A 56,027-nucleotide genomic window follows, 5' to 3' on the forward strand; every position below is an offset into this window, starting at 1 on the left:
TCAAACACCCACCCCCGAAAAGGAGACGGGCAAACTTTGAACCCATGAAGGGCTCGAAAACCTGACTGAAGTCGAACAACCAGCTCAAAAAGAGTTGATCATTCAGTTTCAACCAAAGGATAATTCGCCCAAAACAAACCCAGACCCACCCTCATGGATGACTCCGAGCCAGCCTCGGGACGAGGTAATTGGCATCGATTTTTGACACGCTGTTGAGTTCTCAAGAATCGGACACACACCTTCACCCGGCTCAGTGAGCCAGCCTCAGGGGCAACCTTTCAAAACTATCCCGCCTCAAGCTTGGGAGTCAAAAGCCGCGAAACGATCTTCAGACCGCCCGGCTTCGACCCGCTTGGTGTCAGCGGTTCTTGCCCTCCAAGGCTACCCGATCAGATCGAGTGCCTCAGACCATCTCGTCATCCCCGGGACCGGCCAACTTCGCTCGCGATCACTCGCTCCGCGGTGGCGTCCGTTCCTCCCTGTCGGGCTGACGAAGAGAACGTTACATGGGGCTCCCCGGATCGCATAATCGGCTCCGGCACCGCCCCCGGAGCCCCCTTCAGAGCGACCTCGGGCCACCCCGCTGGCCACCCTGCCGGCCACCCTGCGGGCAGCCCTCAGACCTCGGCGGACCTCAGCGGATGCGGGCCAGGTCGAGCGTCCAGACCGGGTTGCCCGGCACCGCCGTCACCCGGTCACCGCTCGCGAAGCGCGTCGCGGGCTGGAGCAGCGGGACGAACGGGCTCCGCTCGTTCATCGCGAGCTGCCACGCGGCATACGCCCCCGCCCGGTTGTCGCCGACGGAGGAGCGCGCGGCATCGGTGAGGTCGTCCATGACCTGGTCGGTGCCGCGGGCCCAGCCGGCCCGGGAGCCGACGAGCTCACCCGGCGCGAAAGCGAGGTAGTTCTCGGGGTCCGGGTAGTCCGGGCTCCAGCTCCACAGGCTGAACGCGCTGCGCCCGGAGCGGTAGGCCGCGAGCGCCTCGGCCGCCGGCGCCGGGTTGAGCTGCACCTTGATGCCCACCTCGGCGAGCTGGGAGCGCACGGCGCTGGCGAGGGCGGTCGTCGGGATGCCCTGGATCGGGAGGTCGGCGGCATACGACAGGGGGATCGGCTGCCCCCGGTAGCCGGAGCGGCGCAGCGCCGCCTTCGCGGCCGTCAGGTCTCGCGCCGGCACGATCGGCAGCGTGACGACGGGCGTGGGTATGCCGTTCGCCCCTGTGGTCATGGCAGCGCTCGGTGTCGCAGGGGTGCCCGTCGACGACGGCGCCGTGGACGAGGGTGCCGGAGGCGAGGTGGTCGGGTTCGGGGTGCCGGTCCCCCCGGTGCCGTCGGTGGCCGGCGGCGTCGGGGCAGGCGCGAGGTCCTCGAGCGCACCGACGATCCCGGCCGGGATGAGACCCGCCGCGGGCATGGACCCCTCGGCGGTGCGGGCCAGCGCCTCCCGGTCCAGTCCACGGCGCACCGCCTCGTCGAAGTCGGCGTTGGCCGTCCACGCGTTGAGCGCCTTGTCGCGGGCCAGCGCGAGGTAGACGAGCGAGCTCGAGCGCATCGTCGTGATCGTGACCGACGAGGTCTGCGGACCGGCGTCGACCCCCTCGGCCTGGTTCGGTGAGAGGTCGAGGGCGACGTCGAGGGCGCCCGTGCGCAGCGCGGTCAGCTGCCGCTTCGCATCGAGGTTGCGCACGATCACCTCGGGGAAGGCCGGCTTGGGGCCCGTCCACAGCGGGTTGGCCTTGAGCCGCACCTCCGAGGACCCCCGCACGCTCTCGATGACGTAGGGACCCGACCCCGCGGAGTGTTGCGACAGGTAGCCCCCGGCGGTGTCACCCGGGCCGATGGTCCCGCCGTTCGCCTTGACCGCGGTCGAGTTGAGGATGCCGAACGCGGGGTTGGCGAGGATCGCCGGCAGCGCGAAGTTCGACCCGGTCGAGCTGAGCGTGAAGGTGCGGTCGTCGACCTTGGTCGTCGAGACGGTGCCGATGATCGACGCGGCCGGACCCGAGAGGCCCTTGGCCCGCTCCAGGGTGAAGATGACGTCGTCGGTCGTCACGGGAGTGCCGTCGGAGAAGACGAGGCCCTTGCGCAGCCTCAGGGTGAGCCAGCGACCCTCGGGGGACAGGGTGTACTCGGCCATCCCGGGCACGACCTTCGTCGGGTCGTCGGGATCGAGGGTCGTCAGCGTCTCGTAGAGCGAGTGCGTCAGGAGCGCACCGCTGCGGTCGAACTGCCGCGTGGGGTCCAGCGTCGAGTGGTCGAAGACGGCCCCCACGACGAGCGGCGCCTTGGCCGTCGTCGAGGTCGGCGTCGGCGTGGCCGCCCCCGCCGTGGTCCCGTCGGTGGCGACGGGCGTCGACACGTCGGTCGCGGCGCTCGTGCAGGCGGCGGTCGCCAGCGCGAGCACGCCGGCCGTCGCCACCATCGTGGTGCGGACGAGACGTCGACGCATGGACTTCCTTCGGAGTCGCCCGGCCGGGTCGGGACCAGGCCGGGCTCGGGGCAGCGCGCGGGCACGAGGACAACGACGGGCAGGTGGCACCGACGGCAGCCCGGAGCACCCCTGTCCGTGGTCCGGAGTCTAGCCGCCACCGCCAGCGGCGGCGCTCGCCTGCGTCGCGCTGGGCGCGAGCACGAGGTAGGCCTGCGCGACGAGCACGACGCCGATGGCCACCCACTTGCCCGTCGGCAGCTCCACGCCGTAGCGCCAGCGGTCGACGAGGACGAGGCCCACCTGCAGCATGACGACCCAGCCCATCGTGACCAGGGCGAGCTCGGCGTACCTCAGCGACGACGCATACACCCATAAGAGGACGAGGAAGGCGCCCGCACCGAGCACGAGGGCCCGCACGCTGCCGTTCGTCGCCCACTCCTTGGCGAGGACCGCGCCCGCGAGGTCGAGGCCCGCGAGGCAGACCATCGCGATCGTCGCGACGACGGGGACCGGCCAGTCCTCGGGCGCCTTGATGAGGGGGAACACGTCGGTCACGCTCATGAGGGCAGTCCTTCCGGGGGAGGGCCCGACCCCACGGGCCCTTGCCGTCAGAGGGCGCCGCCCCCGCGGGTGATACCCCTGCCGCGATCCCCGTGCCTCGATACCAGCGCCGCGAGGGCCCGGCCGCGCCTCAGGCGCCGACGTAGGCGGCGAGGTGCTCGCCCGTCAGGGTCGACCGGCCCGCGACGAGGTCGGCCGGCGACCCCTCGAAGACGACCGTGCCGCCGTCGTGGCCGGCCCCCGGACCGAGGTCGATGATCCAGTCGCCGTGCGCCATGACGGCCTGGTGGTGCTCGATGACGACCACCGACTTGCCCGACTCGACGAGCCGGTCGAGCAGGCCGAGCAGGTTGTCGACGTCGGCGAGGTGCAGGCCGGTCGTCGGCTCGTCGAGCACGTAGACCTCGCCCTTCTCGGCCATCTGCGCGGCGAGCTTGAGGCGCTGGCGCTCCCCGCCGGAGAGCGTCGTGAGCGGCTGGCCGAGCGTCAGGTAGCCGAGCCCGACGTCGGCGAGGCGCGTCAGGATCGTGTGGGCGGCCGGGGTGCGCGCCTCGCCCTCGGCGAAGAAGTCGAGCGCCTCGGTCACCGGCATCGCGAGCACCTCGGCGATGTTGCGGCCACCGAGCTCGTAGCCCAGGACCGCGGCCTGGAAGCGCCGGCCCTCGCACTCCTCGCACGTCGACTCGACCGTCGCCATGACGCCGAGCTCGGTGTAGATGACGCCGGCACCGTTGCAGGCCGGGCAGGCGCCCTCGGAGTTGGAGCTGAAGAGCGCGGGCTTGACGCCGTTGGCCTTGGCGAACGCCTTGCGGATCGGCTCGAGCAGGCCGGTGTAGGTGGCCGGGTTGCTGCGGCGCGAGCCCCGGATCGCGCCCTGGTCGACGACGACGACGCCGTCACGCTTGGCGAGCGACCCGTGCACGAGCGAGCTCTTGCCGGAGCCCGCGACGCCGGTGACGACGCACAGCACCCCGAGCGGGATGTCGACGTCGACGTCGCGCAGGTTGTGTGTCGACGCCCCGCGGATCTCGATGGCCCCGGCGGCCTCGCGCAGCGAGCTCTTGAGGCTGACGCGGTCGTCGAGGTGGTGGCCGGTCACCGTGTCGCTGCGACGCAGCTGCTCGACGGTGCCCTCGAAGACGACCTCGCCGCCGCCCGTGCCGGCCCCGGGGCCGAGGTCGACGACGTGGTCGGCGATGGCGATGGTCTCGGGCTTGTGCTCGACGACGAGGACGGTGTTGCCCTTGTCGCGCAGCTGGAGCAGCAGCTGGTTCATCCGGGCGATGTCGTGCGGGTGCAGGCCGATCGTCGGCTCGTCGAAGACGTAGGTCACGTCGGTGAGGGAGGAGCCGAGGTGACGGATCATCTTCGTGCGCTGGGCCTCGCCACCGGACAGCGTGCCGGCGGGGCGGTCGAGCGAGAGGTAGCCGAGGCCGATCTCGGCGAAGGAGTCGAGCAGGTGCTGCAGGCCCTTCAGCAGCGGCGCCACCGACGGCTCGGACAGGTCGCGCAGCCAGACCGCGAGGTCGCTGATCTGCATCGAGCAGAGCTCGGCGATGTTCTTGCCCCTGATCTTCGAGGACAGGGCCTCCTGGGACAGTCGCGTGCCGTTGCAGTCGGGGCACGTCGTGAACGTGACGGCCCGCTCGACGAAACGGCGCACGTGCGGCTGCATCGCGTCGAGGTCCTTGGACAGCATGGACTTCTGGACCTTGGTGAGGACGCCCTCGTAGGTGAGGTTGACGCCCTCGACCTTGATCTTCTCCGGCTCGCCGTAGAGCAGCTTCTGGCGCTGTCTGTCGGTGAACTTCGCGATCGGCTTGTCCATGGGCAGGCCGGCGCCGCCGAAGATCCGGCCGTACCACCCGTCCATGCTGTAGCCGGGCACGAGCAGGGCGCCCTCGGCGAGCGACTTCGACTCGTCGTAGATCGCGGTCAGGTCGAAGTCGTTGATCGACCCCATGCCCTCGCACCGGGGGCACATGCCGCCCTGGTAGACGGCTTCGCGCACGATCGAGGTCTCCGTGCGGTTGCCGCGGTCGGTCTTCATGACCCCGCTCGCGACGCGCGTCGGCACGTTGAAGGCGAAGGCGGTCGGCGGCCCGATGTGCGGCGTCCCGATCCGGCTGAAGAGGATCCGGAGCATCGCGTTGGCGTCGGTCGCGGTGCCGACGGTCGAGCGCGGGTTGGCGCCCATCCGCTCCTGGTCGACGATGATCGCGGTCGTCAGCCCCTCGAGGAGGTCGACCTCCGGCCGGGCCAGCGAGGGCATGAAGCCCTGGACGAAGGCGCTGTAGGTCTCGTTGATCATCCGCTGCGACTCGGCGGCGATGGTGGCGAAGACGAGCGAGCTCTTGCCCGAGCCGGAGACGCCGGTGAAGGCCGTCAGCCGCCGCTTGGGCAGCTCGAGGCTGACGTCCTTGAGGTTGTTCTCCCGCGCGCCCTGCACGCGGATGGTGTCGTGGACGTCGGCCGGGTGGGGCCCGTGCGACGGAGCCGTGACGCTCCCCGCTGCGGCGCGCTTCGTTGCCATGCGACGTACGCTACGACGCCGCGCGCCCGCGCGGCTCCCGGATTCCTCGGCCGGTTGCTCGCTCGGGCCTGCTGGTCCGGCGCGGCCCGGCGCGGCCCGGCGCTCAGCCGAACTCGGTGACAAAACGCCGCAGCACGTCGTGCGCGGCCGACACGTCCGCGGCGTGCACGGCCTCGATGATCGCGTCCTGCTCCTCCGGCCGGAAGTAGCCGAGGTGGGCGTAGGCCCGGATGCGCTCGACGAAGGTCTCGACCTCGAGCTCGGGGTGGAACTGGGTGACCCACGCGCACGGCCCGACCCGGTAGGCCTGCACCGGGCAGGCGTCGCTCGTCGCGACGACCACGGCGCCGGGCGGCGGCTCGGTCGCCGCCTCCTTGTGCCCGACGAACGCAGCGAACGTGTGGGGCAGGTCGCCGAAGAGGAGGTCGCTGCGGCCCGCCTCGGTCACGCGCACCGTCGTGGTGCCGACCGGCTCGCCGTAGGTGCGGTCGACGACCCCGCCGAGGGCGAGGCTCGTCGCGCCGACGCCGTAGCAGAGGCCGAGGTAGGGGACCTGGCGCTCGACGAGCTCACGCACGAGCTCGGTCAGCTCGCCCTCGACGCGCCGCTCGGTGGGTGACTTCGCCGAGTCGGGCTCGCTGACGGTGAACGGGCTGCCGCCCAGCACGACGCCGGAGTATGCCGTGAGCTCGAGGGGCACGACGGGTCCCTGCTCGAGGCGTAGGTGCACGACCCGCTCGGCCGGCAGGGCGGTCAGGCGCAGGAAGGCGGCGCGCTCCTGCGCGGCGAGCGCGTCGTCGACCCGAGAGGTGAGCAGCAGGAAGGGACGTCCCGTCACGGGAGCAGGTCGTCGAGGTAGAGCGGCAGCATCGCCCACCAGGTCGGCCAGTCGTGGTCGTAGGAGGGACCCCAGTCGTCGACCCGGTTGGGGATGCCCTTGCTGCCGAGCACGTGGGCCACGGCGCGCGACTCACCGACGTCCTCCCAGCGGCCGCTGCCGCTCGCCAGCACGACCATCCGGGTGCGCAGCACGTCGAGGGCGGGCCCCTCGAGCCCCGGGACGAAACGCAGCGGGGAGCTGAAGTAGAGGTCGTCGTTGACGTGGCCGTCGAGGAACTGCTCGATGGCGTACGTCCCACTCATGCAGACGGCGGAGTGCACGAGCTCGGGGTAGCGGCACGTGATCGCGAGGGCGTTGAAGGCGCCGATCGACGAGCCCGCCACGGTGACCGGGACACGCTGGCCGCCGAGGTCGGAGTGGATCGCGGGGATGACCTCGCGGGCGATCGTCTCGTGGAAGGCGTTGAAGAGCGCGAGCCGGTGCTCGACCGTGCCGCGGTGCTGGGCGAGGGCACGTCCGGCGACGCTGTCGACGGAGTAGACCTTGGCCCGGCCCGCCGAGATGAGGGGCTCGAGGTGGGCGATCATGTGGTGGCGCTCGACCTCCTCCGCGTCACCTCCAGCTGTGGGAAAGAGGAGCACGGGCGCGCCGTAGGTGCCCCACCTCGCGACACTGATGTCCTGGCCCAGACGGTCGGAGTACCACCGGTCGGTCACCTTCATGAGCTGCCTGCCCTCTCAGTCGGATTCACTCGTAGACGAACTTCTGGGGTCCGGGGAAGAGCCACGACAGGCCGTCGCCCAGCCGGTCGCGCCAGTTCTCCCAGTTGTGGCCGTCGCGCGACTCGGTGTAGCGCACGGTCATGCCGGTGTGACGGAAGACCGGCACCATCGACCTGTTCGGGGTGATGAGCGGCTCGTAGACGCCGCAGGACATGAAGATCCGGCCGGTCACCGCGGTGGGCTTCTCGCGGAAGCGGTTGACGAACTTCACGACCGGGTCGAAGGCCGGGCCGCCACCGTGGTCGAAGCCGATGTCGGTGAAGACGAGCGAGGCCGACTGCAGCATCAGGGACCCGAAGAACCCGGGGTAGCGCACCGCCGTCGAGAGCGAGGCGATGCCGCCGAACGAGCTGCCCATGAGGCAGCGGGCCTCGGGAGTGTCGATGAGCGGCAGCCGGTCGGTGAGGAGCGGGACGAGCTCGCGCGCGACGAACCGGGCGTGCGGTGCGTGGTTGGGGTACTCCTTGAGCCGGTCGCGCGGCGGCACGAAGACGGCGACGAGCGGGTCGATGTCGAGGCGGTGGATGAGGTTGTCGAGGACCGTCTTCATCGCCGCGAACTCGAGGTAGTCGGTGCCGTCGTGGACGACGAGCAGCGGGTAGCGCTGCGCCCGGTTGAAGCGGGCGGGCAGGTAGATCTGCACCGGCTGGTCGCGGCGCAGGGCCTTGCTGCGCACCTGCTCCTCGACGAGAGTGCCGGGCCGGGCCTCCGGGTCGAAGGCCACCCACTCGGGCACGCGGTAGCCGATCGCCGCGCACACCGACGACGACCCCATCGGGCTGTGCGCGAGCCGAGGGTTGAGCAGGTCGTTGAAGCGCTCGTAGTGCTCGCCCTTGCGGATCTCGACCTGGTACTCGACCCGGGACCCCTCGGGCAGCACGGTCGTCACGGACCACAGGTCCGAGTCGCCGATCCGCTTGAGCGGCAACGGGTCCGGCAGCCCGACGACCCGGTGCCGGATCCACACCTCGTCGACGTCACCGCGGTAGAGGAAGGTCACGCGCTCACCCTCGATGATCGGGCAGCCATAGCGCTCGACGAAGCGGTCGATCGTCGGACCGTCGAGCGGCAGCCGCTCGCGCAGCCGGTTGACGGCCAGGCGCTCCATCGCGCTCATGCGGCCCCCACCACGGAGACGTGGCCGGTGCGGTCGAGGACGCGAGCGCCGGCCGGCAGGTCGGTGGCGCCGTCGGGGAAGCGGACCACGGCCCCGTCGTCGAGCAGCAGCAGGCGGTGCTCGGCGAAACGCCTGGCCAGCACCGACATCCGCTCGTGGTCGTCGAGCTGGAGGCGCCGCTTGGCGTGCGGCAGGGCGACGATCCCGGGCAGCCGCCCGAGCCCCCGGTCGTGGAGCTCGGCCGCCGTGACGCCCTGGGGCGCGAAGTCGTGGAAGAGGACCACCTCGTCGGTGAGCGCCATCGCGCCCGCCGACCACGCCACGACGGACTGCTCGGGACGCAGCTCCACGTCGAAGACGCGCAGGGTCCACAGGAGCGTGCGCACGTTGCCGCCGGCGATGACGACCGCTTCGCACTCGTCGAGGACCGCGCCGATCTCGCCCCGGTGCCAGCCGATGGTGCCGCTCTCGTCGGGGGGCGCGGTGGCGCGGACCGAGCGGTACAGCTCGTCGAGCTCGGCGACATACCAGCGGTCGACCTCGCGGACCGCCTCCATGGCGGACTCTTCGGCGATCGGGCCGACGGCGTGGATCGACGTGCGGTGCGCGACGGCCTGCACCGCGTCGATCGCCGCCTGCAGCCGGATGCCGTAGAAGATGCGCAGCTCGTCCATGCGGTCGCGGAACGCCCGGGCCGCTGCGCCGAAGTGCTCGTCCTTGGACAGCACGTCCATCATCCGGTGGTGCAGCCGGAGGTTGACGCCGCGGCCGTCGAGGTGACCGGCGAGCTCGGCGTCGTCGGACTCGCGCTCCTCCCAGCCGGAGTTGACCATGGCGATGCGCCCGGTCACGCCGAGGGCGCGCACGGTGGAGCCCACCGTCGTGGTGAAGCGCTGAGGTCCGAGCAGGATCGTCGTCGACATCGGTGCGAGGCAGCCGCGCTCAGCCCGCGTGCATGCGGATCGTGCGACCGACGTCGTCGAGCATCGCGCGCACCGTGTCGAAGTCGGGGTGGCGCAGCCGCACCCACGCGTTGGCCATGTAGCCCGCCTCGACCGCCTGCGTGCCGTGCCCGACCGGCGGGAAGTGTCCGTCGATGACCCACTCGCCGTAGCGGGACTGGATCTCGTCGATGCCGGAGTAGCCCGTCACCGACCCGTCACGGTCGGGGCGCACCGCGACGATGCCCGCGGCATACGACCGCTTCATCTGCTGCTCGGGGGCGCGGTGGGTAATGACGTGCGCCCACTCGCGGTAGACGTCGACGTCGTTGGCCGCGGAGTAGACGTCCCACGCGCCGACACCCGGGGGGCGCGCGCCGATCTCGCTGAACTTCAAGCCCTTCGGGCCGTAGAACCACTCCATGTGCGTCGCCGACGTCTCGATGCCGAGGGCCTCGATGACGCGCCGGCCGAGGTCGCGCACCTCCGCGTAGAAGGCGTTGCCCGGCTCGTCGATGCGGTTGGTCGTGACGAACTGCGGCGAGATCCAGCGGTGGCGCATCGCCTCGAGGACGTTGGGGTAGTAGTGCGTCGCCCAGTCGTGCACGACCTCCCCGTCGAGGCTGATCGTGTCGTAGAACCCCTCGTGGCCCTCGACGAACTCCTCGATGGCGATGGAGCTCTGGCCCTCACGGCCGTAGGCCGCGAGGGCCTGCTCGAGGTCGTGGTCGCTGTCGACGCGCACCGTGCCCTGGGCGCCGGCACCGGCGCGCGGCTTGAGGATCAGCGGGTAGCCCTCGCGCTCGGCGAAGGCGCGCGCCTCGGCGGCCGAGTCGACGGCCGCGCTTGCAGCAGTGGGGACCCCGGCCTGCCGGAGCGCCTCCTTCATCGACGGCTTGTCGCGGCACAGCCATGTCGTGCGCACGCTCGTGCCGGGGATGCCGCACGCCTCGCGGACCCGCGCGGCGGTCATCGTGTGCGACTCGACGGTCGCCTCCAGGGCGTCGATCCACACCTTGTCCTGGAAGTAGCGGACCGCCTCGACCATCTGGTCGACGTCGGTGACGTTGCCGACGCGGTAGTAGCCGCGCAGCGCCCCGAGCACCTCGTCGTCGAGGTGGCCCTCCTCGGTCTCGCCGATGCCGTAGACGTTGGCGCCCACCGACGCGAGCGCGTGCACGAAGCGGCGCTGGTTCGCCGGGAACGACGGCTCCACGAAGATGATGTTCACCTCGCCGACGCTATCGGTCCTCCGCGAGGGTTGCCACGGACCGACGCCCGCCGCCGTGTGCCGTCGGGCGGGTCGCACCGAAATGCGGGCGCCGTCGGGAGTGGAGGACGAGACTGGAGATGTCGCATCTCGGGCAGCACCTCACCCCTTACGGAGATTGCCATGTCGAGCACCGTCCCGAACCCTGCCTCACCCGATCCGGTCGACCACCCCAACCGCCCGCCGACGACCCGCCGCGAGGCCGCGAGCGCCTGGTCCGCCGCCACGACCTCGACCGGCTGGTCCGGGGCCCTCATCGCCATGGGCGTCGTGTCCGTCGTCCTCGGCGTCATCGTCCTCGTCTGGCCCAAGGCGACGCTGCTCGTCGTGGCCATCACCTTCGGGCTCCAGCTCATCGTGGCCGGCGCCGTGCGCCTGTCGGTGAGCCGTGACCTGCCGGCCGACCCCGGCTGGCTCAAGCCCGTGTCGATGGTGCTCGGCGTGCTGTCGATCATCGCCGGCATCATCTGCCTCTTCCGCCCGGGCACCTCGCTCGTCGTCATCGCGATCTTCATCGCGGCCGGCTGGATCGCCGAAGGCGTCGCGGCCCTGGCCCAGGGCTTCGGCTCGGACCGCTCCACCGGCGCGCGCGTCTTCCTCATCGTCAGCGGTGTCGTCTCGGTCCTCGCCGGCCTCGTCGTCGCGATCTTCCCGGGATCCTCGCTCGTGCTCCTCGCGCGGATCGCCGGCATCATGCTCATCCTCATCGGCCTCGCCGAGCTCGTGACCGCGTTCATGGCCCGCCGGGCCGCCGGCACGGGTGCGGGCACGGGCAGCACGGCGACGCCCACCCCGGCCTGACGGCATACGACCTCGCCCGAGGGCACACGCCGCCCGACGGCACACGAAGGCGTGGAGGTCCGCACCCCTCAGCGGGTTGCGGACCTCCACGTTCGCGTCCGCCGGTCCTGCTGGACCTGGCGCTGGCTAGGTTGTCGCGCATGAGCGACGTCGCGGCCCGGCTGGTGGACTACTACGAGCGGGAGATGGCCGACCGCGCCACCCGGCCGCTCGCCGACGAGCGCGAGCAGCGGCTGACGGCGTTCGTCGAGCACCTCCTGACCGAGGGGCTCGGGTCGGTGGTCGAGGTCGGCCGCGGCGCCGGTCGCGACGGCGTCCGGATCGCGGCGTCCGGCGTGGCCTACAGCGGGGTCGACCTGACCCCGGCCGCCGTCGACCTGTGCCGCCGGCTCGGGCTCGACGCGTACGTCGGGTCGGCGACCGACCTTCCGTTCGCGGACGACTCGTTCGACGCCGGCTGGACGATGAGCACCCTGACGCACCTGCCGGGCGACGAGATGGTGACGGCGCTCGCCGAGCTGCGCCGGGTCGTGCGTGCCGGCGGTGTGCTCGAGGTCGGGGTGTGGGGCGCCGAGACGAGCGGTGAGTGGACCGACGACGGCGGGCGCTACTTCCGCAGCCGCACCGACGAGGAGCTGCGCGAGCTGCTCGGCGCGGTCGGTGAGGTCGGTGAGGTCGTCGCCTTCGACACGTGGACGCACTTCACCGACGGTGGGCACTACCAGTGGGCGCGCGTCGTCGTCTCCTGACGGGCGGCGGCCGGGCCGGTGCTGCGCGTTCGGTCCGGTGACAGGTCGCCGGACCGAACCCGGGGCTTGCGACCGGAGCCGCATCACCGGTCAGAGCCAGCCGCGGTCCTGGGCGACACGCGCGGCCTCGGCTCGGGTCGACGTGCCCGTCTTGCCGATGGCGGAGCTGAGGTGGTTGCGCACCGTGCCCTGCGAGAGGTGCACCATCCCGGCGATGGCGGCCACCGTGCCGCCGCGCAGCGCGACCGCCAGCACCTCGCGCTCGCGCTCCGTGAGCGGGTTGGCGCCGTCGACGAGCGACTCGGTGGCGAGGGAGGGGTCGACGACGCGCAGGCCCGCGTGGACGCGGCGGACCGCCTCGGCGAGCTGGCGCGCCGGCGTGTCCTTGACGACGAAGCCCGACGCGCCGGCCTCGAGCGCGCGGCGCAGGTAGCCGGGCCGGCCGAACGTCGTCACGACGAGCGTGCGCACCCCGGGCAGGGCATCGCGCACCGCGGCGGCAGCGGCGATGCCGTCGGTGCCCGGCATCTCGATGTCGAGCAGGCACACGTCGGCTCCGGACGTCCGCGCGGCCTCGACCACCTCATCGCCCCGGCCGACCTCGGCCACCACCTCGAGGTCGGGCTCGAGGGCGAGCAGCGCCGCGAGCGCCCCTCGCACCAGGGCCTGGTCGTCGGCGAGCAGCACCTTGATCGGGTCGCTCACACCGTCACCTCCAGCACGGTCCCATGGCCCTCCGGGCCCGTCTCGAGCGAGAGACGACCTCCCGCGGCACCGACCCTCTCACGCAGCCCGCGTATGCCGTTGCCCTCGGGCCGCCCGTCGATGCCGCGTCCGTCGTCGCGCACGACCAGGCGGTTCGTCGCGAGCTCGACCCAGCACGCGTCGGCGTCGCTGTGGCGCACGACGTTGGTCGTCGCCTCGCGCAGCACCCAGGCCAGCACCGTGCGGTGGCGAGGGTCGACGGCGCTCGGGTCGTCCGGGACGTGGGCCTCGATGCCGGCCCCCGCGAGAGCGGTCCTGGCCGAGGCCAGCTCGTCGCCGAGGCGCGCCACGCGAAGGCCGCCCACGGTCGCCCGGATCTCGGCGAGCGCCTGCCGGCTGAGCGCCTGGATCTCGGCCAGCTCGGCCTTGGCGCGCTCGGGGTCGAGGTCGACGAGCCGCTCGGCGAGCTCCGCCTTGACGGTGACGACGGTGAGCGAGTGGCCCAGGACGTCGTGCACGTCGCGGGCCACGCGCTCACGCTCCTCGACGATGGCGAGGTCTCGTGACATCCGCTCGTACTGCTCCCCGCGGTCGGCGACGAGCCGGACGCCGCCGGTCATGACCCCGACGGCGAAGACGATGATCGCGACGCTCCACGTGCCCTCGCCGGGATCGGTGACGACGGCAGCGGCACCCGCCACGACGGTCGCCGCAACTCCGATGCCGATGGCGGGGAGGATCGGCAGCGCGAACATCGCGAAGGCCACCACGAAGGGCAGGAAGCCCAGGCTGCTGGCGCCGATGAGCAGCGCGGAGCCGACGGTGCACGCCAGCAGGACGGCCAGGTAGGCGACGGCACCACGCAGGCTCGGCGACCCCCGGCGGCCCATCCGCTCCAGGTGCGAGGAGCCCCTGACGTAGGCCGCGGCGAAGACGACGACGAGCAGGAGCCCGACGACGACCTGCCAGACAGGGCGCGGCCTCGTGACGAGCGCCAGCACGGGGAAGACGAGGAAGACGAGCCAGACGCCCCGCACGACCCACCCGTAGCGCTCCCACGGGTTGCGGTCCGGCGCCTGGGTCACTGGCGCTCCCGTCCGCGACGCACCAGCACCACCGTCAGCGCACCGAAGATCGCCAGCCAGGCCACGACGTTGGCGATGGGCAGCCACAGCGGGTCGTGGCTGCCGTCGGGCAGGTAGCCCTCGGTGAGCGGGTAGCGGGCCAGGGCGGCATACCCGTAGAGCGGGGTCAGCTTCGCGAAGGAGAGGAGGGCGCCGGACAGCGGGATGAAGAGGTTGCCGAGGAAGGCGAAGATGACGAGCGTGCCCGCCGCGGCGCCGACCGCGGCCTCGGACCGGAAGGCCGTGCCGATGAGCAGGCCGTAGAGGGCGAAGACCGACGAGCCGGCCAGCACGAGAAGGGCGCTGAGGGCCCAGGCCCCCGCTGAGCCCCGCGCGCCGGTGGCAGCCCCGAGCGTGAAGGTCAGCAGGACCGGGACGGCCGCGACGGTCATCGCGATCAGGGCCTTCATCGCGATGTAGGAGGAGTCGGCCAGCGGCGTCAGGCCGAGCTGGCGACCCCAGCCCTGCTGGCGCTCGACCGCCGCGTTGCCGCCGATGCTCGTCGTCGCCGTGACCGCGCCGTAGGCGGCCATGCTGATCATGACGTACATCGCGACGTTGCCGTTGCCGATGCTCGCGTCCTTGGCGTCGACGGTCGCACCGAAGATGAGGTAGAAGAAGGCCGGCAGGACCGCGGTGAAGAACATGCCGCCCCAGTCGCGGGTGATGCGCCGCATCTCGAGCAGGGTGAAGGTGGCGTTCATCGGGCGAGCTCCTTGTCGGTCTCGGGGGCGACGGCGTCGCGGGCGTCGCCGGTCAGGGTCATGAAGGCCTGCTCGAGGCCGGCGGTGACGATCTCGAGGTCGGTGCCGCCCAGGTCGAGCAGCAGCAGCCGGGCCACGGCGTCGGAGTCGGCAGCCGTCACGACGACTCGGGTGCCGCGCTCCTCGACCTCCCGGACGCCGTCGACGCGGCGCAACCGCTCGACCGACGCCTCGACCGCCCCATGCGGCAGGGTCGCCGACACGGTGCGCCCGCTCGCCCGGGCCCGGATCTGCGCGGTCGTGCCGTCCGCGACGATGCGGCCTCCGGCGATGAGCACGATGCGGTCGGCGAAGGCGTCGGCCTCCTCGAGGTAGTGGGTCGCGAAGACGACGGTGCGGCCCGCGCTCGCGTCGGCGTGCATCGTGTCCCAGAAGTCTCGGCGCGCCGTGACGTCCATGCCGGCCGTCGGCTCGTCGAGGACGAGCAGCCTCGGGTCGGGCAGCAGGGCCAGGGCGAAGCGCAGCCGCTGCTGCTCACCGCCGGAGCACTTGGACACGCGACGGTCGGCCAACGGCCTCAGCCCGGCACGGTCGATCACGTCGTCGACGGGGGCGCTGACGGCATACGTCGACGCGATCATGCGCACGGTCTCGCGCACCGTGAGGTCGCGCAGCAGGCCTCCCGTCTGCAGGACGGCGGACACGGAGCCGGCGACGACGGCCTCGCGGGGGCGGCGGCCGAAGACCTCGGCCGAGCCGCTCGTGGGGTCGGTGAGCCCGAGCACCATGTCGAGAGTCGTCGTCTTGCCGGCGCCGTTGGGGCCGAGGAAGGCGACGACCTCACCGGGCTCGATGCGCAGGTCCACGCCGTCGACGGCACGGACCTCGGAGTCGTGCGACCCCCGGCGTGGAGGGAAGGTCTTGACGAGCGAGCGCAGCTCGACCGCCGGCGCCCCCGAGGCGCTGGCGAGCGAGGAGTGTGTGGTGGTCATGGCCCAACTCTCCCGCGGCGTCGCCCGGCAGGGCAGCCGCAGGCGTCACGTCGTGCCCATGACAGGTGTCACGGCGGGCCGGACCGGACAGACTGTGCCCATGGCCGACTTCGAGGTGCACCTCGACCCACCCCTGTCCGCACCCGAGGCGTGGAAGCGCATCCTCGACCTGACCGCCCACACCGCCGTCATCCCGCTCACCACGGTGACCGGCGACGCGATGGCCGCGCGGGACCTCGTCGACGGGTCGCGGTTCGTCGCCCGCACGGGTCTCGGCCCGATCGGCTTCGACGACGTCATGGTCGTCGACTCGGTCGTCGCCCCGACCACGACGACCGCGGGCAGGGCGCGGATCCACAAGGAGGGCAAGGTCGTCCGCGGCGCGATCGACCTCGTCGTGACCCCGACCGACGCGGGCTCGAGCGTGCGGTGGACGCAACAGATCGGGGTGCGGGGCGTGCCCGCCGTCCTCGACCCTGTCGTGTCACGGATCGCGCGCGCCGCCTACGGCTCGACCCTGCGCCGGCTGCTCGCCCGCGGGTGATCCCGGCAGGCGCGCAGCCGGCAGGCGCGCAGCCGACGCGTGCGTCGGGAAGCCCTCAGCGCCAGCCGAGCTCGGGCGCCACGTGCGTCAGGAGGCTCTCGATGACGTGGGCGTTGTAGTCCACGCCGAGCTGGTTGGGCACCGTGATGAGCAGGGTGTCGGCGGCGGCGACCGCCTCGTCCTCGGCGAGGTCTCGGACGAGCTGGTCGGGCTCACCGGCATACGTCTTGCCAAAGCGGGCCGTGCCACCGTCGATGATGCCGACCTGGTCCTGGCTCGCCGACTCGCGGCCGAAGTAGGCCCGGTCGGCGTCGCTGACGATCGGGAAGACGCTGCGGCTGACAGAGACCCGCGGCTCACGCTCGTGGCCGGCCGCCGTCCACGCGTCGCGGTAGCGCTGGATCTGCTCGGCCTGCAGACGGTGGAAGGGCACGCCGGTGTCCTCCGTCAACAGGGTCGAGCTCATGAGGTTCATGCCCTGCTGTGCCGTCCACTCGGCGGTGGCCCTGCTGCCGGCACCCCACCAGATGCGGTCGCGCAGGCCCGGCGCGTGCGGCTCGACGCGGAGCAGCCCGGGCGGGTTGGGGAACATCGGCCGCGGGTTCGGCTCGGCGAACCCCTTGCCGGTCAGGACCTCGAGGAGGACCTCGGTGTGCTGGCGCGCCATGCCGGCGTGGTCGCCGTCGGTCGGCTCGTAGCCGAAGTACCGGAACCCGTCGACGACCTGCTCGGGTGACCCACGGCTGATGCCGAGCTGGAGCCTGCCGCCGGAGATGAGGTCCGCCGCGCCGGCGTCCTCGGCCATGTAGAGCGGGTTCTCGTAGCGCATGTCGATGACGCCGGTGCCGATCTCGATGCGGCTCGTGCGAGCGCCGACGGCAGCCAGCAGCGGGAACGGCGAGGCGAGCTGGCGGGCGAAGTGGTGCACCCGGAAGTAGGCACCGTCGGCGCCCAGCTCCTCGGCGGCGACTGCGAGGTCGATGGACTGGAGCAGGGCGTCGGCCGCCGACCGCGTCCCCGAGTGCGGGGAGGGGTTCCAGTGACCGAAGGAGAGGAATCCGATCTTCTTCACGTGCGGTCAACAACCGGGGTCACGACGCTCTTCCCGAGCCCTCGGTGGCGCCTTCGGACAATCCGGTCCCCCGTCCGGTGCCGAACCACGGCACATGATGCGCCTACGACTTGCCCTCAGCGGGATCCTCGCCGCGGTGGCCGGGATCGCCGCCGGCCACCTCGTCGCGGGCTTCCTCGCTCCAGCGTCGTCGCCGGTGCTCGCCATCGGGTCGACCGTCATCGACCTGACGCCCACGCCCGTCAAGGAGTGGGCGATCGCGACCTTCGGGACCAACGACAAGCTGATCCTGCAGGGCTCGGTCCTCGTGGTGACGCTGGTCCTCGCCGCCGTGGCCGGCCTGCTGGCCCGCCGCCGTATGCCGCTGGCCGTCGGTTTCATCGTGCTGCTGACCGGCCTGGCCGGTGCTGCTGCGCTGCTGCGCCCGGCCGCCCGCCCGCTCGACGTCCTGCCCGCGCTGGCCGCCATGGCCGCCGGGGTGACGACGCTCGTCTGGCTCGTCCGCCTCGCCCGCCGGGCCTCCGACGAGGCCGTGGCGAAGGGGGACGAGGCGACGGTCGACGGTCCTCGTGGCTCGAAGATGACCCCGGCCGCCGACTCCGCGGCCCAGCGGGGCACCGGCCGACGCGGCTTCATCGGCGGCGCGCTCGGCGTCACCGCGTTGTCGGTCCTCGCCGCCGTCGGGGGTCAGCTGCGCGCCGGGGCCCAGACGATCAAGAAGGTCGTCCTGCCCGCCGCCGCCGACAAGGCCAAGCCGCTGCCGACCGGGCTGGAGACGCAGGTGTCCGGCATCTCGCCCCTGCGCACGCCGACCGAGAAGTTCTACCGCGTCGACACCAACCTCACCGTGCCGAAGGTCGACGTCGACAGCTGGACCCTCGAGGTCGGCGGCATGGTCGACAAGCCCTTCACCCTGACCTTCGCCGAGCTGGCGGCCATGCCGCTCATCGAGCGCGACATCACGATGACGTGCGTGTCCAACGAGGTCGGCGGCGGCTACATCGGCGCGGCCCGCTGGCTGGGCGTCCGCCTGACCGACGTGCTCGACCGGGCCGGCATCAAGGGCAGCCCCGACCAGGTGCTGAGCACGGCCGTCGACGGCTTCACCATCAGCACTCCTCTCGGGGTCGTCCGCGACGGGCGTGACGCGATGATCGCCATCGGCATGAACGGTGCGCAGCTCACCGACACCCACGGCTTCCCGGCTCGCCTCATCACCCCCGGCCTCTACGGCTTCGTCGGCGCGACGAAGTGGCTGACCAAGCTGACCCTGACGACGTATGCCGCGGACCAGGCCTACTGGACCAAGCGCCAGTGGGCGACGGACGCCCCCATCAAGACGAGCGCCCGTATCGACACCCCCGCACCGCTGTCGACGATCCAGGCCGGCATGACCGCGATCGGCGGCGTCGCCTGGGCCCAGCACCGTGGTGTCGGCAAGGTCGAGGTCAAGATCGACGACGGCCCTTGGCAGGCAACGAAGCTCGGCCCCGACGTCGGCGTCGACTACTGGCGCCAGTGGTACCTCCCGTGGGACGCCAAGACCGGTCTGCACCGGATCTCCGTGCGCGCGACCGACCTCAAGGGCCAGGCGCAGATCACTGCGCGCGCCACGCCGTTCCCCAGCGGGTCGAGCGGCATCCAGGAGGTGGTGGTGACCGTCGCGTGAACGCCGACCACCGAGAAACCCGCGAAAAAACTTGCCCGACAAGCAATCCGGAGCCACAGCGGCCCCGAACCCCCTATGACCGTGCACCACACAGCCACAAGGAGTGACTGACATGAAGAGCATGAAGACCCGTACCGGCCTCGTCGCCCTCGCCATCGCCCTGCCCCTGAGCCTCGCGGCCTGTGGCAGCTCGAGCGACAACACCGCCTCCGCCGGCGCCGGCAGCACGCCCGCCGCGACGTCCTCGGACTCGATGACGAGCACGCCGTCCGACACGATGTCCTCGTCCACGTCGATGGACGCCGCCTCGGCCGTCTTCGGTGAGGGCTGCGCCGCCGTGCCGAAGGACGGCAAGGGCTCCTTCAACGGCATGGCCACCGACCCGGTCGCGACCGCCGCGAGCAACAACCCGCTGCTCTCGACCCTCGTCACCGCCGTCAAGCAGGCCGGCCTCGTCGACACCCTGAACTCGGCTCCCGAGATCACCGTCTTCGCGCCCGTCAACGACGCGTTCGCCAAGATCCCGGCTGCCGACCTCAAGAAGGTCCTCGCCGACAAGCCGACCCTCACCAAGATCCTGACGAACCACGTCGTGGCCGGCAAGATCTCCCCCGACAAGCTCGCGGGCGACCACAAGACGCTGGCCGGCACGACCATCACGGTCAAGGGCTCGGGCCAGAACTTCACGGTCGGCAAGGCCGACGCGAAGGTCATCTGCGGCAACGTCCCGACCGCCAACGCCACGGTGTACATCATCGACGGCGTGCTGATGCCCTGATCGTCTGCCGACCAGGCTGACGCAGAGCACGACGACGGGCGACACAATGGACCCCATGTCACGGTTCTCGGTGGTCCCCTCCGGCGATGAGTCGCCGGAGGGGCCCGCCCGCCCAGTCCAGCTGGAGCAGCTGCTCCATAGAGCGGCGACCGGCGATGAGACGGCGTTCGCAGAGCTCTACGACGCGGTCTCCTCCCGGCTCTTCGGTCTCGTCCGACGGGTCGTGCGCGACCCCGCCCAGTCCGAGGAGGTCACCCAGGAGGTCTTCCTCGAGATCTGGCGGCACAGCGCCCGCTTCGACCCGAGCAAGGGTGCGGCGATTTCGTGGATGCTCACGATCGCCCATCGCAAGGCCGTCGACCGGGTCCGGTCGGCGGAGGCGGCCCGCAACCGCGACGAGGGCTACGGCGCCCGCAACCAGGACGTCACGCACGACTCCACTGCGGAGGCCGTCGTCGATCGGCTCGATGCGGAGCGGGTTCATCGGGCGTTGGAGACGCTGACCCCGGTCCAACGGCAGGCACTGGAGATGGCCTACCTCTCGGGATACACGCACACGGAGGTGGCAACCATGCTCGACCTGCCGCTCGGGACCGCCAAGACACGCATCCGTGATGGACTCATCAGACTACGAGACACGTTGGGGGTGACCCTGTGAGCGAGGACATCCACGCGCTCTCCGGCGCGTATGCCGTCGACGCCCTCGACGACATCGAGCGGGCGCGGTTCGAGCGCCACCTCGCCGGCTGCTCGGCCTGCCAGGCCGAGGTCGACAGCCTCGTGGCTGCGGCGCACCAGCTGTCGGCGCTGACCGATGTCGCGCCGCCGCCGTCGCTGCGGGCCAAGGTGCTCGCCGAGATCGCGACCGTGCGCCCCCTGCCCCCGCTGGTCGTCCCGCAGTCGCAGCCGGTCGACGAGGACGAGAGCCCCGTCGCGCCGACGCCGGTAGCTGCGCCGACCGTGGACACCACGTCGTCGACGTCCCCGGCCGGGTCCGGCGCCGACGAGCTCGAGGACCGTCGCCGGTCCCGCTCTGCTCGTGGGTTCTCCCGCGGCTGGCGCCTCGTCGTGGCAGCCGCCACGGTGGCGGTGCTCGCCATCGGCGGGTTCACCGTGTGGCGCCAGGTGAGCCAGGACCCCCAGCGGGTCATGGCCGACCAGGTGCTCGCAGCCGCCGACGCGACCCGCTACGGCGAGCGCCTCGCGGGCGGGGCCACGGCCACCGTCGTCCGGTCCAGCTCGCTCCACCGGGCCGTGCTCATCACGTCGGGTATGGCGCAGCCGCCGGCCGGCAAGGTCTTCCAGCTGTGGCTCCAGGACGCGACGGGTCACATGACCTCCGCGGGTCTGATGCCCGGAGGCGGTGACCAGGTCGTCGTGCTGAGCGGTGACGCCACGCACTCGAAGGGTGCCGGCATCACCGTGGAGCCCGCCGGTGGCTCGGACCAGCCGACGTCCAACCCGATCGCCTTCGTGGCCTTCGCCTGAGAGACCGGTCGCCCGAACGTCGGGCGGTCACGAGCCCGCTCCCGGCTTCCCCGCCAGGGGCTCGTGACCGCCCGACTCTGCGCCTGCCGGACCTGCCTGACGTTGTACGTTGCGCGTCATGGAGGTCACCGGCGTGGCAGGCACGCGGCACGGTCACGGGCTCGTGATCGGCAAGTTCTACCCGTTCCACGCCGGCCACCAGGCGCTCGTGAGGGCGGCGACGAGCTCGTGCGACCGGGTCACCGTCGAGGTCATCGCGCACAGCGTCGAGTCGATCCCCGTCGACGTGCGGGTCGGGTGGGTCCAGAGCGAGCATCCGACGGCTCGCGTCGTCGCGGCGCCCGACGACCACCCTGTCGACTTCGACTAGCCGCAGATCTGGGACCTGCACATGGCGGTCATCACCTCGCACCTCGACGGCCCGGTCGACGCCGTCTTCACCAGCGACGCCTACGGCGAGGAGATGGCGCGGCGGCTGGGGGCGACCTGGGTGCAGGTCGACCCGGGCCGCGCCTCCACCCCGATCTCCGGCACCGCCGTGCGCGCCGACGTCGCCGGCTCGTGGTGGGCGCTCCCGTCGCAGGTGAGGGCCTGGTTCGCCAAGCGCGTCGTCGTCGTCGGCGCCGAGTCGACGGGCACGACGACCCTGGCCGAGGCTCTCGGCGCCCACTACGGCACGAGCGTCGCTCCCGACTTCCTGACCGAGTGGGCCCTCCGGCGACCCGCAGGCCCGGCCGCGCCGTGGCACACGGCCGAGCTCGACCTCGTCGCGCGCGAGCAGGCTTCGCTCGAGGATGCCGCAGCAGCCGCGGCGCCGAGGCCGCTGGTCGTCTGCGCCACCGACGTCTTCGCGGCGACGTTGTGGCACGAGCGTCTCGTCGGGTCGCCGTCCCCCTCGGTGCGACGACTGGCCGACGAGCGGCGGGCGCCCGCGCTCTACGTCCTCACCGACGACGAGATCGCTGTCGCGCCGGACGCCGCGCGCGACGGGGACCACGGGCGCGCGTGGATGCGGGACCGCTTCCGCGAGGAGCTCGCGGAAGGTGGGGTCCCGTGGCTCGAGGTGCGCGGTAGCCGCGTCGAGAGGCTCGCGGCGGCCACCGCCGCGATCGACGCGATCATCGCGGAGGGCTGGCGACTCACCGCCCCGGTCGGCTGACCCGGCCCTCCGCGCACGCCGCAGCACGGGAGCCGCACTCCCGGCTCACCGCGCCGGTCCACGATCCTTCACGAGCTCGGTCTGAGGCCCTTGGCCCGGGCTGCCGGCAGGCGGTGCTCGTGGTCGGTCTCGGTGCCGAGGTCACGGTCGGTGTGGTCGGCGTGGAAGAGCGCCTCCGCGAGCAGCGCGTGCACGTGGGTGTCGGCCGCCGTGTAGTAGATGAAGGTTCCCTCACGCCGCCCCCGCACGAGCCCGGCGAGCCGCAGCTTGGCCAGGTGCTGGCTCACCGACGTGGGGCTGACACCGGCGAGCTCGGCCAGGCACGTCACCGAGGACTCGCCCTGGAGCAGGGCCCACAGCAGCTTGATGCGGGTCGGGTCGGCGAGCATGCGGAAGGTCTCGGCCGCCAGGTGGGCCTGCTCGTCCTCGGGCATGGACAGGTCCGGGAGTCCGTCGTGCATGCCGGCAAGCCTACGTGACTTCATACCTTCGCAAGTGTGCAGATATGCTCGCTCCCATGTCCTCGCCCCACGGCCACGCGGCACCGGCCGACCCGCACACCACGTCGTCGTCCGACCACGACCACCTGCACGACCACCCGCACGACCACCCGCACGACCACCCGCACGACCACCCGCACGACTCGGGCCTGTGGGCGCGACTGCGCCACGCGGTCACGCCGCACTCGCACGACAGCGCCGACTCCTTCGACGAGGCGCTCGAGTCGAGCGCCCGCGGCATCCGGGCCGTCAAGCTCAGCCTCATCGGCCTCGGCGCCACCGCGGTGCTCCAGCTGCTCGTCGTGATCGCGTCGGGATCCGTCGCCCTCCTGGCCGACACCATCCACAACTTCTCCGACGCCCTGACCGCCATCCCGCTGTGGATCGCCTTCGTCATCGGACGTCGCGCCGCGACCCGTCGCTACACGCACGGCTACGGGCGGGCCGAGGACCTCGCCGGCCTGTTCGTGCTCGCCATGATCGCGCTGTCGGCGGTCATCGCCGCCTGGCAGGCCGTCGACCGGCTCATCACGCCGGCGCCCGTGCACAACCTCGACTGGGTCGCCGTCGCGGGCTTCGTCGGTTTCCTCGGCAACGAGGCGGTCGCGGTCTTCCGCATCCGCGAGGGCCGCGCGATCGGCTCGGCCGCGCTCGTCGCCGACGGCCACCACGCCCGCACCGACGGCCTCACCTCCCTGGCCGTCCTCGTCGGGGCGGGCGGGGTCTCGCTCGGCTGGGGCTGGGCCGACCCGGTCGTCGGCCTGCTCATCACCGTGGCGATCCTGCTCGTGCTCCGCACGGCGGCGCGCGACGTCTTCCGCCGGCTCATGGACGGCGTCGAGCCCGACCTCGTCGAGGCCGCGCACAGCGCCCTGGCGCAGGTCCCGGGCGTGGTCGGGGTCGACGACGTGCGGCTGCGGTGGGTCGGCCACGAGGTCCACGGGGAGGCCGTCGTCGAGGTGGGGTCTGACCTCAGCCTGACGGAGGCGCACGCCATCGTCGCCGCGGCCGAGCAGCGGCTGCCCGCCGTCGTGCCCCGCCTGACTCGCGCCGTGGTGCGTGCCCGGCCCCGGCTCGCCACGCCGGTGGCGTAGCCGGGACCGCTCGGTCACCCGCGCCCGCGCCTGCTCACGCTCGGGCGACGGTGAGGGTGCGTATGCCGTGCAGGTGCAGGTCGTCGCGCCGCAGCAGTGCGTGCGGCCCGTCGTCGTCGAGCAGCGCGGCGAGGGTCTGCTCGTCGTCGGCGTCAAGACGGCCCTCGAGCCCGTGGGCCAGTCGGTCGAACCAGGCTCGGGCATAGCGCCCGGCAAGCGGGTGCCCCGGGGACCGCTCGTCGATGACGACCTCGTGCTGGTCGACGACGGTCCACCCGGCCTCGGTCAGGAGGGTCGCCCAGGGCGCCCCGATGTGGGGCACGGCCTCCGCGTGCACCGACCCGAGCGCCGCGACGGCGCGGTCCTCGAACCCGGGTCGGCCGATGCCGAGGTCGTCGGGCAGGAAGCGCACCGGCTCGTCGAACTCCGAGACGGCGACGAGCCCTCGGGGCGAGGTGATCGCGCGCAGCTCGGCGAGCGAGCGCACCGGGTCGGCCAGGTGGTGCAGCGACATCGAGGCCCACGTGAGGTCGACCGGCGCCAGGTCGGGCCAGCCGTCGTCGAGGTCGGCCACCAGCGTGCGCACCCGGTCAGCGACGCCGGCTGCCTGCGCCTTGGCGGCCACCCGCGCCAGCGACTGCTCGGCGACGTCGACCGCGACGACCTCGGCGTCCGGCAGCCGGACGGCGAGCCCGATGGCGCCCGTGCCGGTGCCGGCCCCGAGGTCGACGACCCGTGCGTGTGAGGTCGCACGGCTCCCGACGGGCTCGGCGGCGAGCGCCGCGACCCGGTCGAGCGCCTCGGCCCAACGCGCGGCGAGCACCTCGCCGTCGAGGTCGAGCAGGTCGTCGCCCCCCGGCAGACCGGGCTCGTCGTGCACGTGGTGATGACGGCGCTCAGGGGCGCCGCCCGGTCCGTGCGTCCTGTGGTCCGCTCCGTCGTGATGGGTGTGCGTCATGGGCTCAACGGTAGGACGATGTTGCGCACACGGCATACGATCTTGCCGATGACGCAAGAACTCGACCTCGATGCCGTGATCCGGGCCCGCATCCGGGGGCTGCGCCTCGCTCGCGGGTGGTCCCTCGACGCCCTCGCCACGCGCTGCGGGCTGAGCGCGTCGACGCTGAGCCGCATCGAGACGGGCCACCGCCGCATCGCGATCGACCAGCTGAGCCCCATCGCCCGCGCCCTCGGCACGAGCATCGACCAGCTCGTCGAGCTGACGAGCGACGACGACGTCGTCATCCACCCGCGCCGCAACGCCGCCCACGGCCACACGACGTGGCTGCTCACCCGCGAGGACGAGCTGGGCGGCCTCGTCGTGGCGAAGATGCGGATCACGGCCCGGCGCCGCACGGGAGCGCTCGGCGTGCACCCGGGCCACGAGTGGTTCACCGTCCTGTCGGGCACCGCGCGGCTGCAGCTCGGCGAGCGCGTCCTGCTCGTCGAGGAGGGCCAGTCGGCCCAGTTCTCGACGATGGTGCCGCACGCGATCACGGCCGCGGAGGGTCCTCTCGAGATCATCGTCGTGCTCGACCGCGAGGGACGGCGCGCCCACCTCGACCCGGGCTCCGGCGATGTCGAGGACCGCGCCCCGGCTCCGTCCCACTGACAGCGGCGGCCACCCCGGCCGCACCGACAAGGAGAAGCACCGTGAGCGTCCAGAGCATGCACCACGTCAGCGTCGTCGTCGACGACCTCGAGTCGGCCAAGGCCTTCTTCACCGCCCTCGGCCTCGAGGTGGAGGGTGAGACGCCGGTGGAGGGCGAGTGGGCCGACCGGATCAACGCGCTCGACGGCATACGCGTCGACATCGCGATGATGCGCACCCCCGACGGCCACGGACGGCTCGAGCTGACGAAGTTCCACTCGCCGGCCGCCGTCAGCGAGGGCCCGCAGCCGGCGCCGAGCAACACGCTGGGGCTGCGCAGCGTCATGTTCGAGGTCGACGACGTCGACGCCACGGTCGAGACGGCGCTGGCCCACGGCGGCGAGCTCGTCGGGGAGGTCGTGCGCTACGAGGACGTCTACCGGCTCTGCTACGTGCGCGGGCCGCAGGGCATCATCGTGGCCCTGTCGGAGGACCTGCGCTGACGAGCTGGTCGCGTCGCCGGGTCAGGTGGGCGCGCTCCGCCGGGTTGCCGGTCAGCTCGATAGCGCGGTCGTAGGCCGTCCGCGCCTCGGCGCTGCGACCGGCCCTGCGCAGCAGGTCGGCCCGGGCGACGTGGAACGCGTGGTAGCCCTCGAGGGCGTCGCCCAGCCGGTCGACCTCGGCCAGGCCGACGAGCGGGCCGTCGAGCTCGGCGAGCGCCACGGCGCGGTTGAGCCGCACGATCGGCGACGGGTCGAGGCACGCGAGGGCGTCGTACAGGGCGACGACCCGAGACCAGTCGGTGTCGCGGGCCGACGGGGCGTCGGTGTGCACCAGGTTGATAGCGGCCAGCAGCTGGTAGCGCCCGGGCCGTTCGCCCCCGGCGGCGACGGCCATCAGCCGCTCCTCCAGGAGCGCCCGACCCTCGGCGAGCAGCTCGCGGTCCCAGGCCCCACGGTCCTGCTCGTCGAGCGTCACGAGCTCGCCGGTGCGCGAGACACGGGCTGGGCGCCGCGCGTCGGTCAGCAGCATGAGGGCGAGCAGCCCCGTGACCTCACCGTCGTCGGGCAGCAGGCCCCGCAGCAGCCGGCCGAGGCGGATCGCCTCGTCGGTGAGGTCGACCCGCACCGCGTCGTCACCCGCACCGGTGAGGTAGCCCTCGTTGAAGACGAGGTAGACGACGGCGAGCACGCCCGTCACCCGCTCGCGCAGGTCACAGGCGGACGGCACGCGGTAGGGGATGTGCGCCGCGACGATCTTGGCCTTGGCCCGGGTGATGCGCTGGGCCATCGTCGTCTCCTGGACGAGGAAGGCCCGCGCGATCTCGCCGACCGTCAGGCCACCGAGCAAGCGCAGCGTCAGGGCGACGCGGGCCTCCATGGCGAGCGCCGGGTGGCAGCAGGTGAAGACGAGCCGCAGCCGGTCGTCCTCGACCGGGCCCGTCGGCTCGGCGGGGGTGTCGTCGTGGACCATGAGGGCCGCCTGGTGCTTGGCGTCGCGCTGGGACTCGCGACGGAGCCGGTCGATCGCCTTGCGCGCAGCGGTGGTCGTGACCCAGCCGCCGGGGTTGGGTGGGACGCCGTCGCGCGGCCACCGCTCGGCGGCAGCGGCGAACGCCTCGGCAGCGGCCTCCTCCGCGACGTCGAGGTCGCCGAAGCGCCGGGCGAGGCCGGCGACCACCCGCGCCCACTCCTCGTGGTGGACCCGGGTGATCGCGTCGGCCGCGTCGGCCGCGCCGGCGGAGTCGGCGGAGTCGACGGCATCGGCTGCGTCGGGTGGGTCGGCTGGCTGCACGGCGGTGCTCAGCCCTCCGTCAGGGTGCGGATCGACTCCTCGGTGTGGAAGGGCCGCACCTCGACCGTGCCGCGGCACGCCTTGGACCCCTGCGCGGCGAGCGCCAGGGCCTCGTCGAGGTCGGCCGCCTCGATGACCCAGAAGCCGCCGAGGTGCTCCTTGGTCTCCAGGTAGGGACCGTCGGTGAAGGTCGGGCGCTCGCCCTGGCCGTCGACGGTCGTGGCGGTCGTCGCCGGCTCGAGGCCGTCGGCGAAGACGAGCCGCCCCTCGGCCCGGAGCCGGTCGTTGAAGGCGCCGGTGTCGGCGAACGCGTCGAGCATCTCCTCGCGCGAGGGATAGGAGCCGAACTCCGAGGGCTCGGCGGCCCCGAACACGGACAGCAGGTAGCGCGGCATCGTCACGCCTTCCCGGAGTCGTCGACGCGGGCCATCCCCTTGCCACGGAACCGGTGGACCTCCTGCGGCCACTCGAGCGCCACGGCGAGACGTCCGGCCCAGTAGCGCGCCGTCTCGTCGTCGGGCACGTCGATGGCGCAGAAGCCGCCGAGGTGCTCCTTGGTCTCGATGAAGGGTCCGTCGGTGAAGACGGGCTTGCCGTCCTCGGCGACGACGCTGAAGATCGCGGTGTCGGCGTCGAGCCCGCCGTTGGTGAAGAGCAGGACGCCCTGCTCCTGCATCTCGCGCACCAGCGCCCGGCTGGCCACCCCCTTGGCCTTGATCTCGTCCTCGGTGTGCTCCTGCACCCACTCGTCGTTGAAGCTGATCAGGTACTCGGTCATGCTCGTCTCCTCCTGGTCCTGTCCGGTGGCCACGTCCGGCCTCACACTGCTTCCACGAACGAGCCCGTCCTCATACGACACCTTCCCCGAAAATCCTCTGCAGGGCAGCATCAGCGTCGCGCCGGCTGCGGAGAGGTACGTTGTCGCCATGAGCGACACCCCTGCGTCGGGCGGGACCAGCGGGTCGGGGACACCCGAGCAGCAGTTCGCCGTGCCGGTGCCGAGCGCGGGAGCCCCGCCGGCTGCCCCGCCGGCCTCCGCTCCGACCCAGGCGATCCCCGTCTTCGAGCCGACCCGCGAGCTGCCCGTGCCGCCGAGCCCGTACGCCGGGCAGGAGACGCGTGAGCTGCCCGTGCCGCCGAGCCCGTATGCCGCGTCGCCCAGCTCGTACACCGCCTCACCGAGCCCGTATGCCGGGTCGCCGAGCCCGTACGCCGGGCAGCCCTCCGGGCAGCTCGCGTGGCCGGCCGCGCCGGGTGCGCCCGGCCCGGCGAGTCGTCATGTCGACGAGAACGTCGACCCGCTGCTCGGCCAGATCGGCATCGCCCTCTTCTGGGTCACCATCGGCTGGTGGGTGTTCTTCCTCATCCGGGTGCTCGGCTACCTGACCCGCAACGGCCTGACCGACACGATCCTCATCCGCACCATCGACCTGGGCGCCGAGGAGACCGTCGTCGCCGCCGTGCTCTCGGTCCTCGCCGCCCTGCTGCTGCTCCTCGGCCGCGGCCGGGCCGGGCGCTCGCCGCTCGGCTGGTCCTCCCTCGCTCTCGCCGTCGTCACGGTGGGCGTCGCCGTCTGGCGCCTGCTGCCGTGAGCCGGCCCGTCTGACACCGAACGGCGCCGCGTGCTGAACCCCTCGATGGCACAGGAGGTCGCCGACGCCTACGGCCTGACCGGCACGCCGGTGCTGTCCGGCCCGGTCGCACGCGGCCAGCTCGGCCAGGTCTGGCGCCTCGACACAGGGCAGGGCAGCCACGCGGTCAAGGAGTGGTTCGCGACGCCGGACCTCGAGGAGGTGTCCGGGGACGCCGACCTCGTCGAGGCCGCCCTGGCCGAGGGCGTCCTCACCCCGAGCATCGTGCGGACCGCCGACACGGGAGTCGTGGCCACGACCGTCGGGGGCACCGCCGTGCGGGTCTTCGAGTGGGTCGACCTGCGCGGCCGCACCCGGCGGCTCGACCCCGCGGCCGTCGGGGCCACCCTCGCCGCCCTGCACCGGGCCGCACCCGCGACCGGGGAGTCCGTCGACAACTGGTTCGCCACGGGCTTCGGTGAGCAGCGCTGGCGGGACCTGCACCGCCGGGTCCAGGGCGAGCGGGCGCCGTTCGCCGACCAGCTCGGCGCGCTCGTCGACGAGCTCGTCGCCGTCGAGTCGGTCATCGAGCCGCACGAGTCGCCGATCGTCTGCCACCGGGACCTGTGGGCCGACAACGTCCTCGCCACGGACGACGGCCGGATCTGCGTCGTCGACTTCGAGAACCACGGGCCCGCCGACCCAAGCCAGGAGCTGGCGATGGTGCTCTTCGAGTTCGGCGACGACGACCCCGCTCGGGCACGCGCGCTCCACACGGCATACCGCGACGCCGGAGGCCCGGGACGCGTGACGCGCCGCGGCCACTTCACGATGCTCGTCGCCGAGCAGGCCCACATCGGCCAGCTCGCGTGCTCCCGGTGGGTGGGGGCGAGCAGCGAGTCGGAGCGCGAGCGGCTGGCCCGCTGGTTCCTCGAGATCCCCGACGACCCGGTGACGCTGCCGCGCATCGACCGGGTGCTCGCCGCCGTCACCTGAGGGCGGTCGCCCCTGTCACCAGCCGCCCCGCGCGGCGCCGATGAAGCTCGACGCCTCGCGCATCAGCGGCAGCACCGCGGCCTGGTAGGCGTGGTAGACGTCGGGACGGCCCGACCAGACGCGGCTCGACGGCTCGTTGTGCTCGTCGAGCTCGTGGACCCACGAACCGTCACGGTCGTCGACGAGGTGGCGGACGGCATACGCCCACCAGCGCTCGTAGTCCTCGGCGTAGGGGGCCTCGCCGGTCGCCCGGTGCAGCGTCCACGCGGCGGCGATGGCCTCGGCGACGACCCAGTGCATGCGCTCGCGCACGACGGGCCGGTCCTGGAAGTCGGTGGTGTAGACGAAGCCGGGGGCGCCGTCGACGTCCCAGCCGCGCCGGACGCCGGCGGCGTAGAGGTCGCGGGCGGCGCCGGGGATCCAGGCCGGCGCCTCGTCACCGAGCGCCGTCGCGACGTGCAGCGCCAGCCTCGACCACTCGATGAGGTGCCCGATCGTCACGCCGTAGGGCTGGAACGGGTGCCCCGGGTCGTCGACGTTGTGGTCGAGCATCGGGCGCCACTGCTCGTCGAAGTGCTCGGGCAGGCGCCAGTCGTGCGACCGCGCGAAGCCGTCGACGACCCGGGTGAGCACCCGCGCCGCGCGGTCGAGCCAGACCCGGTCGCCCGTCACGTCGGCCGCCGCGAGGAACGACTCGACCGTGTGCATGTTGGCGTTGACGCCGCGGTAGGGGTCGAGGCGGGTCCACGACGCGTCCCACTGGTCGACGACGAGCCCCTCGCCCTCGTCCCAGAAGCGATCCGTCATGACGCCGAGCGCCTCGTCGAGCAGCGTGCGCCCGTCGGGGTGTCCCATGCCCGTGGCGGACGAGGCGGCCAGGACCACGAAGGCGTGCGCATACGCCTCCTTCCCGCCGTCCTCACGGCCCGCGACGGACAGCCAGCCACCGTGCCGGTCGTCGTGCAGCGTCGTGCGCAGCGCCTGCACCCCGTGGTCGACGAGGTCAGCCGCACGCGCGTCACCGTGCAGGTGGGCCAGCGCGAAGGTGTGCGTCATGCGGCAGGTCACCCACGTCTCGGCGGGGCGGCCGGGCGTCAGCCGGCCGGAGTCGTCGAGCCAGCCGAAGCCGCCGGCCGGGTCGAGCGAGTGGGTGGCGACGTCGACGAGCCGGGTTGCGGCGTGCTCGAGGCGGCGGGCCTCGGTCTCCGGGAGTCGGGGTGCACTCTCGGGGTGGGGCGTCTCGGGCATCGTCGTCCTCGTCAGGTCGGTGCGGGGGCCGCGCGTGCGGGACTGCGGCCGCAGCCATCCTCCCGCAACGCCGTGCCGCGCGTCCGGACGTTGGCCGTGGTGCGCGGCATATCGTGACCGCGTGACGAACATCGGACGGCTCATGCTGGCGCAGGTCAGGTCGATCGGGTCGCGCAACGTGTGCCTGCCGGCGGCCGGCGTGCCCGGCGGACCGTGGGTGGCGCGCGGCGGCCGGACCTACCGCACCGGGGCGAGCGGCAGCACGAGCGAGGCCATCACGCGGGCACGCGCGATCCGCTCGGTCACCAGCGTGCGCGGCTACCAGGAGGTCGGCCGGGCCGACCTCTTCATCCAGGTGATCCCGTTCGCCTCACCCGAGGACGCGCGGGCCGCGCTGACCGAGCTGCGGGCGCTGCCGCGGACCATGCCGCAGAGCAAGGGCCTGTCGGACGTCGGGGAGATGCGCCCGGTGACACCCCCGGCGATCCCTGGCGTCAGCCACGTCGAGGCCGCGGAGCAGCCCTTCGTCCTCGACGGCGAGCACTCGCGCACCCTCACCGTCTGGTGCGTTGCGGCGCAGACGGTCGTCGTCGCCGCGCTGGGCGGCCGCGCCGAGGTCGTGCGGTGGCCGCAGCTGGCGGAGATCGTCGAGGCGCAGGTCGCTGCGCTCGCCTGACGCGCAGGTCGGGCGTGGTGTCAGCCGCGCCCGAGGAAGCGGCCGAGGAAGCCGGAGCCGGAGGCCTTCTCGGCCGGGGCGTGACCGGGGCAGCGCTGGCCCGAGGGCACGTCGCGCATGACCTGGTCGACGTGCTGTCCGTAGCCGGCCCAGGTCGTCTTGCCGCAGGTCTTGCAGGTGGCAGCTCGGCACATGTCGTCTCTCCTGAGAGTCGAGGGATACCCATAGGGGTATTTATCTGTACTCACGATAGCCGCCCCGTGGCGTCCCGCCAACCCGGGAACACCCTCGCCCTCTCTGTCGTTGCATACCCCAGTGGGTATATCATCCAAGGACAGAGAAGGAGTCCCCCATGGCAACGCAGAACCTCACGGCCGCCGACTTCGGCGCCACGATCTCCGAGAACCCGATCGTCCTCGTCGACTTCTGGGCGTCGTGGTGCGGTCCGTGCCGCATGTTCGCCCCGGTCTACGAGGCGGCCTCCACCCAGCACCCCGACATCGTCTTCGGCAAGATCGACACCGAGGCCGAGCAGCAGCTTGCCGCGGCCGCCCGCATCACCTCGATCCCGACCCTCATGGCCTTCCGCGACGGCATCTTGGTCTTCAGCCAGCCCGGCGCACTCCCGGCCGCGGGACTCGAGCAGGTCATCAGCGCCGTCCGCGACCTCGACATGGACGACATCCGCCGCAAGGTCGCAGCCCAGCAGCCTGACGACGTCACCGCCTGACCCTCCGACGACACCCAGGAGCACGCATGACGCACAGCCTCAGCACGACTCTCGAGCTCGACTTCGACCGGGCCCTGACGGCCACTCGAGCCCAGCTCGTCGAGGTCGGGTTCGGGATCCTCACCGAGATCGACCTCGCCGGCACGCTCAAGGCCAAGCTCGGCGCCGACGTCGCGCCGCAGGTCATCCTCGGCGCCTGCCGGCCGCCGCTGGCGCTCGCCGCGATCGAGGCCGAGCCGTCCATCGGCGTCTTCCTGCCGTGCAACGTCGTCGTGCGCTCGGTCGACGAGACGCACACCGTCGTCGAGGCCATCGACCCCGACGCCATGGTGCGCCTCACCGACAACGAGACGCTCGCCACCGTCGCGGCCGACGCCCGCGAGCGGCTGTCGAAGGCCCTGGAGGCCTTGGAGGCCCTCGAGTCCGGCCAGTAGTCGGGCAGGTCAGCGGGGTCGGTCAGCGGGGTCGGTCAGCGGGTGCGCCAGTCGGGTCCGAGGCGCACGACGTCGCCGACGACCACGACGGCCGGGGCCTGCACGCCCCGCTCACGGGCGAGCTCGGCGATGGTGGCGACCGTGCCGACCGTCGTGCGCTGGTCGGGGGCGAAGCCGCGCTCGACCACGGCGACGGGGCAGTCGTCCGACCGGCCGTGCCGCACGAGCAGCTCGGTGGTGCGAGCGAGCTGGGTGACCCCCATGAGCAGCACCAGCGTGTGGTCGCCGCCAGTTGGTAGCACGGAGATGTCCTCGTGGCCGGTGACGACCGTGAAGCCGCGCGCGACCCCGCGGTGGGTCACCGGGATCCCCGCTGCCGCAGGCACGCTCACCGCGCTCGTCACGCCGGGCACGACCTCGACGCGTATGCCGTGTGCCTCGCACGCGTCGCGCTCCTCGCCCCCGCGGCCGAGCACGTAAGGGTCTCCGCCCTTGAGCCGCACGACGCCGAGCCCCCGCTGCGCCTCCTCGACCAGGATGTCGTTGATCCGCGACTGCGGCACCGGGTGGTGGCCGGGCGTCTTGCCGACGTCGATGACCCGCACCGAGGCCGGCAGCCGGTCGACGACGGCGCGCGGGGCGAGCCGGTCGACGACGACGACGTCCGCCGAGGCGAGCAGCTCGTGTCCGCGGGCGGTCAGCAGGCCGTCGGTCCCGGGACCCCCGCCGACGAGCGCGACCCAGCCGCGCCGCCCGTGCGTGCGGGTGCGGCGCAGGTCCAGGGTGCCTGAGACGAGGGCCTGCTCGACGCCGTCGCGGACCGTCACGGCCAGTCCGGGGTCGCCCGCGGCATACGTGGCTACGGTGACGCGGCCGTCGGGAGTGGTCACGTCGGCACGCGCGGCCACGCTGGCGGACGTCCCGGCGGCATCGGTCGCGTCGACGCACCACACGCGCAGGGCCTCGGCGTCGGCGGCGACCTCGCGGTCGACCGACGGCTCGCCCGTCGCGGTGTGCGCGAACCACGCGCCGTCGAGGTCGGCGGGACCGACGTAGTCGCGCTCGACCCAGTCGAGGCGTCCGGCAGCCGCCAGGTCGCGCAGGTCCTCGCAGACCCAGGGGGCGACGAGGCGCACGACGGCGCCCTCGTCGAGGAAGGCCCGGACCCGGCGGGCCGACACCGGTCCGCCCCCGACCGCCACGACGAGGCGCCCGGTCAGGTCGAGCACGACAGGAAGAGCCGACTTGGACCCTTCCACGCGGGTCTTCGGAGGAGATTCGGACCCAGCCACGCGGGTCTTCGGGGGGGACTTGGGGGGCGGAGCCCCCCAAGGGTTCAGATCTCCCATTCCTCGTCACCCTCGGGCTCGGTGGGGGCCGCCGCCGCGGTGGGCAGCGTGGCGCCGACCATGCCGGCCGCGACGGTGCGCCCGTCGTGGGCGTCGATGAGCAGGAACGAGCCGCCACGTCGCGAGGTCGAGTAGTTCTCGACCGGGACGGGCGCGGCGAGGCGCAGCGTCACGAGGCCGATGTCGTTGAGCGACAAGGCTTCCGACGGGACGGCGTGGAGGTCGTCGAGGTCCAGGACACCGTCGAGGGTGCGGACCGCCGTCTGGACCGTGCGCGAGCCGTGCTTGAGCAGCAGCCGCTGGGCCGGGCGCAGCGGAGCGTCGCCGAGCCAGCAGACGACGGCCTTGATGTCCTGGGTCGGCACGGGAGCATCGGCCGCGGCGGCGATGACGTCACCTCGCGAGATGTCGATCTCGTCGGCGAGGCGCAGCGTCACCGACTGCGGGGCGAACGCCTCGTCGAGCGTCCGCTCCCCGAGGTCGATCCCCACGACGGTGGTGCGGCGGCCCGAGGGAAGGGCCACCACGTCGTCGCCGACACGCACGACACCCGAGGCGACCTGGCCGGCATACCCCCTGTAGTCGCGGTGCGCCTCGTCGCGGGCGGCACCCTGCGGACGGATCACGAGCTGGACCGGCAGGCGGAAGGACTCGCCCCCGGGGTCGTCCGACGGGGGCAGCGACTCGAGCAGCTCGAGCAGCGTCGGACCGGAGTACCACGGGGTCCGCGTCGACCGCTCGGCGATGTTGTCGCCGTCGAGGGCGCTGACCGGGAGGGCGATCGCGTCGACGACCCCGAGCTCACGCGCCACGGCCTGCACCTCGGCCTCGACCCGGTCGTAGACCTCCTGCGAGAAGTCGACGAGGTCGATCTTGTTGACCGCCACGACGACGTGCGGCACCCGGAGCAGGGCGGTCACGGCGAGGTGGCGGCGGGTCTGCTCGAGCACCCCCTTGCGGGCGTCGACGAGCAGCACGACGACGTCGGCCGTCGAGCTGCCGGTCACGGTGTTGCGCGTGTACTGCACGTGCCCGGGGCAGTCGGCGAGCACGAACGAGCGCGTGGCCGTCGCGAAGTAGCGGTAGGCGACGTCGATGGTGATGCCCTGCTCGCGCTCGGCGCGCAGGCCGTCGGTGAGCAGCGCCAGGTCGGCGGCGGTGAGCCCGCGGTCGCGTGACACGCGCTCGACGGCGGCCAGCTGGTCGGACAGCACCGACTTCGTGTCGTGGAGCAGGCGGCCGACGAGGGTCGACTTGCCGTCATCGACGGAGCCTGCCGTCGCGAGGCGCAGGAGCGTCGCACTCATAGCGTTTCCTTGTCTTGGGGCCCCTGCGAAGTATCGGAGCGAGGAACGAGCGGAGAACTTCGTGGGGTGTTCAGAAGTACCCCTCTTTCTTGCGGTCCTCCATGGCGGCCTCGGAGATCCGGTCGTCGGCGCGCGTCGCGCCACGCTCGGTCAGGGTCGAGGCGGCCACCTCGAGGACGATCTCGGCGTTGGTGGTGGCCGGGGACTCGACGGCGCCCGTGCACGACATGTCGCCGACGGTGCGGTAGCGCACGAGGCGCGTCTCCACCGGCTCGTCGTCGCGCGGTTGGCTCACCGGTCCGACTGCGAGCCACATGCCGTCTCGGCGAAACACCTCGCGCTCGTGGGCGTAGTAGAGCGGCGCGAGCGGGATGTCCTCGCGGTCGATGTAGCGCCAGATGTCGACCTCGGTCCAGTTGCTGATCGGGAACACGCGCACGTGCTCTCCGGGGCGGTGCCTGGGGTTGAAGAGGTTCCACAGCTCGGGGCGCTGGTTCTTGGGGTCCCACTGCCCGAACTCGTCGCGCAGGCTGACGATGCGCTCCTTGGCCCGGGCCTTCTCCTCGTCGCGCCGTCCGCCGCCGAAGACGCCGTCGAAACGGTTGTCGTTGATGGCGTCGAGCAGCGGCACGGTCTGCAGCGGGTTGCGCGTGCCGTCGGCGCGCTCGCGCAGGCGGCCGTCGTCGATGTAGTCCTGCACGCTCGCGACGACGAGCCGCAGCCCGAGTCGCTCGACGGTCTCGTCACGGTAGGCGAGCACCTCGGGGAAGTTGTGCCCGGTGTCGACGTGCAGCACCGGGAAGGGGATCGGCGCGGGCCAGAAGGCCTTGGTCGCCAGGTGCAGCATGACGACGGAGTCCTTGCCGCCGCTGAAGAGCAGCGCCGGGCGCTCGAGCTCGCCGGCCATCTCGCGGATGACAAGGATGGCCTCCGCCTCGAGCGCGTCGAGCTGGCTCAGCCGCCGGTCGGCGGACGTGCTCGCGAATGCCGTCTGCTGCGTCGCGTCGTGGGCCGACGCCGTCGGGTCGGCTTGGGTGTCAGGCGTGTTCACGGTCGTCGTCATGTGTGGAGTCCGCACTCGGTCTTGGCGAAGCCGGCCCAGCGGCCGGCGCGGGGGTCCTCGCCGGGCTCGACCCGGCGGGTGCACGGCTCGCAGCCGATCGACGGGTAGCCGTCGGAGAGAAGGGAGTTGACCTCGACCTGGTGCTCACCGGCATACGCGAGCAGCTCGTCGAAGGTCCACGCGGCGAGCGGGTTGATCTTGACGAGGCCGTTCTTGGCGTCCCACGTCACGAGCGGGGTGTCGGCCCGGGTGGGGCCCTCCTCGCGGCGCACGCCGGTGACCCATGCCTCGTAGAGCGGCAGGGTCCGGGCCAGCGGCTCGACCTTGCGCATCTGGCAGCACAGGGCCGGGTCGCGCTCGTAGAGGCGCGCGCCGTACTTCTCGTCCTGCTCGGCGACGGTCAGCTCGGGGAGCACGTCGACGAGGGTGATCGGCAGGTCCTCGGCGACGATGTCGCGCGTCACGATCGTGTCGGAGAAGTGGTAGCCGGTGTCGAGGAAGAGCACGTCGACCCCGGGCGCGAAGCGCGAGACGACGTGCGGCAGGACGGCATCCGCCATCGAGCAGGCCACGGCGAGCGAGCCGTCGAAGTGGAAGGCCGCCCACGCGGCGACCTCGTCGGCGGTCGGCTCGCGCTCCGGGTCGGCGGCCAGGGTCGCGTTGAAGTCGTCGACGAGCGCCTTGAGCTCGTCCTCGGAGCGCCGCTTGCGCGGCACGGTGGGGGTGGCGAGGGGGACTGAGGTCACTGGAGGGCTCCTTCGTCTGCTCGGTGGCTCCACTGGGCGAAGGTCTCGCCGTCGACGCGGCCGGAGACGTAGGAGCGCACGACGCGCTCCACGTAGTCGGGCAGGTCGTCGGCCGTCACCTTGAGGCCGCGGACGGTGCGCCCGAGGCCGGCCTCGTCACGGTCGTGGGAGGCGAGGCCGCCGCCGAGGTGCACCTGGAAGCCCGGCACCTGCTCGCCGTCGATGGTGACGAGCTGGCCCTTGAGGCCGATGTCGGCCGTCTGGATGCGGGCGCACGAGTTGGGGCAGCCGTTGACGTTGAGCAGGATCGGCGCGTCGAGCGACCCGTCGTCGACGAGGTCGGCGAGCCGCGTCTCGAGCTGCGCGATGGCGTCGGTGGCGGTCTGCTTGGTCTCGACGATGGCGAGCTTGCAGTACTCGATGCCGGTGCAGGCCATCGTCGTGCGCCGGAACGGGCTGGGCCTGGCCGTCAGCCCGAGCCCCTCGAGGTCGGCGACGAAGTCCTCGACCCGGTCGGCGGGGACGTCGAGCACGACGAGCTTCTGGTGGGCGGTGAGCCGCACGGCGCTGGCGCCGTAGGACTCGACGAGGTCACCGAGGCGGGTCAGCAGGGTGCCGCTGATCCGCCCGACCGTCGGCGTCGCGCCGACGTAGTAGTTGCCGTCCTTCTGCAGGTGCACGCCCACGTGGTCGCCGGGGCCGGTCGCCGGTGCGGGCGGCGGGCCGTCGGGCAGCGGGTGGCCGAGGTACTCCGTCTCGAGCACCTCGCGGAACTTCGCCGGACCCCACTCGGCGAGCAGGAACTTCAGGCGCGCCTTGTTGCGCAGCCGGCGGTAGCCGTAGTCGCGGAAGATCGAGATGACGCCGTGCCAGACGTCGACGGCCTCCTCCTCGGAGACGAAGACGCCGATGCGCTCGGCCAGGCGGGGCGAGGTCGACAGGCCGCCGCCGACCCAGAGGTCGTAGCCGGGGCCGAGCTCGGGGTGGACGACGCCGACGAGGGAGATGTCGTTGATCTCGTGCACGACGTCGAGGCTGGGGTGGCCGGTGATGGCCGTCTTGAACTTGCGAGGCAGGTTCGACAGGTCGAGGTCGCCGAGGTACTTCTCGGTGATCCGCGCGATGAGCGGCGTCGGGTCGATGATCTCGTCGGCCGCGACGCCGGCGACCGGGCTGCCGAGGAAGCCGCGCGGGGTGTCGCCGCAGGCCTCGGTCGTCTGCAGGCCGACCGCCTCGAGGCGGCGCCAGATCTCGGGCACGTCCTCGATGCCGACCCAGTGGTACTGCAGGTTCTGCCGGTCGGTGATGTCGGCGGTGTCGCGCGCGAAGTCGGTGGAGATGCCGCCGAGGACACGGAGGCGCTCGGGGGTCAGGGCCTGCCCGTCGCTGCGGACGCGGAGCATGAAGTAGCGGTCGCTCAGCTCGTCGTCGCTCAGCTGCGCGGTGCGCCCGCCGTCGATGCCGGGGCGGCGCTGCGTGTAGAGCCCCCACCAGCGGAAACGTCCCGACAGGTCCTGGGTCGGGATGGAGTCGAAGCCCTCGTGGGAGTAGACCTGCTCGATGCGCTCACGGACGTTGAGGCCGTCGTCCTCCTGCTTCCACGTCTCGTTGCCGTTGAGCGGTGCGGGGCCGTCGACCTTCCACTGTCCGTTGGAGCGGTCGGCCCGCGGCGGACGGGTGCCCGGTCGGGCTGCGCCGGTCGTGGAGTCGGTGACGGTCATGTAATCGAATGTATAACCCACCATTATCTGGGCCCACAGGGGTCCAGAGTGCGGCCCTTTCCCACCAGCTCGGTGGGAGAAGCGACGGGGCGGGCCCACCGGGACCGATGACGGAGGTTCGCGGCGCCGGCACGCTCAGCCGCCAGCGTTCGGGCGCCGAAGGTGCGTCATCCGTCCCGGGACGAGCGGCTGGCTGGACGCAGCTCCCGCTGCACAGCGGGCGTCACGCCGCGGCCGGCTGCCAGCCCGTCGTCCCCTCGTTCCGACCCAGGGGGCAAATGCCGCGTGGCCGCGCGCCGTCCGAACCGGGGGCGTATGCCGTGTGCCCGGGTCAGGGACCGGCGAGCTGTCCCGAGTCGACCGCCTGCACGATGCCGAGCACCGTCGCGAGGTAGCGCTGCGAGTGGTTGTAGGACAGGACGGCGGCCTGGAGGTCGGCCGGTCGGGAGAGGTCGCGGCCTCCGGCGCACAGGTAGTCGGCGGCCGCGAGCGCCGCGTCCTCGATGTTCTGCGGGTCGGCCACGCCGTCACCGTTGCCGTCCGCGCCCCAGAGGCGCCAGGTGGCGGGGATGAACTGCATCGGCCCCACGGCGTGGTCCCAGACGGGGTCGCCGTCCCAGCGTCCGCCGTCGGTGTCGCGGATCGCGGAGAAGGCGCCGCCCGACAGCGCGGGCCCGATCACGGGAGGCGAGGCGTCGTGCGACGCGTCGAGGGTGCGGCCCCGCAGCGACGACGACTCCACCTCGCCGATGGCGGCCAGGAGCATGACCGGGATGTGGCAGCTGCTCTGGCGCCGGGCCGCGGACGCGTAGGCGGCCCAGATGATCTCGTCCTTGGACGTCGGGCCCTTGCTGCTACCGGACGCCCGTGGTGCAGCGGCGACAGGGATCTTGATGACCGCGCGCGGCTTCCATGGGGTGGGGTTGCTGCTCGTGCCGCCGCCCGGCTCGAGCGCCGCCGCGGGCGCCGGCGCTGCGTTCTCGACCGACAGCGTGGCGGCGACCCGGATCTCGTCGAAGACGGGGAGCACGAGATCGCCTGCCACGGAACCGAACCCGGGCCCGATGGGCTGCGAGCCCGCCGGCGGTGTGGCAGTGGTCGTGCTGGGCGATGCACTCGCGCCGGGAACCAGGGGCGACAGCAGCGGGGCGGGCGTCGGGGTCGGTGCCGGCTGACCGGCAGCCACGGCGCCGGTCGCCGGGGCGAGCAGCAGACCGCCGACGGCGAGCGAGGCCGCCGCCGCGCGTGCCGCGGTCAGCCTCCGTCCGGTCCGGCGTCGCATGTCACATCCCTTCGCTGGGCGGCCCGCAGCCCCCCTTGCTCTCCAGTACAGCGCGAATCCCCGCCGCGTGACGACGAACGCCAACTCCCACAGGAAGCCTCCCGGACGGCGACCGCGCTCGCGGGCCGCGACGGGAGTCGCCGCCCGGTCACCGCTCCGACCCGGCGTGCGACGCCTTCGGGTGCTCGGCTCCGGGGCGACTGCTCCCGACGCGGTCGTCGGGCTGGTCCGGTGCGAGCCCGACAGCACCGGCAGGGTCTCCCGCACCTCCGGGTGCCCGATCCGCCGCGGCGCCTCCCTTGCGGCTGCTGCCGATCGGGTAGTCACGCGGGTCCGAGCCGAGCTGGACAGCACCCACACCGTCTCGTGCACGTCCGGATGTCCGGCCGGTCGCGACGCCTTCTCCGCCCCTACGACGACGGGGCGGTGGGACGGCCCGTGAGCGACGACGTCGCAGCAGCAGGACCACCGCCAGCGCGGCGACGCCGAGCGCGACCGAGCTCCACGCGAGCAGGTCGGAGACGGGGGCCCGGGAGACGAGCGTCGGGGGGTCTGAGCTGCTCGGGCCGACGACCCAGTGCACCGTGCTGCGCACGTCGTCGACGCCCCGCCGGTGCACGACGACGTCGAGGTCCACCGGACCGGCCGCGGGCAGGACGAGGGTCGCCGACCACCGGGTCGGGGTCACCGCCGTGGCCGCCGTGGCCGTCCCCGAGGCTAGGGCGCCGGCGGCCGTGTCGCTGCCCGACGGCACGGCGCGCCCGCCGGCCACGGCGTGCACGGCCACGGACACGGCCGTGACCGGCCCCGGTGAGGGGCGGCGCGTGTCGAGGACGTCGACGAGGGCCACGCTCGCACCGGGCCGGTTGGGCCGTAGCGCGACCGTCTGCTGGAGGTCGGCGACCGGACGGTCGTCGATGACGCTCGGCGCCTGCTCGGTGACGAGTCGCGGTGATACCGCCGGCTGCCCCGTGGCCAGGACCCCGGCGAGGGCGACCACGGCGAGCAGGCCAAGGGCCTCCAGCCCGACGAGCGGCCGACGCGCCTGCCGGCCCGCGACGTCCCCGGCATGGAGGCGCCGCGTCGTGACGAGCGCGACGAGCCCGCCGACGCCAGCGAGGGCGACCTTCGCGAGCAGCACCCGGCCGTACGTCGTCAGCAGCACGGCGTCGACCGAGACGACGACGTCGCTCGCGAGGTAGACCCCGGTGACGGCGACGACGATCACCGAGGCGGTCGCCGGCACCCGGAAGCCCTTGAGGACGCTGCGGACCTGCGCACCCGACAGCCCCAGCTGCGCCGACCGCACCCCGAGCAGGGCCAGGGCCGCGACCGCCCCGACCCAGAGCAGGGCCGCCAACAGGTGCACCGTCGAGGTGACCACCCACGTCGGGCCGCCCCGCAGGCCGAAGTGACCGATGCTCACCGTCAGCAGCCCGGCGGCTCCCAGCGCAGCAGCCGCGCCGCGCCACGAGCCCCGCACCGACCCGCGCCACAACCCGGTCGCCGCGCCCGCCAGTGCAGCCTCGCGCAGCCCCCAGCGCACGGCGTAGCCGGGCGTGAAGGCACCGGCACCGAAGCGCACCAGGTCGACGGCGGCGACGACGAGCGCGAGCACTGCACCGACCACGAGCAGCCGGGCAGCCTGACGGCGCAGCCAGGCACGCGGCATACGTGCTGTGTCCGAGGGCAGCGTGCCGAGCAGGCCCCCCACGACGAGGGCCCCGAGACCGGCGCCGATGCCGGCCAGCACGGCCCAGCGACCGACGAGCTCGAAGGGGTCCGGGTTCGTCTCGCTGGGGCCGGACGCCTGGACCTCGCTCTGGATGCCGAAGGCGAAGGTGCCGGAGGACTCGTGGAGGTCGTCGCTCGACAGGGTGCGCCACGACACGTGGTAGGCGCCGACGCCCAGGGACGGCATCGTGGCGACGACGGTCGCGGGGGCCTCCTGGTCCTCCTCGCCCTCCGCCAGTGTCAGGTGCGTCGGAGCCAGCCGGCGGCCGTCGCCCGCCACCACGGTGATCTCGGTGGCCTCGAGGACGACGTGCTCGGTGAAGTGCAGCTCGACGGTGCGCGGCGCGGCCGCCAGGGTCACCCCGTCCCCGGGGCTGCTGGACTCGAGGTAGGCGTGCGCCAAGGCCGGCGACGCCCCCAGCCCGACGAGCAGCGCCGTGCCGAGCGCCACGGCCAGGGTCACGAGGACCCGACGCAGGCCCATCACAGCACCGGCACGTGCTCGAGGCGCAGACCGCCGTACTCGACCGTCACGTCCTCACCGGCGCGGAGGGCGCCGCGGGTGTTCTGGTAGACGAAGTAGTACGTCGCACCGGCCCGGTTGATGTGCCCCTGACGCATGACCGAGACCCGGTCGGTGAAGCCGTCGCGCGCCTCGCTGCGCAGCACCGGCGGGTGCTTGGTGTCGGCCTGGAAGCGGGACGCCTTGTCGACGTCGAGCACGACGTAGCTCATCGTGACGAGGCCGCCGTCGCCGACGACGGCGACGCGCGAGATCCGCACGCCCAGAGCGGTCTCCATCCCGGCGGACTGGGGGACGGCCCGGCCCGGGTCGTCGCCCCCGGCCCGTAGCGCGCGCGCCCCGAGCAGGCCGAGGACGGCGACGAGCAGGACGGCGACGACGGCGACCGCGGTGCGGCTGCGCCCGTCCCGGCCGAGGCGGGACGACGAACGGTCGGTGCCCGCGGCTGGCCCCGAGGGGCTGGTGGTGGTGGTCATTCGGACTGCCCTCCGATGGTGCCGGCCGGGGTCACGGGCAGGTGACCCCGGCACGAGGTGGACCGGATCAGGGAAGGCTGTTCCGGGTCGAGGTGAAGTCGTCGAACCAGGCCTGGCCCGCCATGGTCGACGCGGTGGTGGGTCCTGCGGTGACGCCCAGCCGGACCGACTGGACCTGCATCGGGGGGCCCGTGTTGTTGCCGGTCCGAGTGTCACGCAGGGTGCCGTCGACGAGGAGCCGGAGCGAGCCACCGGTGCCTTGGGCCCAGTCGACGCGCACGGTGTGCGCCCCGGAGGTCAGGGTGTAGGCAGGGCCCGTCGTGTTGCCGATCGTGTTGCGGTTCATGACGATCCGCAGCTGCGCGGCGGTGCGCGACGTGCCGGCGCGGTGGTACTGCACCGCGAAGGCCTGTCCCGTTGCCGTCCGTCCCTCGAAGACCGTCGTCCAGGCCGTCGCCGAGCCACCCGTGGAGAGCGTGTTCGGGTTGAACCGGAACTGCGCGTGGTAGGTCGACTCGTTGGCCGGGCTCTCGTCGGTGACGTAGGCCGGCGCGTTGCCGGACCCGACGGTCGCCGCGAGCCCGACGTTGCCGGCCGCGGTCGAGCTGGCCGCCGCGGTCGTGCCCGCGACCGACCCGGTCCTCGCCGTCCACGCCGACAGTGCGGCGTCGAAGGTGTCGCTGAAGATCGCGTTGGCGCGGACGACCGTGACGGAGACCGACGAGGCATTGCTCCAGTTGCCGGCCGCGTCCTGGACGCGGAGGTTGAACTGGACCGTCCCGGCCGGGAGGCCCGTCAGCGGGATCGCCGCCGTGACACCGGTGCCCGTGTCGGTCACCTGCACCCGCGTGGCCTTGCCGACGCCCGGGTCGGTCGTGCCGGTCCAGAACTCCGCGCCCTGGAACCTCGGCCCGACGTAGGAGGCGAGCGGGGTCTCGGTGACGCCCCCCGTGAGGGTCAGGGTCGCCGCACCGTTCGTCGGGTTCGGGCTGCCGGTCAGGGTGCCGAGGATCGGCGCCGTCTTGTCGACGTAGAGCCGCACGAGGGCGTTCGTGGAGGTGAGGCTGCCCCAGTTGCCGGCGGCGTCCCTGCCGTGCACGTAGACCTTGTGCTCGCCCGCCGTCATGGCCCTCACCTGGGTCAGCGGGATGAGTCCGTAGACGTCCTCCTTGGTGGAGTCGAAGGCCCCGTCGACGGCGATGAGCGTGAGTCCGCTGCCGAAGCTCGGCGTGGTGCTCGTCGGGTCGATGAAGGCCTCACCCGCGAGGACGGGGCTCTGTGCCGCACCACCGGCGTCACGGTCATCCAGCTGCGCGGAGATCACGAGGTAGCCGGGGTAGGACTGCGAGCCGAGGACCCCGTTGGTCGGGTTGGGCCCGACCGTCGCGGCGTTGACCGCTGGTGCGGTGAGATCGACGGTGAGGTCGACGGGCACGGCCGGCCCCCAGATGTGCTGGGAGTTGCGGCTGTGGACCCATACCTGGGCCGTCCCCTCGCCGAGGCCCTTGACCGTCGCGGCCGGGATCGTCCCGGTCTCGGCGACCTTGGTGGCCGACCGGTTGAGGGTCATCGCCGTGCCGGTGCCGTCGGCGCCCGCCGCTGCCCCGAGGAAGTACTCCGCGTCGGTGATGGTGCCACCGGCAGCGGTGTCGTCACCCGTCGCGTTGACCGTGACGTCGCCCTTGCCGCTGGCCGGCGTGGGGCTCACCGACAGACCGACCGTCTGGGGTCCGGTCTTGGCGAGGTTGAGGATGACCGACCCGACGACGCCCCAGTTGCCCTCGGAGTCGAGCCCGCGCACGAAGATCGTGTGCTTGGTGGACGTCAGGCAGTGGAGGTCGAGTGGCGGAGCCGTCGACGCGCACTGGGTCGCGGTGGCCGAGGCCGGGATCGTCCCGGTCACGCTCGCGCTCGTGGTCCCGAACGTCCCGGTCAAGGCCAGCCCGAAGCCAGGCCCGACCGTGACGGCGTCGTCAACGACGAGCTCGGCGCCGCTCACCGCGTGGTTACCGGTCGTCGCGTCGCTCACCGTCGCCGTCACCGTGACGGCGCTCGTCCCGTCCGACGGGTTCGGAGTGACCGCGATCCCGGTCGACACCGGGCCTACGCCGTCGGTTGTGGGGGGCGGCGCATTGGTGTCGAGGAAGGTCAGCATGCCGCCGAAGGCCACGGACAGCGGGTCGGCCGTGGACTGGCCGGCGTTGTCGAGCCGGCCCGAGGACTCGTAGACCGCGATCTTCGACTCGGGACCGCTCGGCACGGTGACGAGTGCGTCGACGGTGACGCCGGGGTCGACGGGCACGACGACGGACGGCTCGGGGAACGCGAGGCCGTGCCCGTCGTGCGACAGGACGGTCTGCCCGGTCCCGAGCGTGTTCATCGCGTGCAGCTCCGAGCCGGCGTTGACGTAGCGCAGGAGCACGGTGTGGCCCTGGTCGGTCGGCACGGGGTCGGTCGACGGGAAGGGTTTGCCGTTGATGAGCCGGTAGGCCGGGTGGAACTCGCGCATGTCGAACGTCGCTGGGTTCGCGTTGAGGGCCGGGTCGATCTCGCTGAGGACGAGCACCGACTCGTCGTCGTAGCTCTGGCCGTATGCCGTGCCGTCACCCAGGACGACGAACGCGCCCGCGAGACCCATCGCCACCTGCCGTGCACCGCCCGAGGTGTGACCCGCCTCGTAGAGGAAGGTGCCGGCGCGTGAGGCGGTGAAGACGTAGCGCGCCGTCGTGTGCGGGTCGATCCCGGTCGTGGCCGCGTCGGTGGGCAGGCCCTCGCTGAAGGACGACGCCGGTTGGCCCGGCAGCGCCAGCGACGTCGGCTCACCGAGCTCGTTGTGGAGCGTCAGCACCACCCGGTCGCCCTGTCGGGCGATGATCGCGGGTCCGGGGGCCGTCGGCGTCCCGGACTGGGTCGTCGAGTAGCCCCAGATCGGGATCGATTGCCCGAGAACCTGGTTCGTGCCCGCGCTGGCCCAGAGGTCGCACGTGACGATCTCGGGGTCGGGCGCCGCGGCCGGCGTCACGGTGCAGCCGGGCGTGTTCGGCGTCAGCTTGCCCACCGCCGCCGTGGGGGCAGAGCGGACCGCGGCGGGCGCCGTGGACCCTGCCACACCGGCAGCCGACGTCAGCCCGGGGGCCGGCGACACGGCATACGCGGTCGTGGCGGCGAAGGCCGTGCCCGCGAAGGGGACGGTTGCGAGCGCGGCGGCCGCGGCGGTGACGCCGAGACGGTGCCGGAGACTGTGTCGAGAGGTCATCGGATCGTCCTCAGCTCGTCGGGCAGCCGGCGGGCGGGTCGATGCGGAAGACCGTCATCATGCCGCCGAAGGCTGCGCCGTAGTTGGTCGCCTGCTGGAGCGCGTGGCTGTGGGCCACGTGGTAGTACTCGCCGCACTCGTTGTTCACGGTGATGTTCGACGGGAAGGTGCCTTGTGTGCCGAGGTAGGGACTCTCGCTGAACCACGTGTCGGCGCCGACGAGGAGCTGGTCGGTGATGGCGGGCAGCTGCGTCGGGATCGGGTTCGTCGTCGCGTTCCAGTGCTCGACGTCGCGCCAGTCCATCAGGGCGTCGACGGTCTGGCCCGGCATGACGTCGATGTCGTACTTGAGGTACGAGAGATCCTGCGGCGCAGTGGAACTCGTCCCCTGAAGAGCGTGACCGTCCTTGTTGACGACGCGCTCGTCGCTGCCGTGCGGGTGGAACGGGTAGCTCACCCGCCCGGCGTTGACGTAGCGGATGACGGCGGGCAGCGGGTTGCTCACCGGGTCGTAGGGCTTGATGTGCACCAGGGCTCCGTAGGGCTGACTGGGCAGCCACGTCGCATTGTTGGGCGCCAGGGTGTCCGGCATGCTGCGGCCGTTGATGAGGTAGTACCGCGCGTTGTAGGCCGACCAGTCGACGGGCTGCGAACGCTCGACCGCAAGGTGCACGTCGGGGTCCACCTCCGAAAGGAGGAAGACGTACTCGTGCTGCGGGCTGAAGGCCGAGTCGGCTCGATCGTTGACCTGCCCGGCCGTGCCCGCGGGGCGCACGACGAGCGCGCCGTAGAGGCCCATCTGCTGCTGCTTCGTGACGTCCGTACCACTCGAGTAGAGATACGTGCCAGGCGAACCCGCGGTGAACGTGTAGGTGACCGACCCGTTGGTGGCGGCCGCCGGCTGCACCATCGAGGTCAGCGAGCCCCCGGAGTCGAACTGGGGCTGCGCCGGGTTGCCGTCCGCCTTGACCGCGCTCTGGCCCGGGAAGACCATCGAGGTCGCCTCCGGCAGCTCGTTGTGCAGGATGACGGTGACGGGCTGCCCCGACGTGACGCACAGGACGGGGCCGGGCAACTGGAAGCGGCCCGAGCTCATGCCGTAGCCCCACATGAAGATCGAGTTGCCGTCCGGCGTCGAGATGTAGCCCGTCCGCGCACTGAGCGAGAACGTCTGGTGCGGGTCGGTCTGGCAGAGCAGCCCCTCGGACGTGGCCGCCTGGGCGCCGGCCGTCGAGCCGATGGCCACCGCGGCCACGAGGGCACCGACGGCGGCGAGGATGCCGGTGCGCCGTCGGGTACGCGCGGCCGACGCCGCGTCACGCGTCCGGGCTCGGGTTCGGTGAAGTCGCATGGTCGTCCTCCGTCGGCTCGTCAGGTGTTGGGCTGGGTCTGGGGCCTGTACGTGTTGGGTGCGCCGACGCTGAGGACGGTCATCATGCCGCCCCACCCGGTTCCCCCGCCGTTGCCCAGATAGGCGTAGTTGCGGTCGTAGAGCAGGAACTCGCCCGTCTGGTGGGGCGTGACGAGCACGTCCCGGCTCTCGCCGGGACCCACGTCGACCGTGTTGGTCTCGAGGTAGTTCGTGTAGCCGTCGCGGCCTCGGAGCAGGCTCGCGTCCTTGGCGATGACCTGCATGTCGACGTTGTCGAGCGTCAGGGCGTGGTTCTGGTAGCCGAGGTTGGACAGGCGCAGCAGCACCGTCTCGCCCACGTTGCACGTGATCCGCGAGCTGATCGGCTGGTACTGCAGGCGCCCGCCCTCGGTGCTCGTCGGATCGCCCCCGGGCGCGATGGTGTCGGGGTAGCCGCGACCGTTCAGCAGCCAGAAACTCGGCGCGTAGTCGGTCCAGTCGCTGACCTGGATGTGGGCGTCGCGGTAGTGGGCGGCCGACCACAGCTCGGTGATCATGAAGGCGAACTCGCGGTCGTAGCGGGTGCTGCCGTCGCCGTCGTTGTAGGCGTAGGCCAGACGCGCCCCGGCCGGGACCGTGCCCAGGACGCTGCCGTTCTGCTTCGGCCGCACGAAGACCATGCCCGTCATGCCCATCTGCACGTGCTCGACGTCCTCGAAGTGGCAGTGGTACATGTACGTCCCGGCGTCGTGAGGGCGGTAGAAGTAGGACAGGTCCCGCCCGATGGGCACCGCCAGCGACAGCTCGGGCACGCCGTCGAAGAGCGGGATCGCGTTGACGAAGCCGTGCCAGTGCAGCGTGTGCCCGTCGAAGAGGTCCGGACGCATGAGCAGTCCGAGGTTCGACAGGGTGATCGTCACGTCGTCCCCCTCGTCGAAGGAGAGCATGGGCGCCGAGATCTGGGCCTTGCCGCGGACCGCCGCCACCTCCTGCGCCGTCGTCATCGCCGTCACGTCACGGAAGCCGAAGACGTAGGTGTCGAAGGGCGCCGGTGCCAACGAGTCGGGGAAGAAGGGCAGGTCGGGGGGCGAGCCCGCCGGCATGCTGACCCAGCCGTCGGTGCCGGCGAGGTGCACGGACTTGGCGGTCCCGCTCGCGGCGGCCCGCACGACCGTGGGCCTGGCGGCCTGCTGCCCGAAGCTGAGGCGGGTCCCCAGCAGGACACTGCCGACAGCGCCGGCGCCGCCGAGCACCACCGCCCGCCGACCGAGCCCGGCGCGCCCTGTGCCGTCCGAGGGGGTGAGATCTGTCATGAGGTGCTCCTAGGTCGGTCCGGCTCGTCAGCCGGGTGGTCTGTCGGATCTGTCTGGTGAGTCGAGGGGGGTGGCGTGAGTCGGGTCGCGGATGGTCGCCGAGGTCCCCGGGGCCGGGGGTGCCAGTGGGAGTGACTGGGCTGCCCCGGGGGCCGGTCGGCGGCTCCTACGGGTAGTACTGGTCGGACCCGGCGTCGTAGCGCGCGGACCGGCCCGTACCGGTCGGGCGCGTCTGGCTGTCGATGTCGAGCGGTGGCGCGCTCACGGTGACAGTCCACGGGCCGAGGAGCGCCTGGGTCCCGTAGGTGACCGTCGTGGCCGCGACGCCCCTGCCGTAGGCCGGCGAGGCCGACCCGACGAGGTGGTAGTCGGCCCGCAGTCGGGGCGGCAGCAAGGCCGTCACGATGGCCGCCTCGCGGAAGGCCGGGAAGGTGCGGGCCGCGAGGACGGTGACGGTCAGGTCCGGCGTGGGGTCCTTGAACCCGGCGTTGTCGGCGACGGTCACGTTGAGTCCGCCGTCGGTCCCCTTCGTCGTCTGGATGACGCTCGAGACGGGGTGCAGCGAGCCCGGGCCGCCCACGACCGCCATGTCCCAGTGGTCGGTGGAGTTGGCGGTGCCGTCGGGCAGCGTGCCGCCGATCCCGTAGACGTAGCCACCGATGAAGGATCCGGCGCGGTTGTCGTTGAAGATGTCGTCGAGCAGGACCGGGTTGCTGAAGGTCGACTGGTTGTTGACCTTGAGGAACGCGAACGCCGTCGAGGAGCCGCTGCTGCTGAGCCGCGCCATGAGCGCGTCGCTGTTGGGTCCGGTGGACAGGCCTGCGGGGGCCGGCTGACCGTCCGAGGTCACGGCGGTCGCCGTCGTCATGTTTCCGGCCACCGTGTTGCCCACGATGGTGACGAAGGGTGCGTCGTCGAGGGCGATGCCGCCGCCCTCGTGGGCCGACACGTTGTTGGTGATCGTGTTGTTGGTGATCGCGATCGTCTGCGGGTCGGCCTTGGTGACGTGCGTGCCGGCCACCTGGAGCAGCCGGATGCCGCCGCCGTCGTCGCTCGCGAGGTTCGCGTCGATGACGTTGGCGTCGATCGTCGCCGCACCCGTGCCGGGGCTGAGGCCGGCCGGATCTGCCGGCAGCTCACCGGCGAGCATGATCGCGCCGCCCTCGTCGTACGAGCTGTTGAACCAGACGGTGTTGTTGCTGATCGTGCCGCCGTTGGTGCCGCCTGGGTTGCTCATGTAGCCGAAGGCCGTCATCGCGCCGCCGTACTCCGCGGAGAAGTTGCCGCAGATGGCGTTGTGCGTGACCTTGTAGCCGTCGCTGCCGGTGAAGAGCCCGATGCCGCCGGCGAGGTTGGTGCCGCCGTTGTTGAGCACCTGGTTGTCGGCGATGACGGCGTCGTAGTTGCGGTTGTCGCCGGTGTAGGGCGTGCCGACGCGGATGCCTCCGCCGTAGCTGCCGCTGTTGCCGACGACGACGTCGTCGGTGATTCGAACGTTGCGGTTGTTGTTGTGCAGGTAGATGCCACCGCCCTGGGTCACGAGCGCGCCGGCGGCGCCGTAGGGCGTCGTCGTCGCACCCGTGAGCACGTTGACGTTGCCGGCGAAGTCGGACTGGGAGCCGCCCGTGACCTGGAGTCCGTCGATGGCGACGGGGTATGCCGTGTCGTTGAGGGCCGCCTTGGTCGGGTCGTCGAGCACGGTGATCGTCGCGGCGTCGGGCACGTCGAGCTCGCCGCTGTAGGTCAGCGTCCCCAGCAGGGCGAGCCAGCGCTGCCCTGCGGGCAGGTCCGGGCTGAAGCCGGACCCGTCGATGATCGAGCCGGGCACCCACTGCTGGGAGCCGTCCGCCTGGGTGGTGAAGCCGCCGGGGCCGACGCCCTGGACGGCGACGCGGTGGTGGACGATGACGTTCTCGTTGTACTCACCGCGCGGGTTGACCGCGGTAGGCGACCCCGGCCACACGACGACGAGCCAGTGCTTGCGGGCCGACGTCGGCACCGCATCCTCGAGTGCCTTCTGGACGGTGTCGTACTGCTTGCCCGGCCCGACCTCGAGCACGTTCGGGTTGTAGGACGTCGAAGCTCCGGATGCCGGGGGAGCCGCGAGGTTCCAGATGGTGAGTCCGTTGTAGGTCGAGCGCTTGGCGCCGGTGGTGATCGACACCTTGAGCGCACCGCGGGAGCTCAAGGAGACCGCCGGCACGGTGAAGCTGATGCGCGTCTCGGACCAGCTGCTCACGCTGACGCCCGTGACGGCCGAACCGGCGGAGTTGGTGAGCGTGACGGAGCCGGGAGCGCCGCCGAAGCCGGTGCCGGTGACGGTGACGGTCCTGCCCGTACCGGTCGGTCGCACGAATGGGTGGTCGACCGAGAGCAGCTGCGGGTCGGTCGTGCCGAGGTTGCAGCGAGCCGGGTTCGAGGCGGTCGTCCCGGGCGCCAGGATCGTCGCGGCTGCCTGGGTGGGCGCCGTGTCGGTCACGGTGTAGAGCCCGGGCCAGCCCTGGAAGTTGGCACTGATGGTGCGGTAGGCCGGGTTGTAGTCGGAGTTCGGACTGCCCGGTGCGCCGGGGTCGTTGCCGGTGAAGCGGTACATGTTGGGGCACGGCCCTGCCGGGACCGGGCAGTTGTAGGTCCCGGTCGAGGGCTCCAGCGCCTCGTAGAAGCCGTTGAAGTCGGTGTGCGTCGTGTCGACGAGCCGCCCGCTCCAGTCATAGAGCCCCACGGGGACGAAGGGCAGTCCCTGCGCCTCGCCGTAGCCGGCGCTCCGCTTGTCGAGCGTGAGCCCGAGGTCGTTGATCGTCAGGCCCCAGAAGTGCGTCGGGATCGGGACGGGGGTGAAGAGGTTGAAGTTGGGGGCCACGGTCTGGCCGCTGCGGACGGTGATGAGCTTGGAGTCGCACAGGGGTCGGTCCTGGCCTTCGAACGGGCTGCCGCCGCCGGCGAGGAACGCCGGGTCGGTGACGCGGACCGTGTGGAAGGCGCCCGCGCAGGGGGAGATGATGCCGGCGCCCTGCGACGGGGGCTGGGTGGGCGGGGTGGGGTCGTTGCCCGTCCCCGGGTCACCGGCCCCGGCCTCCGCGGCCGTCGGCGGGAAGTTCTCCTGGGCGAGGTAGGAGTCGCCGTCGAAGACGTTGACGTCCTCCTCCTTGGTGACCTGGTACATCGGCTTGCCGTCCACCGGGTCTCTGGGCACGTCGACCGCGACGATGTAGTCACCGGCGGCCAGGTCACCGAAGCCGTAGTTGCCGTTGACGGTCTGGCCGGCCGAGTCCGGGGTCGTCGTGTCCGACGGTCCGGCCTGCACGCCCATCATCGGGGCCTCGACGCAGAGGTTGTTGGCCGCGGCCCCCGACTCGGGCAGGGCCTGCTGGTCGGTCAGCTCGGAGCCGTCCCACTGGCGGGCCGTGCAGCCGCGCGGGGCGGCCCAGTCCTCGCTCTGATAGCTGGGCTGCACCTCGGCGCCCTTGACCAGCGCACCGCGATCGGGGTCGGGGTTCTTGACTGTCGGCGAGGAGCTCGGGTCGGTCGGGTCGTAGGCCGGGTTCGGGACCGACAGCGGGACGATCGCCTTTCCCTGGCGGCACGCGTTCGCCTTCTCGTCGGCGGTGGTGGCCGTGCAGGCGACGGAGGCGTAGACGTGGACGTCGACGCCGGGGATGCCGGGCTGGTAGTCCTCGCTGACCGCGTCCGCCGGGTCGAGCTCGTTGCGGGTGGTGTCGTAGGAGACCGTCGCCGCGATGCCGCCGTTCTGGTTGGTGCCGTAGGGCTCGACTCCCCAGTCCACCCGACCACGGAGGCCGAGGATGGGCAGCACGTCGAGGTCGACGAGGGCGCCGAGCTTCGTGGTCTCGGTCGGCTCGTTGTCGGCCTGGTAGGTCACCCCGGTGGTCCGGTAGCGGGTGTTGAACGCCTCCAGGACCAGCCACTTGCTCAGCGGGTAGACCTCCTTGACGTCGTAGACGCCGCTGTCGTTGGTCGTCACGAGGTTGCTGGCCTGGTCCATGAGCGAGTTGTCACGCTCACGCAGGGTCAGCGTGAAGCCGGGGATCGGCGCCTCGCCGGGGTCGCGCCGACCGTTGCCGTTCTCGTCGAGGAAGACGGTGCCGTGCAGGTGGGTGAACCACCCGACGAGCATCTCGTTGCCGACGTCGACGACGCCTCCGCCGCTGACCTCGACGTTCCAGCTGTAGAGGATGAAGTCCTGCGCGTCGTCCCAGAGGGTGAGCTGGTAGGTGCCGTCAGGGACGTTCTTGATGTCGAAGGAGCCGTTGGTGGCACCACGCCCGACGTAGACGGCAGCGTCACCGGCGGTGAGGTCGGACAGGGCGACCCAGGGCGACGGCAGAGGTCCACCGGACTTCGCTCCGGCCCAGCCACCCCCGGGCACGTCGAGGCCGTTCTGCCCACCGATGTAGGGCAGCCCGACGATCGCGACGCCCTTGACCTCGCCGGTCGCGGTCGAGGCCGGCATGGCCTTGACCCGCACGAAGCCGAACTGCGTGGCCGGGACCGGCTCGGCGCCCTTGACCACCTCGGTGTCGAGGCCGGTGTCGCCCTCCTGGACCCAGATGTCGTGGTCGTGGCCACCCTCGAGGGTGGTGGTCTGCACCCAGCCCGACTGCGAGGCAGGTGGCGTCACGGTGGCGGCGTAACGGTTGGGCCCGAGGTTGGGGATCGTGACGACGCCCTGCGCGTCACTCGTGCACTTGCCCGTGGAGCGGGCCGTGTCGATGACCGGCTTTCCGCCGGAGAACTGCATACGGCCCGCACTATCGTGGAGATAGACCGAGCACAGGGCGTTCCCGTAGTAGTCGGTCGTCACCGGGCCCAGGACGTCGGTGAGGTTCGCGGTGAAGCCGGCGAGGCCCGCCTCGGCGTCCGCCTCGTACGTGCCGTCGGTCGGCACGTTGTCGTTGAACACCTGGATCTTGATGGTGGCCAACGGCAGCGGGAGGGGCTGCATGCCCACCGAGACCGCGGTCTGGCGGCCGGAGACGACGGAGAAGTGCGCGCCGTCGATCTTGTAGCCATCGGCCGTCACCGAGATGAGGTACTTGCCGGGCGCCAGTCCCTCGAGCACCTTCGTCCCGTCGAGGTCGGCCTGCGTGCCCTGGGCGACGATCTTCGAGTGCCCCGACGTCGTCCGGACCGAGGGCCACGGGCAGGTGTCGGCGTAGGGCTCGGTCGCGTTGTTCGGCGGCGACGTCGTCGTCGGCTTGGTGCTACCGCCCGGGGCACGGGACGGGAGGCACCGGTCGAAGAGGGGATCCGCGGCTGTGCCGGGGTCTCCCGTCGTGTCCTCGTTGATCATCCAGCTGTAGGTGCCGACCTTGTCGCCCTTCTGCACGAACGTGTCCGTCGCCGTGTTGGGTGCGACGGTCCGCGCGCTCGCCACCGCGAGCGAGATGCATCCCTTGCCAGACGCGGTGGTGGACGGACAGCTCCCCACCGTGACGACGGCGGGCGCCGCCACGGCGGCGGGCGCCGCAGCACTCGGGGCAGCCGCTGGGACGGCGTGCGCCACCGCGGCGAGCGGGCCACCGAGCTGCGCCACCCCAGAGATGGCCAGCGCGGTGAGTCCCGCGACGATCGAGAACGAGCGCCTGTGCAGCTTCGGCTTGATCACGGCAAACCCCCAGTGAGGTCCAGCCGGGCCCCGTGCGAGCCCGTCGTCTCGCGAACGTCGCACGCCCTGCCGACCCGTCCCGGCTAGTTGGCTCGATCGCTCAGCCGACTGTCACGGGAGCGGTGGGTCTCGGCTCAGGCACCTGTCATCCCGAGGCGAGAGGGTCGTCATGTTCCTGTCATCTTCGCGCCCGGTTTGCCGTCATTGGTGGCGCTCTGGATGGCGCGTTCCGGCGGTTGTAGGCCATCTCGCCACGTGTCCCCGGCTGACGGATCCATACTGAGCCGCAGATGGGGGGAGGGGCGCTATGGCCACAGTCATGGTTGTCGATGACGAGGAGCGGGTGCGGACTCTGCTGGCGAAGTCGCTGTCGTCGCAGGGACACTCCGTGGTGACTGCTGCTACGGCCCACGCCGCCATCGACCGGTTGGAGTCGAGAGACATCGATCTCGTCGTGCTGGACCTCGTGATGCCCGGGGTCGGCGGCCTGGCCGTGCTCCAGGCGCTCAACGAGCGCAAGCAGCCGACGCCCGTCATCGTGCTGTCGGGCGTCACGGACGTGGGGACCCGGGTGGAGGCGCTCGACCGGGGGGCTGTCGACGTCGTGTCGAAGCCGTTCAGCCTGACCGAGCTGCTCGCCCGTGTCCGGCGCAACATCGGGACCGAACGCCGACCGACGGACGACCGCTACCTCGACGTGGGCGGCATACGCCTCGACATCGGGCGGCGGCGGGCGACCTTCCGCGCCGCCAGCGCGTCGCTGACCGAGCGCGAGTTCAGCCTGCTCGCGCACCTCATGCGGCGGGCCGGTGAGGTGTGCCGCAAGGAGGAGCTGCTCCACGACGTGTGGCACCTCGACTTCGACCCAGGCAGCAACGTCGTCGAGGTCTGCGTGGGCCGGCTGCGCTCCAAGCTCGGTGCTGACATCCCGATCGAGACGCTGCGCGGCGTCGGCTACGGCCTCTACGAGGACGCCTGATGGAGCGGCGGCGGATGGTCCTGCTCTGGAGCGTCGTCGCCACCGTCTGCGCGGCGGCGATGCTGGCCCTGCCGGGCAGCGAGACGGTGCCGTACCACATCGGGTGGGCCGCCTTCGCGCTGTGCTTCGGCCTCGAGCAGTGGAGCCCGCGGGCCACGTGGGTCGGCCTCGGCGTCTACACCTTCGTGACGGGCGCCATCCTCGTCGTCCGCGTCACGAGTGGCGTGCTGGACTGGCAGGAGACCACCGAGATCCCGCTGATGCTCCTGCTCATGGCGCTCATGATCTGGCACGTGCGGCGCCGGCAGGGCGCACTGTCGGACCTCACCGACAACGCCGCTCGCGAGCGGGCGGAATCGACGATGCGCGAGCTGCTCACGCTGCGCACGTCGCACGAGATGCGGTC

General features: G+C 72.2%; 51 protein-coding genes (1 of these 51 running past the window's edge). 19 read left to right on the top strand and 32 right to left on the bottom strand.

Translation table 11 applies throughout. The features are described from left to right. Window positions 1-634 precede the first annotated feature (634 nt). The 8 genes from ABD297_RS18395 to ABD297_RS18430 all read right to left on the bottom strand — a co-directional run bounded on the left by ABD297_RS18395 (window position 635) and on the right by ABD297_RS18430 (window position 10,437). Complete coding sequence (locus ABD297_RS18395) at window positions 635-2,449, bottom strand: ABC transporter substrate-binding protein (RefSeq protein ID WP_344256527.1); 1,815 nt, start codon at window positions 2,447-2,449, stop codon at window positions 635-637. A gap of 129 nt (window positions 2,450-2,578) precedes the next feature. Then, entirely contained in the window at window positions 2,579-2,992 is a 414-nt protein-coding gene (locus ABD297_RS18400) for a hypothetical protein (RefSeq protein ID WP_344256528.1), read from the bottom strand. A 130-nt stretch (window positions 2,993-3,122) separates the two neighbouring features. Then, window positions 3,123-5,525, bottom strand: a complete 2,403-nt coding sequence (locus ABD297_RS18405) for an ATP-binding cassette domain-containing protein (protein WP_344256529.1) — start codon at window positions 5,523-5,525, stop codon at window positions 3,123-3,125. Window positions 5,526-5,628: 103 nt separating this feature from the next. Continuing rightward, the gene (locus tag ABD297_RS18410) at window positions 5,629-6,363 is read right to left on the bottom strand and encodes a glutamine amidotransferase (protein WP_344256530.1); all 735 of its coding nucleotides are present in this window, start codon (window positions 6,361-6,363) and stop codon (window positions 5,629-5,631) included. After that, window positions 6,360-7,088, bottom strand: a complete 729-nt coding sequence (locus ABD297_RS18415) for an esterase family protein (protein WP_344256531.1) — start codon at window positions 7,086-7,088, stop codon at window positions 6,360-6,362. Before ABD297_RS18415 ends, ABD297_RS18410 begins: the two co-directional genes overlap by 4 nt. 25 nt (window positions 7,089-7,113) lie before the next feature. Beyond that, window positions 7,114-8,265 carry an alpha/beta hydrolase gene (locus ABD297_RS18420; protein WP_344256532.1) on the bottom strand — a complete coding sequence of 384 codons (1,152 nt, stop codon included), beginning with the start codon at window positions 8,263-8,265 and terminating at the stop codon, window positions 7,114-7,116. Next, window positions 8,262-9,188 (bottom strand): Type 1 glutamine amidotransferase-like domain-containing protein, encoded by a 927-nt coding sequence (locus ABD297_RS18425; protein ID WP_344256533.1) that lies wholly within the window; start codon window positions 9,186-9,188, stop codon window positions 8,262-8,264. Before ABD297_RS18425 ends, ABD297_RS18420 begins: the two co-directional genes overlap by 4 nt. Before the next feature lie 19 nt (window positions 9,189-9,207). Further along, window positions 9,208-10,437, bottom strand: coding sequence for an ATP-grasp domain-containing protein (locus ABD297_RS18430; RefSeq protein ID WP_344256534.1), 1,230 nt, complete (start codon window positions 10,435-10,437; stop codon window positions 9,208-9,210). Between the two features lie 162 nt (window positions 10,438-10,599). Between ABD297_RS18430 and ABD297_RS18435 the strand changes: the two genes are divergently transcribed. Together ABD297_RS18435 and ABD297_RS18440 are read left to right on the top strand one after the other, a co-directional pair. Then, window positions 10,600-11,277: an HdeD family acid-resistance protein gene (locus ABD297_RS18435; protein ID WP_344256535.1), complete on the top strand. Its 678-nt coding sequence runs from the start codon at window positions 10,600-10,602 to the stop codon at window positions 11,275-11,277. Between the two features lie 140 nt (window positions 11,278-11,417). Then, a complete protein-coding gene (locus ABD297_RS18440; RefSeq protein WP_344256536.1) occupies window positions 11,418-12,026 on the top strand; it encodes a class I SAM-dependent methyltransferase in 609 nt (202 codons plus the stop codon). Window positions 12,027-12,116: 90 nt separating this feature from the next. Here the strand turns inward: ABD297_RS18440 and ABD297_RS18445 are convergent, their stop codons facing one another. From ABD297_RS18445 to ABD297_RS18460, 4 genes are read right to left on the bottom strand one after another with little or no spacing between them, the layout of a single operon-like run. Next, a complete protein-coding gene (locus tag ABD297_RS18445; RefSeq protein WP_344256537.1) occupies window positions 12,117-12,731 on the bottom strand; it encodes a response regulator transcription factor in 615 nt (204 codons plus the stop codon). Then, on the bottom strand, window positions 12,728-13,816 hold the full coding sequence (locus ABD297_RS18450; RefSeq protein ID WP_344256538.1) for a sensor histidine kinase: 1,089 nt from the start codon (window positions 13,814-13,816) through the stop codon (window positions 12,728-12,730). Before ABD297_RS18450 ends, ABD297_RS18445 begins: the two co-directional genes overlap by 4 nt. Continuing rightward, window positions 13,813-14,559 (bottom strand): ABC transporter permease, encoded by a 747-nt coding sequence (locus ABD297_RS18455; RefSeq protein ID WP_344256539.1) that lies wholly within the window; start codon window positions 14,557-14,559, stop codon window positions 13,813-13,815. The genes ABD297_RS18450 and ABD297_RS18455 overlap by 4 nt, the downstream gene beginning before the upstream one ends. Next, window positions 14,556-15,551 carry an ABC transporter ATP-binding protein gene (locus tag ABD297_RS18460; protein ID WP_344256540.1) on the bottom strand — a complete coding sequence of 332 codons (996 nt, stop codon included), beginning with the start codon at window positions 15,549-15,551 and terminating at the stop codon, window positions 14,556-14,558. The genes ABD297_RS18455 and ABD297_RS18460 overlap by 4 nt, the downstream gene beginning before the upstream one ends. A 100-nt stretch (window positions 15,552-15,651) precedes the next feature. Between ABD297_RS18460 and ABD297_RS18465 the strand changes: the two genes are divergently transcribed. Then, on the top strand, window positions 15,652-16,095 hold the full coding sequence (locus ABD297_RS18465) for an SRPBCC family protein (RefSeq protein ID WP_344256541.1): 444 nt from the start codon (window positions 15,652-15,654) through the stop codon (window positions 16,093-16,095). A gap of 55 nt (window positions 16,096-16,150) precedes the next feature. Here the strand turns inward: ABD297_RS18465 and ABD297_RS18470 are convergent, their stop codons facing one another. Further along, window positions 16,151-17,167: an LLM class flavin-dependent oxidoreductase gene (locus tag ABD297_RS18470; RefSeq protein WP_344256542.1), complete on the bottom strand. Its 1,017-nt coding sequence runs from the start codon at window positions 17,165-17,167 to the stop codon at window positions 16,151-16,153. A 94-nt stretch (window positions 17,168-17,261) separates the two neighbouring features. Between ABD297_RS18470 and ABD297_RS18475 the strand changes: the two genes are divergently transcribed. The 6 genes from ABD297_RS18475 to ABD297_RS18500 all read left to right on the top strand — a co-directional run bounded on the left by ABD297_RS18475 (window position 17,262) and on the right by ABD297_RS18500 (window position 22,261). Further along, window positions 17,262-18,836, top strand: coding sequence for a molybdopterin-dependent oxidoreductase (locus ABD297_RS18475; protein ID WP_344256543.1), 1,575 nt, complete (start codon window positions 17,262-17,264; stop codon window positions 18,834-18,836). 112 nt (window positions 18,837-18,948) lie between these two features. Beyond that, complete coding sequence (locus tag ABD297_RS18480; RefSeq protein ID WP_344256544.1) at window positions 18,949-19,614, top strand: fasciclin domain-containing protein; 666 nt, start codon at window positions 18,949-18,951, stop codon at window positions 19,612-19,614. A 46-nt stretch (window positions 19,615-19,660) separates the two neighbouring features. Further along, window positions 19,661-20,272, top strand: a complete 612-nt coding sequence (gene sigK, locus ABD297_RS18485; protein WP_344256545.1) for an ECF RNA polymerase sigma factor SigK — start codon at window positions 19,661-19,663, stop codon at window positions 20,270-20,272. Beyond that, a complete protein-coding gene (locus tag ABD297_RS18490; protein WP_344256546.1) occupies window positions 20,269-21,102 on the top strand; it encodes an anti-sigma factor in 834 nt (277 codons plus the stop codon). Before sigK ends, ABD297_RS18490 begins: the two co-directional genes overlap by 4 nt. A 118-nt stretch (window positions 21,103-21,220) precedes the next feature. Continuing rightward, a complete protein-coding gene (locus tag ABD297_RS18495; protein WP_344256547.1) occupies window positions 21,221-21,472 on the top strand; it encodes an adenylyltransferase/cytidyltransferase family protein in 252 nt (83 codons plus the stop codon). Window positions 21,473-21,493: 21 nt separating this feature from the next. Then, window positions 21,494-22,261: an AAA family ATPase gene (locus tag ABD297_RS18500; RefSeq protein ID WP_344256548.1), complete on the top strand. Its 768-nt coding sequence runs from the start codon at window positions 21,494-21,496 to the stop codon at window positions 22,259-22,261. Window positions 22,262-22,329: 68 nt separating this feature from the next. On the opposite strand, the gene ABD297_RS18505 is transcribed toward ABD297_RS18500, so the two are convergent. Beyond that, the gene (locus ABD297_RS18505) at window positions 22,330-22,722 is read right to left on the bottom strand and encodes an ArsR/SmtB family transcription factor (protein WP_344256549.1); all 393 of its coding nucleotides are present in this window, start codon (window positions 22,720-22,722) and stop codon (window positions 22,330-22,332) included. A gap of 56 nt (window positions 22,723-22,778) precedes the next feature. Between ABD297_RS18505 and ABD297_RS18510 the strand changes: the two genes are divergently transcribed. Beyond that, window positions 22,779-23,855 (top strand): cation diffusion facilitator family transporter, encoded by a 1,077-nt coding sequence (locus ABD297_RS18510; RefSeq protein ID WP_344256550.1) that lies wholly within the window; start codon window positions 22,779-22,781, stop codon window positions 23,853-23,855. Between the two features lie 34 nt (window positions 23,856-23,889). Here ABD297_RS18510 and ABD297_RS18515 read toward each other — a convergent pair whose 3' ends face one another. Next, on the bottom strand, window positions 23,890-24,813 hold the full coding sequence (locus ABD297_RS18515) for a class I SAM-dependent methyltransferase (protein ID WP_344256551.1): 924 nt from the start codon (window positions 24,811-24,813) through the stop codon (window positions 23,890-23,892). A 48-nt stretch (window positions 24,814-24,861) separates the two neighbouring features. Between ABD297_RS18515 and ABD297_RS18520 the strand changes: the two genes are divergently transcribed. Further along, a complete protein-coding gene (locus ABD297_RS18520; RefSeq protein ID WP_344256552.1) occupies window positions 24,862-25,467 on the top strand; it encodes a helix-turn-helix domain-containing protein in 606 nt (201 codons plus the stop codon). A 41-nt stretch (window positions 25,468-25,508) separates the two neighbouring features. After that, window positions 25,509-25,949: a VOC family protein gene (locus ABD297_RS18525; RefSeq protein WP_344256553.1), complete on the top strand. Its 441-nt coding sequence runs from the start codon at window positions 25,509-25,511 to the stop codon at window positions 25,947-25,949. On the opposite strand, the gene ABD297_RS18530 is transcribed toward ABD297_RS18525, so the two are convergent. From ABD297_RS18530 to ABD297_RS18540, 3 genes are all read right to left on the bottom strand, one after another. Beyond that, on the bottom strand, window positions 25,918-27,159 hold the full coding sequence (locus tag ABD297_RS18530; protein WP_344256616.1) for an RNA polymerase sigma factor: 1,242 nt from the start codon (window positions 27,157-27,159) through the stop codon (window positions 25,918-25,920). The two genes, ABD297_RS18525 and ABD297_RS18530, sit on opposite strands and share 32 nt — an antisense overlap. An 89-nt stretch (window positions 27,160-27,248) precedes the next feature. Beyond that, a complete protein-coding gene (locus tag ABD297_RS18535) occupies window positions 27,249-27,635 on the bottom strand; it encodes a YciI family protein (RefSeq protein WP_344256554.1) in 387 nt (128 codons plus the stop codon). Between the two features lie 2 nt (window positions 27,636-27,637). After that, window positions 27,638-28,018 carry a YciI family protein gene (locus ABD297_RS18540; RefSeq protein WP_344256555.1) on the bottom strand — a complete coding sequence of 127 codons (381 nt, stop codon included), beginning with the start codon at window positions 28,016-28,018 and terminating at the stop codon, window positions 27,638-27,640. 148 nt (window positions 28,019-28,166) lie between these two features. Between ABD297_RS18540 and ABD297_RS18545 the strand changes: the two genes are divergently transcribed. Next, the gene (locus tag ABD297_RS18545; RefSeq protein ID WP_344256557.1) at window positions 28,167-28,832 is read left to right on the top strand and encodes a hypothetical protein; all 666 of its coding nucleotides are present in this window, start codon (window positions 28,167-28,169) and stop codon (window positions 28,830-28,832) included. A 45-nt stretch (window positions 28,833-28,877) separates the two neighbouring features. Further along, the gene (locus ABD297_RS18550; protein WP_344256558.1) at window positions 28,878-29,807 is read left to right on the top strand and encodes a phosphotransferase enzyme family protein; all 930 of its coding nucleotides are present in this window, start codon (window positions 28,878-28,880) and stop codon (window positions 29,805-29,807) included. Between the two features lie 15 nt (window positions 29,808-29,822). On the opposite strand, the gene ABD297_RS18555 is transcribed toward ABD297_RS18550, so the two are convergent. Next, window positions 29,823-31,055, bottom strand: a complete 1,233-nt coding sequence (locus tag ABD297_RS18555; RefSeq protein WP_344256559.1) for an AGE family epimerase/isomerase — start codon at window positions 31,053-31,055, stop codon at window positions 29,823-29,825. A gap of 121 nt (window positions 31,056-31,176) precedes the next feature. On the opposite strand from ABD297_RS18555, the gene ABD297_RS18560 reads away from it, so the two are divergent. After that, the gene (locus ABD297_RS18560) at window positions 31,177-31,731 is read left to right on the top strand and encodes a hypothetical protein (RefSeq protein ID WP_344256560.1); all 555 of its coding nucleotides are present in this window, start codon (window positions 31,177-31,179) and stop codon (window positions 31,729-31,731) included. Window positions 31,732-31,751: 20 nt separating this feature from the next. Here the strand turns inward: ABD297_RS18560 and ABD297_RS18565 are convergent, their stop codons facing one another. Next, window positions 31,752-31,925 (bottom strand): hypothetical protein, encoded by a 174-nt coding sequence (locus ABD297_RS18565; RefSeq protein WP_344256561.1) that lies wholly within the window; start codon window positions 31,923-31,925, stop codon window positions 31,752-31,754. A 158-nt stretch (window positions 31,926-32,083) separates the two neighbouring features. On the opposite strand from ABD297_RS18565, the gene trxA reads away from it, so the two are divergent. Together trxA and ABD297_RS18575 are read left to right on the top strand one after the other, a co-directional pair. Further along, entirely contained in the window at window positions 32,084-32,461 is a 378-nt protein-coding gene (gene trxA, locus ABD297_RS18570; protein ID WP_344256562.1) for a thioredoxin, read from the top strand. A gap of 26 nt (window positions 32,462-32,487) precedes the next feature. Then, window positions 32,488-32,895 carry a DUF302 domain-containing protein gene (locus ABD297_RS18575; RefSeq protein WP_344256563.1) on the top strand — a complete coding sequence of 136 codons (408 nt, stop codon included), beginning with the start codon at window positions 32,488-32,490 and terminating at the stop codon, window positions 32,893-32,895. Window positions 32,896-32,930: 35 nt separating this feature from the next. On the opposite strand, the gene cobA is transcribed toward ABD297_RS18575, so the two are convergent. The 12 genes from cobA to ABD297_RS18635 form a co-directional block, all read right to left on the bottom strand. Beyond that, window positions 32,931-34,154, bottom strand: coding sequence for a uroporphyrinogen-III C-methyltransferase (gene cobA, locus ABD297_RS18580; RefSeq protein WP_344256564.1), 1,224 nt, complete (start codon window positions 34,152-34,154; stop codon window positions 32,931-32,933). 77 nt (window positions 34,155-34,231) lie between these two features. Next, window positions 34,232-35,551 (bottom strand): sulfate adenylyltransferase subunit 1, encoded by a 1,320-nt coding sequence (locus ABD297_RS18585; RefSeq protein ID WP_344256566.1) that lies wholly within the window; start codon window positions 35,549-35,551, stop codon window positions 34,232-34,234. 70 nt (window positions 35,552-35,621) lie between these two features. Next, window positions 35,622-36,614, bottom strand: coding sequence for a sulfate adenylyltransferase subunit CysD (cysD, locus tag ABD297_RS18590; protein WP_344256567.1), 993 nt, complete (start codon window positions 36,612-36,614; stop codon window positions 35,622-35,624). Continuing rightward, window positions 36,611-37,360 carry a phosphoadenylyl-sulfate reductase gene (locus tag ABD297_RS18595; RefSeq protein ID WP_344256568.1) on the bottom strand — a complete coding sequence of 250 codons (750 nt, stop codon included), beginning with the start codon at window positions 37,358-37,360 and terminating at the stop codon, window positions 36,611-36,613. Before ABD297_RS18595 ends, cysD begins: the two co-directional genes overlap by 4 nt. Beyond that, window positions 37,357-39,081 (bottom strand): nitrite/sulfite reductase, encoded by a 1,725-nt coding sequence (locus tag ABD297_RS18600; RefSeq protein ID WP_344256569.1) that lies wholly within the window; start codon window positions 39,079-39,081, stop codon window positions 37,357-37,359. Before ABD297_RS18600 ends, ABD297_RS18595 begins: the two co-directional genes overlap by 4 nt. 331 nt (window positions 39,082-39,412) lie before the next feature. Then, the gene (locus ABD297_RS18605) at window positions 39,413-40,363 is read right to left on the bottom strand and encodes a lytic murein transglycosylase (protein ID WP_344256570.1); all 951 of its coding nucleotides are present in this window, start codon (window positions 40,361-40,363) and stop codon (window positions 39,413-39,415) included. A gap of 148 nt (window positions 40,364-40,511) precedes the next feature. After that, window positions 40,512-42,581 carry a copper resistance CopC/CopD family protein gene (locus ABD297_RS18610; protein ID WP_344256572.1) on the bottom strand — a complete coding sequence of 690 codons (2,070 nt, stop codon included), beginning with the start codon at window positions 42,579-42,581 and terminating at the stop codon, window positions 40,512-40,514. Beyond that, a complete protein-coding gene (locus ABD297_RS18615; protein WP_344256573.1) occupies window positions 42,581-43,096 on the bottom strand; it encodes a hypothetical protein in 516 nt (171 codons plus the stop codon). The genes ABD297_RS18610 and ABD297_RS18615 overlap by 1 nt, the downstream gene beginning before the upstream one ends. A 67-nt stretch (window positions 43,097-43,163) precedes the next feature. Beyond that, complete coding sequence (locus tag ABD297_RS18620) at window positions 43,164-46,352, bottom strand: multicopper oxidase domain-containing protein (protein ID WP_344256574.1); 3,189 nt, start codon at window positions 46,350-46,352, stop codon at window positions 43,164-43,166. A gap of 10 nt (window positions 46,353-46,362) precedes the next feature. Then, window positions 46,363-47,703 (bottom strand): multicopper oxidase domain-containing protein, encoded by a 1,341-nt coding sequence (locus tag ABD297_RS18625; protein WP_344256575.1) that lies wholly within the window; start codon window positions 47,701-47,703, stop codon window positions 46,363-46,365. A gap of 20 nt (window positions 47,704-47,723) precedes the next feature. Next, complete coding sequence (locus ABD297_RS18630) at window positions 47,724-49,016, bottom strand: multicopper oxidase domain-containing protein (protein ID WP_344256576.1); 1,293 nt, start codon at window positions 49,014-49,016, stop codon at window positions 47,724-47,726. Between the two features lie 166 nt (window positions 49,017-49,182). Next, entirely contained in the window at window positions 49,183-54,642 is a 5,460-nt protein-coding gene (locus ABD297_RS18635) for an IPT/TIG domain-containing protein (RefSeq protein ID WP_344256578.1), read from the bottom strand. A 319-nt stretch (window positions 54,643-54,961) separates the two neighbouring features. Between ABD297_RS18635 and ABD297_RS18640 the strand changes: the two genes are divergently transcribed. After that, window positions 54,962-55,621 (top strand): response regulator transcription factor, encoded by a 660-nt coding sequence (locus tag ABD297_RS18640; RefSeq protein ID WP_344256579.1) that lies wholly within the window; start codon window positions 54,962-54,964, stop codon window positions 55,619-55,621. Then, window positions 55,621-56,027, top strand: partial view of a sensor histidine kinase gene (locus ABD297_RS18645; protein WP_344256582.1) — the 5' portion only. It continues 715 nt past the right edge of the window; 407 of the gene's 1,122 nt are visible here — the first part of the coding sequence; it begins with the start codon at window positions 55,621-55,623; the stop codon falls past the right edge of the window. Before ABD297_RS18640 ends, ABD297_RS18645 begins: the two co-directional genes overlap by 1 nt.

The sequence above is a fragment of the Terrabacter carboxydivorans genome, from assembly GCF_039532035.1.
In the GTDB taxonomy this organism is placed as follows: Bacteria; Actinomycetota; Actinomycetes; order Actinomycetales; family Dermatophilaceae; genus Terrabacter; species Terrabacter carboxydivorans.

Coding starts and splice junctions, on each gene's coding strand:
- ABD297_RS18395 (WP_344256527.1), bottom strand. CDS start 2,449: ATGCGTCGACGTCTCGTCCGCACCACGATGGTGGCGACGGCCGGCGTG.
- ABD297_RS18400 (WP_344256528.1), bottom strand. CDS start 2,992: ATGAGCGTGACCGACGTGTTCCCCCTCATCAAGGCGCCCGAGGACTGG.
- ABD297_RS18405 (WP_344256529.1), bottom strand. CDS start 5,525: ATGGCAACGAAGCGCGCCGCAGCGGGGAGCGTCACGGCTCCGTCGCAC.
- ABD297_RS18415 (WP_344256531.1), bottom strand. CDS start 7,088: ATGAAGGTGACCGACCGGTGGTACTCCGACCGTCTGGGCCAGGACATC.
- ABD297_RS18420 (WP_344256532.1), bottom strand. CDS start 8,265: ATGAGCGCGATGGAGCGCCTGGCCGTCAACCGGCTGCGCGAGCGGCTG.
- ABD297_RS18425 (WP_344256533.1), bottom strand. CDS start 9,188: ATGTCGACGACGATCCTGCTCGGACCTCAGCGCTTCACCACGACGGTG.
- ABD297_RS18435 (WP_344256535.1), top strand. CDS start 10,600: ATGTCGAGCACCGTCCCGAACCCTGCCTCACCCGATCCGGTCGACCAC.
- ABD297_RS18440 (WP_344256536.1), top strand. CDS start 11,418: ATGAGCGACGTCGCGGCCCGGCTGGTGGACTACTACGAGCGGGAGATG.
- ABD297_RS18455 (WP_344256539.1), bottom strand. CDS start 14,559: ATGAACGCCACCTTCACCCTGCTCGAGATGCGGCGCATCACCCGCGAC.
- ABD297_RS18460 (WP_344256540.1), bottom strand. CDS start 15,551: ATGACCACCACACACTCCTCGCTCGCCAGCGCCTCGGGGGCGCCGGCG.
- ABD297_RS18465 (WP_344256541.1), top strand. CDS start 15,652: ATGGCCGACTTCGAGGTGCACCTCGACCCACCCCTGTCCGCACCCGAG.
- ABD297_RS18475 (WP_344256543.1), top strand. CDS start 17,262: ATGATGCGCCTACGACTTGCCCTCAGCGGGATCCTCGCCGCGGTGGCC.
- ABD297_RS18480 (WP_344256544.1), top strand. CDS start 18,949: ATGAAGAGCATGAAGACCCGTACCGGCCTCGTCGCCCTCGCCATCGCC.
- sigK (WP_344256545.1), top strand. CDS start 19,661: ATGGACCCCATGTCACGGTTCTCGGTGGTCCCCTCCGGCGATGAGTCG.
- ABD297_RS18495 (WP_344256547.1), top strand. CDS start 21,221: ATGGAGGTCACCGGCGTGGCAGGCACGCGGCACGGTCACGGGCTCGTG.
- ABD297_RS18500 (WP_344256548.1), top strand. CDS start 21,494: ATGGCGGTCATCACCTCGCACCTCGACGGCCCGGTCGACGCCGTCTTC.
- ABD297_RS18505 (WP_344256549.1), bottom strand. CDS start 22,722: ATGCACGACGGACTCCCGGACCTGTCCATGCCCGAGGACGAGCAGGCC.
- ABD297_RS18510 (WP_344256550.1), top strand. CDS start 22,779: ATGTCCTCGCCCCACGGCCACGCGGCACCGGCCGACCCGCACACCACG.
- ABD297_RS18515 (WP_344256551.1), bottom strand. CDS start 24,813: ATGACGCACACCCATCACGACGGAGCGGACCACAGGACGCACGGACCG.
- ABD297_RS18520 (WP_344256552.1), top strand. CDS start 24,862: ATGACGCAAGAACTCGACCTCGATGCCGTGATCCGGGCCCGCATCCGG.
- ABD297_RS18535 (WP_344256554.1), bottom strand. CDS start 27,635: ATGCCGCGCTACCTGCTGTCCGTGTTCGGGGCCGCCGAGCCCTCGGAG.
- ABD297_RS18540 (WP_344256555.1), bottom strand. CDS start 28,018: ATGACCGAGTACCTGATCAGCTTCAACGACGAGTGGGTGCAGGAGCAC.
- ABD297_RS18545 (WP_344256557.1), top strand. CDS start 28,167: ATGAGCGACACCCCTGCGTCGGGCGGGACCAGCGGGTCGGGGACACCC.
- ABD297_RS18550 (WP_344256558.1), top strand. CDS start 28,878: ATGGCACAGGAGGTCGCCGACGCCTACGGCCTGACCGGCACGCCGGTG.
- ABD297_RS18555 (WP_344256559.1), bottom strand. CDS start 31,055: ATGCCCGAGACGCCCCACCCCGAGAGTGCACCCCGACTCCCGGAGACC.
- ABD297_RS18565 (WP_344256561.1), bottom strand. CDS start 31,925: ATGTGCCGAGCTGCCACCTGCAAGACCTGCGGCAAGACGACCTGGGCC.
- trxA (WP_344256562.1), top strand. CDS start 32,084: ATGGCAACGCAGAACCTCACGGCCGCCGACTTCGGCGCCACGATCTCC.
- ABD297_RS18575 (WP_344256563.1), top strand. CDS start 32,488: ATGACGCACAGCCTCAGCACGACTCTCGAGCTCGACTTCGACCGGGCC.
- ABD297_RS18585 (WP_344256566.1), bottom strand. CDS start 35,551: ATGAGTGCGACGCTCCTGCGCCTCGCGACGGCAGGCTCCGTCGATGAC.
- cysD (WP_344256567.1), bottom strand. CDS start 36,614: ATGACGACGACCGTGAACACGCCTGACACCCAAGCCGACCCGACGGCG.
- ABD297_RS18600 (WP_344256569.1), bottom strand. CDS start 39,081: ATGACCGTCACCGACTCCACGACCGGCGCAGCCCGACCGGGCACCCGT.
- ABD297_RS18605 (WP_344256570.1), bottom strand. CDS start 40,363: ATGCGACGCCGGACCGGACGGAGGCTGACCGCGGCACGCGCGGCGGCG.
- ABD297_RS18610 (WP_344256572.1), bottom strand. CDS start 42,581: ATGGGCCTGCGTCGGGTCCTCGTGACCCTGGCCGTGGCGCTCGGCACG.
- ABD297_RS18615 (WP_344256573.1), bottom strand. CDS start 43,096: ATGACCACCACCACCAGCCCCTCGGGGCCAGCCGCGGGCACCGACCGT.
- ABD297_RS18620 (WP_344256574.1), bottom strand. CDS start 46,352: ATGACCTCTCGACACAGTCTCCGGCACCGTCTCGGCGTCACCGCCGCG.
- ABD297_RS18625 (WP_344256575.1), bottom strand. CDS start 47,703: ATGCGACTTCACCGAACCCGAGCCCGGACGCGTGACGCGGCGTCGGCC.
- ABD297_RS18630 (WP_344256576.1), bottom strand. CDS start 49,016: ATGACAGATCTCACCCCCTCGGACGGCACAGGGCGCGCCGGGCTCGGT.
- ABD297_RS18640 (WP_344256579.1), top strand. CDS start 54,962: ATGGTTGTCGATGACGAGGAGCGGGTGCGGACTCTGCTGGCGAAGTCG.